The 57671-nt window shown below is 66.1% G+C and carries 46 protein-coding genes (2 of these 46 cut by a window edge); 16 read left to right on the forward strand and 30 right to left on the reverse strand.

All coding sequences use genetic code 11. The annotated features are described in order from the left end of the window. On the reverse strand, nt 1-853 hold the 5' portion of the coding sequence (locus tag MKW15_RS02665) for an 8-amino-7-oxononanoate synthase (protein WP_240855907.1). It extends 413 nt beyond the left edge of the window; 853 of the gene's 1266 nt are visible here — the first part of the coding sequence; it begins with the start codon at nt 851-853; its stop codon lies beyond the left edge, outside the window. After that, nucleotides 850-2151: an adenosylmethionine--8-amino-7-oxononanoate transaminase gene (locus MKW15_RS02670; protein ID WP_240855912.1), complete on the reverse strand. Its 1302-nt coding sequence runs from the start codon at nt 2149-2151 to the stop codon at nt 850-852. The genes MKW15_RS02665 and MKW15_RS02670 overlap by 4 nt, the downstream gene beginning before the upstream one ends. A gap of 148 nt (nt 2152-2299) precedes the next feature. On the opposite strand from MKW15_RS02670, the gene MKW15_RS02675 reads away from it, so the two are divergent. The 4 genes from MKW15_RS02675 (at nt 2300) to treY (ending at nt 10325) form a co-directional block, all read left to right on the forward strand. Further along, entirely contained in the window at nt 2300-2878 is a 579-nt protein-coding gene (locus MKW15_RS02675) for a TetR family transcriptional regulator (protein ID WP_240855913.1), read from the forward strand. A 126-nt stretch (nt 2879-3004) separates the two neighbouring features. Further along, nucleotides 3005-5200: an acyltransferase family protein gene (locus MKW15_RS02680; protein WP_240855914.1), complete on the forward strand. Its 2196-nt coding sequence runs from the start codon at nt 3005-3007 to the stop codon at nt 5198-5200. Nucleotides 5201-5318: 118 nt separating this feature from the next. Beyond that, complete coding sequence (gene glgX, locus MKW15_RS02685; RefSeq protein WP_374245998.1) at nt 5319-7997, forward strand: glycogen debranching protein GlgX; 2679 nt, start codon at nt 5319-5321, stop codon at nt 7995-7997. A gap of 3 nt (nt 7998-8000) precedes the next feature. After that, nucleotides 8001-10325, forward strand: coding sequence for a malto-oligosyltrehalose synthase (gene treY, locus MKW15_RS02690; RefSeq protein WP_240855920.1), 2325 nt, complete (start codon nt 8001-8003; stop codon nt 10323-10325). 445 nt (nt 10326-10770) lie between these two features. On the opposite strand, the gene MKW15_RS02695 is transcribed toward treY, so the two are convergent. The 9 genes from MKW15_RS02695 to MKW15_RS02735 all read right to left on the reverse strand — a co-directional run bounded on the left by MKW15_RS02695 (nt 10771) and on the right by MKW15_RS02735 (nt 20285). Beyond that, complete coding sequence (locus tag MKW15_RS02695) at nt 10771-11730, reverse strand: hypothetical protein (RefSeq protein WP_240855922.1); 960 nt, start codon at nt 11728-11730, stop codon at nt 10771-10773. 95 nt (nt 11731-11825) lie between these two features. Continuing rightward, complete coding sequence (locus MKW15_RS02700) at nt 11826-12998, reverse strand: MlaD family protein (protein WP_240855925.1); 1173 nt, start codon at nt 12996-12998, stop codon at nt 11826-11828. Beyond that, the gene (locus MKW15_RS02705; protein ID WP_240855937.1) at nt 12995-14158 is read right to left on the reverse strand and encodes an MlaD family protein; all 1164 of its coding nucleotides are present in this window, start codon (nt 14156-14158) and stop codon (nt 12995-12997) included. The genes MKW15_RS02700 and MKW15_RS02705 overlap by 4 nt, the downstream gene beginning before the upstream one ends. Continuing rightward, entirely contained in the window at nt 14155-15264 is a 1110-nt protein-coding gene (locus MKW15_RS02710) for an MCE family protein (RefSeq protein ID WP_240855940.1), read from the reverse strand. Before MKW15_RS02710 ends, MKW15_RS02705 begins: the two co-directional genes overlap by 4 nt. After that, entirely contained in the window at nt 15258-16238 is a 981-nt protein-coding gene (locus tag MKW15_RS02715; protein WP_240855942.1) for an MCE family protein, read from the reverse strand. The genes MKW15_RS02710 and MKW15_RS02715 overlap by 7 nt, the downstream gene beginning before the upstream one ends. Next, entirely contained in the window at nt 16235-17269 is a 1035-nt protein-coding gene (locus tag MKW15_RS02720; RefSeq protein ID WP_240855944.1) for an MCE family protein, read from the reverse strand. The genes MKW15_RS02715 and MKW15_RS02720 overlap by 4 nt, the downstream gene beginning before the upstream one ends. Further along, nucleotides 17266-18585 (reverse strand): MlaD family protein, encoded by a 1320-nt coding sequence (locus MKW15_RS02725; protein WP_240855945.1) that lies wholly within the window; start codon nt 18583-18585, stop codon nt 17266-17268. Before MKW15_RS02725 ends, MKW15_RS02720 begins: the two co-directional genes overlap by 4 nt. A gap of 7 nt (nt 18586-18592) precedes the next feature. Further along, complete coding sequence (locus MKW15_RS02730) at nt 18593-19459, reverse strand: MlaE family ABC transporter permease (RefSeq protein ID WP_240855946.1); 867 nt, start codon at nt 19457-19459, stop codon at nt 18593-18595. A 1-nt stretch (nt 19460) separates the two neighbouring features. Continuing rightward, nucleotides 19461-20285: an MlaE family ABC transporter permease gene (locus tag MKW15_RS02735; protein ID WP_240856046.1), complete on the reverse strand. Its 825-nt coding sequence runs from the start codon at nt 20283-20285 to the stop codon at nt 19461-19463. A 382-nt stretch (nt 20286-20667) separates the two neighbouring features. Between MKW15_RS02735 and treZ the strand changes: the two genes are divergently transcribed. Then, nucleotides 20668-22449: a malto-oligosyltrehalose trehalohydrolase gene (treZ, locus tag MKW15_RS02740; RefSeq protein WP_240855947.1), complete on the forward strand. Its 1782-nt coding sequence runs from the start codon at nt 20668-20670 to the stop codon at nt 22447-22449. Here the strand turns inward: treZ and ilvA are convergent. Further along, nucleotides 22437-23813, reverse strand: coding sequence for a threonine ammonia-lyase IlvA (gene ilvA, locus MKW15_RS02745; RefSeq protein WP_240855950.1), 1377 nt, complete (start codon nt 23811-23813; stop codon nt 22437-22439). The genes treZ and ilvA overlap by 13 nt on opposite strands. Before the next feature lie 165 nt (nt 23814-23978). On the opposite strand from ilvA, the gene MKW15_RS02750 reads away from it, so the two are divergent. Next, nucleotides 23979-24947 (forward strand): SMP-30/gluconolactonase/LRE family protein, encoded by a 969-nt coding sequence (locus MKW15_RS02750; protein WP_240855951.1) that lies wholly within the window; start codon nt 23979-23981, stop codon nt 24945-24947. A 21-nt stretch (nt 24948-24968) separates the two neighbouring features. Here the strand turns inward: MKW15_RS02750 and MKW15_RS02755 are convergent, their stop codons facing one another. From MKW15_RS02755 to lspA, 6 genes are all read right to left on the reverse strand, one after another. After that, complete coding sequence (locus MKW15_RS02755) at nt 24969-25211, reverse strand: hypothetical protein (RefSeq protein WP_240855952.1); 243 nt, start codon at nt 25209-25211, stop codon at nt 24969-24971. A 118-nt stretch (nt 25212-25329) separates the two neighbouring features. Next, nucleotides 25330-27027, reverse strand: a complete 1698-nt coding sequence (locus MKW15_RS02760) for an NAD-binding protein (protein WP_240855953.1) — start codon at nt 27025-27027, stop codon at nt 25330-25332. A 51-nt stretch (nt 27028-27078) separates the two neighbouring features. Continuing rightward, nucleotides 27079-30621 (reverse strand): DNA polymerase III subunit alpha, encoded by a 3543-nt coding sequence (gene dnaE / locus MKW15_RS02765; RefSeq protein WP_240855957.1) that lies wholly within the window; start codon nt 30619-30621, stop codon nt 27079-27081. 292 nt (nt 30622-30913) lie between these two features. Continuing rightward, a complete protein-coding gene (locus MKW15_RS02770; RefSeq protein ID WP_240855958.1) occupies nt 30914-32407 on the reverse strand; it encodes a serine/threonine-protein kinase in 1494 nt (497 codons plus the stop codon). A 40-nt stretch (nt 32408-32447) separates the two neighbouring features. After that, nucleotides 32448-33374 (reverse strand): RluA family pseudouridine synthase, encoded by a 927-nt coding sequence (locus tag MKW15_RS02775; protein ID WP_240855960.1) that lies wholly within the window; start codon nt 33372-33374, stop codon nt 32448-32450. Further along, nucleotides 33367-33942 (reverse strand): signal peptidase II, encoded by a 576-nt coding sequence (gene lspA / locus MKW15_RS02780; protein ID WP_462476163.1) that lies wholly within the window; start codon nt 33940-33942, stop codon nt 33367-33369. The genes MKW15_RS02775 and lspA overlap by 8 nt, the downstream gene beginning before the upstream one ends. Before the next feature lie 99 nt (nt 33943-34041). Here lspA and MKW15_RS02785 point away from each other — a divergent pair, with 99 nt between their 5' ends. After that, complete coding sequence (locus MKW15_RS02785) at nt 34042-34986, forward strand: hypothetical protein (RefSeq protein ID WP_240855964.1); 945 nt, start codon at nt 34042-34044, stop codon at nt 34984-34986. Between the two features lie 256 nt (nt 34987-35242). Here the strand turns inward: MKW15_RS02785 and MKW15_RS02790 are convergent, their stop codons facing one another. The 5 genes from MKW15_RS02790 to MKW15_RS02810 are packed head-to-tail and all read right to left on the reverse strand — an operon-like array spanning nt 35243 to nt 40671. Then, nucleotides 35243-36349, reverse strand: a complete 1107-nt coding sequence (locus MKW15_RS02790; protein ID WP_240855966.1) for an ABC transporter ATP-binding protein — start codon at nt 36347-36349, stop codon at nt 35243-35245. A gap of 50 nt (nt 36350-36399) precedes the next feature. Further along, nucleotides 36400-37281 (reverse strand): carbohydrate ABC transporter permease, encoded by an 882-nt coding sequence (locus MKW15_RS02795; protein ID WP_240855967.1) that lies wholly within the window; start codon nt 37279-37281, stop codon nt 36400-36402. Then, the gene (locus tag MKW15_RS02800; RefSeq protein WP_240855968.1) at nt 37281-38240 is read right to left on the reverse strand and encodes a carbohydrate ABC transporter permease; all 960 of its coding nucleotides are present in this window, start codon (nt 38238-38240) and stop codon (nt 37281-37283) included. Before MKW15_RS02800 ends, MKW15_RS02795 begins: the two co-directional genes overlap by 1 nt. A 2-nt stretch (nt 38241-38242) precedes the next feature. After that, nucleotides 38243-39634 carry an ABC transporter substrate-binding protein gene (locus tag MKW15_RS02805; protein WP_240855969.1) on the reverse strand — a complete coding sequence of 464 codons (1392 nt, stop codon included), beginning with the start codon at nt 39632-39634 and terminating at the stop codon, nt 38243-38245. Continuing rightward, the gene (locus tag MKW15_RS02810) at nt 39631-40671 is read right to left on the reverse strand and encodes a sugar-binding transcriptional regulator (protein WP_240855970.1); all 1041 of its coding nucleotides are present in this window, start codon (nt 40669-40671) and stop codon (nt 39631-39633) included. The genes MKW15_RS02805 and MKW15_RS02810 overlap by 4 nt, the downstream gene beginning before the upstream one ends. Before the next feature lie 80 nt (nt 40672-40751). Between MKW15_RS02810 and MKW15_RS02815 the strand changes: the two genes are divergently transcribed. Genes MKW15_RS02815 through xylB form a run of 3 tightly spaced genes read left to right on the forward strand, consistent with a single transcriptional unit; the run spans nt 40752 to nt 44673 of the window. Continuing rightward, nucleotides 40752-41840 (forward strand): NAD(P)-dependent alcohol dehydrogenase, encoded by a 1089-nt coding sequence (locus MKW15_RS02815; RefSeq protein WP_240855972.1) that lies wholly within the window; start codon nt 40752-40754, stop codon nt 41838-41840. Next, nucleotides 41837-43303 carry a mannitol dehydrogenase family protein gene (locus MKW15_RS02820; RefSeq protein WP_240855974.1) on the forward strand — a complete coding sequence of 489 codons (1467 nt, stop codon included), beginning with the start codon at nt 41837-41839 and terminating at the stop codon, nt 43301-43303. Before MKW15_RS02815 ends, MKW15_RS02820 begins: the two co-directional genes overlap by 4 nt. Further along, nucleotides 43300-44673 (forward strand): xylulokinase, encoded by a 1374-nt coding sequence (xylB, locus tag MKW15_RS02825; RefSeq protein WP_240855976.1) that lies wholly within the window; start codon nt 43300-43302, stop codon nt 44671-44673. Before MKW15_RS02820 ends, xylB begins: the two co-directional genes overlap by 4 nt. 3 nt (nt 44674-44676) lie before the next feature. On the opposite strand, the gene MKW15_RS02830 is transcribed toward xylB, so the two are convergent. After that, a complete protein-coding gene (locus MKW15_RS02830) occupies nt 44677-45348 on the reverse strand; it encodes a GntR family transcriptional regulator (RefSeq protein ID WP_240855978.1) in 672 nt (223 codons plus the stop codon). Between the two features lie 123 nt (nt 45349-45471). Between MKW15_RS02830 and MKW15_RS02835 the strand changes: the two genes are divergently transcribed. The 4 genes from MKW15_RS02835 to MKW15_RS02850 are packed head-to-tail and all read left to right on the forward strand — an operon-like array spanning nt 45472 to nt 49848. Further along, on the forward strand, nt 45472-46653 hold the full coding sequence (locus MKW15_RS02835) for an acyl-CoA dehydrogenase family protein (RefSeq protein ID WP_240855981.1): 1182 nt from the start codon (nt 45472-45474) through the stop codon (nt 46651-46653). Nucleotides 46654-46681: 28 nt separating this feature from the next. After that, the gene (gene fabG, locus MKW15_RS02840) at nt 46682-47428 is read left to right on the forward strand and encodes a 3-oxoacyl-ACP reductase FabG (protein ID WP_240855982.1); all 747 of its coding nucleotides are present in this window, start codon (nt 46682-46684) and stop codon (nt 47426-47428) included. Nucleotides 47429-47462: 34 nt separating this feature from the next. Beyond that, nucleotides 47463-48689 carry an acetyl-CoA C-acetyltransferase gene (locus tag MKW15_RS02845; protein ID WP_240855984.1) on the forward strand — a complete coding sequence of 409 codons (1227 nt, stop codon included), beginning with the start codon at nt 47463-47465 and terminating at the stop codon, nt 48687-48689. Between the two features lie 16 nt (nt 48690-48705). After that, on the forward strand, nt 48706-49848 hold the full coding sequence (locus MKW15_RS02850; protein ID WP_240855985.1) for a CoA transferase: 1143 nt from the start codon (nt 48706-48708) through the stop codon (nt 49846-49848). Between the two features lie 72 nt (nt 49849-49920). Here the strand turns inward: MKW15_RS02850 and MKW15_RS02855 are convergent, their stop codons facing one another. Then, nucleotides 49921-50475: a WKL family lipoprotein gene (locus tag MKW15_RS02855; protein WP_308221003.1), complete on the reverse strand. Its 555-nt coding sequence runs from the start codon at nt 50473-50475 to the stop codon at nt 49921-49923. Between the two features lie 150 nt (nt 50476-50625). Between MKW15_RS02855 and MKW15_RS02860 the strand changes: the two genes are divergently transcribed. After that, nucleotides 50626-51597 (forward strand): asparaginase, encoded by a 972-nt coding sequence (locus tag MKW15_RS02860; protein ID WP_240856049.1) that lies wholly within the window; start codon nt 50626-50628, stop codon nt 51595-51597. A 245-nt stretch (nt 51598-51842) separates the two neighbouring features. Here the strand turns inward: MKW15_RS02860 and MKW15_RS02865 are convergent, their stop codons facing one another. After that, nucleotides 51843-53216, reverse strand: a complete 1374-nt coding sequence (locus MKW15_RS02865; RefSeq protein ID WP_240856055.1) for a DNA polymerase IV — start codon at nt 53214-53216, stop codon at nt 51843-51845. A 77-nt stretch (nt 53217-53293) separates the two neighbouring features. Beyond that, on the reverse strand, nt 53294-53740 hold the full coding sequence (locus tag MKW15_RS02870; protein WP_240855987.1) for a nitroreductase/quinone reductase family protein: 447 nt from the start codon (nt 53738-53740) through the stop codon (nt 53294-53296). A gap of 128 nt (nt 53741-53868) precedes the next feature. Here MKW15_RS02870 and MKW15_RS02875 point away from each other — a divergent pair, with 128 nt between their 5' ends. Beyond that, entirely contained in the window at nt 53869-54561 is a 693-nt protein-coding gene (locus MKW15_RS02875) for a TetR/AcrR family transcriptional regulator (RefSeq protein ID WP_240855989.1), read from the forward strand. Nucleotides 54562-54700: 139 nt separating this feature from the next. Here MKW15_RS02875 and sigJ read toward each other — a convergent pair whose 3' ends face one another. The 3 genes from sigJ to MKW15_RS02890 all read right to left on the reverse strand — a co-directional run. Further along, nucleotides 54701-55597, reverse strand: a complete 897-nt coding sequence (gene sigJ, locus MKW15_RS02880; protein WP_240855991.1) for an RNA polymerase sigma factor SigJ — start codon at nt 55595-55597, stop codon at nt 54701-54703. Continuing rightward, a complete protein-coding gene (locus MKW15_RS02885) occupies nt 55594-56784 on the reverse strand; it encodes an NAD(P)/FAD-dependent oxidoreductase (RefSeq protein WP_240855992.1) in 1191 nt (396 codons plus the stop codon). Before MKW15_RS02885 ends, sigJ begins: the two co-directional genes overlap by 4 nt. Nucleotides 56785-56874: 90 nt before the next feature. Beyond that, a protein-coding gene (locus MKW15_RS02890) for an MFS transporter (RefSeq protein WP_240855993.1) crosses the window boundary here: on the reverse strand, nt 56875-57671 show its 3' portion. Its footprint extends 655 nt past the window's final position; only the last 797 of its 1452 coding nucleotides appear in the window; its start codon lies off the right edge, out of view; it ends in the stop codon at nt 56875-56877.

A 57671-nucleotide genomic window follows, 5' to 3' on the forward strand; every position in this document is an offset into this window, starting at 1 on the left:
CGAGCACCACTCCCCCCTGGGCGCCAAGGGATTTCGACATCACTGCGGTGACCACCAGATCCGGGGCGCCGGACAGGCCGGCCTCGGCGACCAGACCCCGACCACCGGGTCCGCGCACCCCGAAGGCATGCGCCTCATCGACCAGCAGCACGGCACCGTGTGCGCGTGCCGCGTCGTACAACTCTGCGACGGGCGCAGGCTCACCGTCGATGCTGTAGACCGAGTCGGTGACGACGAGCGCGCGCTGCTCGTCGCGGTTGGCGAGTGCATCGCGCACCGCTTCATGATCACCGCGATCGACCACGACGACCCGAGCACGGGACAGGCGGCAGCCATCGATCAGCGAGGCATGTGTCCCGGTGTCGCTGACAATCAGGTCACCGCGACCGGCGAGTGCGCAGATGGCACCGACATTGGCCAGGTATCCCGACGAAAAGGCCAGCGCTGCATCGAAACCCAGGAAGTCGGCGATCTGGTTCTCGAAGTCGACATGGAGTTGTGTGGTACCGACGACCAGCCTCGACGCCGTCGACCCTGCACCCCATTCGGCCAGGGCGGCCTGCGCACCGGCCACCACGTCGGGATGCGTCGACAGGCCCAGATAGTCGTTGGAGGCCAGGTTGATCAAGCCGTCGGCGGACTGCCGCACATGCGGCTCGCGGTGCAGCCCGGCCGACTTGCGCGCCTCGGCCGCGTCGGCCAGCCAGGCGAGACCCGTGTCGTCGTCCGCGGGACGCACGGTCAACGGCCCTTCGAGGCTCGCGGCTAGCGCTCCTCGCACCTCAGGGAGCGGTAGGTGCTCCTCGGCGAGCGGCGAGCGGCGCCCGGACGTGCGGGGGTGAACGGTGGTCATGAGTTTGCTCCCACGGGAATCGGGGTCGAGACTGTCGCTGCCACCGCCGCGCGAACACCGTCGACGACCACCCCGATGTCGTCGGAGGTGCAGACGAACGGCGGCATCACGTAGACGAGATTGCGGAACGGGCGCAGCCACGCGCCGGCCTGCACCGCCGCGGACGTCGAGGCGGGCATGTCGACGGGACGGTCGAGTTCGACCACGCCGATCGCGCCGAGGACCCGCACATCGACCACACCGTCGACGTCGGAGAGCGGCGCGAGTCCGGCACGCAGTTCATGCTCGATTCGCCTCACCTGGTCGCGCCAGGTTCCGTCGGCGAGCAGGTCGATGGAGGCAACCGCAATCGCGCACGCGAGCGGGTTGGCCATGAAGGTCGGGCCGTGAGCGAGTCCGCCGGCCTCCCCGGCGCTGATGACCGCGGCGATCTCATCGGTGCACAGGGTGGCGGCCAGCGACAAATAGCCGCCGGTCAGCGCTTTGCCAGCACACATGATGTCGGGTGCGACGCCGGCTTGTTCGGCGGCGAACATCGTCCCGGTGCGACCGAACCCGGTGGCGATTTCGTCGAAGATCAGCAGCACGCCTCGTTCGTCGCAGATGCGACGCAGGTCCGCCAGGTAGCGGGGATCGTGGAAGCGCATCCCGCCGGCACCCTGGACCACCGGCTCGACGATCACGGCAGCGAGCTCATGTGCGTGCCGGGCGATCGCGTCGTCGAGGATCTCGACGTAGCCCTCGCGGTACTCCGACGGGGGCGCGGGCACGAAGATCTGTTCGGCGAGCACATCGGTCCACATCGAGTGCATGCCACCGTCGGGATCGCAGACGCTCATCGGGGTGAATGTGTCGCCGTGATAGCCGCCCCGCCAGGTGAGAAGCCGGGTGCGTCGGGGTTCCCCGCGGCCCCGCCAACACTGCAGTGCCATCTTCGCGGCGACTTCCACCGACACCGACCCGGAGTCGCAGAAGAACACCTTCTGTAGCGGCTCCGGGGTCAATTCCACCAAGCGTTGCGCCAGCTGTGCCGCGGGCTCGTGCGTGAGTCCGCCGAACATGACGTGCGACATCTGTCCCAGCTGCGCGACAGCCGCGGCATCGAGCACCGGATTGCCATAGCCGTGGATTGCGGCCCACCAGGAGCTCATACCGTCGACCACCTCGCGCCCGTCGGCGAGCGTCAGCCGCACCCCGCGCGCCGAGGACACCACCAGCGGTTCGGTGCTCGGCGGCATCGCACCGTAGGGATGCCAGATGTGCTCGGCATCGATACGGGAGATGGTCTGGTGATCCACGGAACATTCCTCATCGAACGGTTTCGGGCTGTGTACGCGTGCCGATGGGCATGAAGGCGGCACGGTTCTGCCTGGACACTGTACAGGCTTCCTGGACGGTGTACAGGCCGGTGCGCACGAACAACCAGCGGCTCACTATCGTGGGGCCGTGAGCAACAGCCGCGCCGATGTCCTGCGAGCCGCCCGCGGCATCCTCGTCGAACACAGCCTCGCGGACCTGTCCATGCGGCGATTGGCCACCGAACTCGGCGTGCGACCCAACGCTCTGTACTGGCATTTCCCGAACAAGCAATCGCTGCTGGCCGCGCTCGCGGACGACATCCTCGATCACGTGGTGATTCCCCCGCCGACGCAGCGCTGGGATGACCGCCTGGCGTCGCTGGCGATCGGGATGCGCGGCGCACTCCTCGCCGTCCCCGACAGCGCCGAGGTCGTGTCGTCGAGCTGGGCGTCGGGCCTCGCCACCAAGGCGATCACCGCCGACATCATCACCGCCGCCCGCGCCGGCGGCCTGCCGATACGGGATGCCGAAGCGGTCACCACGGCGGTCTGCCAGCTCGTCATCGGCCTGACCATCGAAGAACAGACGCGAGCGCAGATGGAACGTCTCGGCGTCATCGAACCGTCCGGGCGCGACTTCGGTGGCGAGTTCACCGACGGGCTCGCAATCATCCTCGACGGCGCCCGCGCGCGGGCCACCAACACCACGCCTGCACCCACTAAGTAAAGAAAAGTAAAGGTCAGCGCCGCGTGTGTCGCTGCGGACCGAGTCGATTTTTCACAGGTTCGACGGGTACATTGCTAGCCGATCCCACCGACCGATCCCCACCGACGAAGGAAGAAAACCGAGCCCTTGGCAGCCCCGACCCGTGTTGAACTCGCGCCGAAGACGAACTCCACGTCAGCGGCGCCGCCGGTCTATCGGACCGATCTCGACGGGCTGCGGGGTATCGCGATCACTCTCGTCGCGTGCTTCCACGTCTGGTTCGGGAAGGTGTCCGGCGGCGTCGACGTCTTCCTGACGCTCTCCGGCTTCTTCTTCGTCGGGTCGCTGCTGCGTCACGCCATTCACAGCCAGGCGCCACACACCACGTTCCGCGACGCGGCCAACCCGTGGCCCCGACTCAAGCGGCTGATCAAACGACTGCTGCCCGCGCTGCTGACCGTACTCATCGCCGTTGCGGTGCTGACGGTGCTGATCCTGCCGCAGGTCCGGTGGTCCAACATCGGCAACGAACTCGTCGCCAGCGCCACCTACTGGCAGAACTGGTATCTGGCCTGGAACTCCCAGGACTATCTCGCCGCGAGCTCGGCCAACAGTCCGCTGCAGCACATCTGGTCGATGTCGATGCAGGGCCAGTTCTTCCTCATCACCCTGCTCACCGCCCTCGGGATCACCGTGGTCATCAAGCTGGTGTCCCGCGTCATCTCGGGTGTCGCCGACCCCCGGGTGATCCGGGTGATCGTCGGCGGATCGGTTCTCCTGGTCGCCCTCGCGTCGTTCTGGTGGGCACACCGCGGACTACAGATCAACCAGCCGTACAACTACTTCGACACGTGGTCGCGACTCTGGGAACCCCTCGCCGGTGGCCTGCTGGCCATCTGGCTGCCACGCTGGCGGATCCCCAATTGGCTGCGCAACGTCGCCACCGCGGTGGCCTTGGCGCTCATCGTGACCTGCGGTTGGTGGATCGTCGGTGTCGAGCAGTACCCAGGTCCGTGGGCGCTGGTACCCGTGGGCGCGACCCTGCTCATCATCTGGGCCGGCGCCACCGATCTACAGCGTCGCCGACCCGACCAGCCCGACGGCACCGAGCCCATGCCGCTACTCAACCGTGCTCTGGCGAGCCGGTGGCCGGTCTGGCTGGGCACCATCGCCTACAGCCTGTACCTGTGGCATTGGCCGCTGCTGATCTTCTACCTGGCCTGGCGTGACAAGCAGCACGCCTCGATCCTCGAGGGCGTCGGGATTCTGGCCGTCTCCATCGGCCTGGCATGGACGACGAAGCGCTTCGTCGAAGATCCGCTCCGTGGTGGCGACCGGTCGAAGTTGACCCGCGGCACCCGGACCGGGCGCAGGCGCCTGATCACGTATGCATCGGTGATGACCAGCATCTTGCTGGTCGGGACGATCGCGGTGGGAGTCGGCATCAAGATGTGGGACCGGCACGTCTCCACCATCACCGTCGACACCGCAAACCTCGACCCGCGCGACTACCCGGGCGCACGCGCGTTGCTCAACAATGCGCCGGTACCGAAACTCGACCCGGTCCCCGAACCGCTCGCCGTCATCAAGGATTTCCCCGAGACCTCGACGGACGGTTTCACCAGCAACTTCCAGGACGGCAGCATCCATGTCGGCGTCTACGGCGATCCGACCGCCAAGCGCACGATCGCCCTGGCCGGCGGCTCGCACGCCGAGATGTGGATCTCCGCGCTCAACCTCATCGGCCAGCGCAATCACTTCAAGGTGACCACCTACATCAAGATGGGTTGCCCGCTGTCCACCAATCCGGTTCCGCGCCAGCAGGGTGAGCCGTACCCGCAGTGCTACGAGTGGGGTCAACGCGTCATCGCCGAGATCATCAAGGCGAAACCCGATGCGGTGCTCACGAACTCGACACGCCCGCGGGACTATGAGAACGGCGACTGGACGCCACCGGACTACGTGCCGATCTTCGATCAGTTCATCGCGGGCGGTGTGCCCGTGCTCGGCATGCGTGATACTCCGTGGCCGATCCGGTCACGGATCGACACCCCCATCTGCCTCAACGACGGCGGGACCGCAGAGAGCTGCGGCACCAAGCGGTCTGTTTCGATGTCGCCGACCGACCCGGCTCTCGCGCTGACCGCGACCCGTCCCGACTTCCACCCACTCGACCTCACGAACGGCATCTGCACGGCCGATTTCTGCCCGGCCATCGTGGGCAACATCATCGTCTACAAGGACCCGCACCACCTGAGCGCGACCTACATCCGCAGCCTCGCCGACGAACTCGAGCGGCAGATGAGGATCCAGTTGCCGTGGATCGGTCAGCCGACCCGGTGACCTGGGAAAACTGATCGACGAAAGTGGCGCAGGCCACTTTGGCGCGCAAAGGCGGCTTTCGAGATGAAGGCTTGGCACAACGCGGCTAGTGTCGTTCCATGACCTCAGGAAGGTGGGTATGACCGTACCGCCAACCACCGGCGACCAGCCCCCGTCAGCCGCCGATGCACCCGGAACCCCACCGGTTCCCCAAGCCCCCACTGGTGACGTGCCGACTGCGCAATCCGGCTCGGAACCCACCCCCAGCGACGCGCCGGGTGCGGCTTCGACCGACACCACCACGGCCGCGCCACTGAGCAACGACGACGCCACCTCGGCACCCGTCACCTTGCCGTCGACTCCGATGCAGGCCGACGCCCTGGTGGAGCCCGAACCGGCACCGATCCCGGTCTGGCCGGGTACCGCGTTCCCTCTGGGCGCCACCTACGACGGTGTCGGCACCAACTTCTCGCTCTTCTCCGAAGTCGCCGAAGCGGTGGAACTGTGCCTCATCGACCGCGACGGTCGCGAACGCCGTATCCGCCTCGAAGAGGTCGACGGCTACATCTGGCACTGCTACCTGCCCAACGTCGGGCCGGGCCAGTTCTACGGCTTCCGCGTCCATGGACCCTACGATCCGGCACGTGGACTGCGTTGCGACGCAAGCAAATTGCTGCTCGACCCCTACGGCAAGGCATTTCACGGGGACTTCGACGGAGACGCGTCCCTGTTCTCCTATCCCCTACCCGACAAGGCTCCCGCTGAGCCACCTTCGGATGAGTCGCCGGTCGATGTCGAGCCTGACGAGGTCGCCGCCGTGTCGGCGGAGTCCACCCCGGTCGAAGCCGAAGCGGTGAGCGCGACGACGGCCGACGCAGGGTCTGCGCCGGAGGTCGTGGACTCGCCGGACACCCAAGCCGTCACCGACGCCGAGGGCGCCGGCGACGAGGTTCCTCTCGATCCGACGCCGCCGGACACAGTCGAGGCCCAGACTGCGCAGGCGGAGGAGACTTCGGACGAGACTCAATCGGAGACAACCGATTCGGATTCGAGTAGCTCGATGCCGCAGCTCGATTCGCTCGGGCACACGATGGTGTCGGTGGTGATCAACCCGTTCTTCGACTGGCAGAACGACCGGTCACCCAAGCGTTCGTATCACAAGACGGTCATCTACGAGGCCCACGTCAAGGGCATGACCGCGACTCATCCCGATATTCCGGAACGGCTTCGCGGCACCTACGCCGGCCTGTGTCATCCGGTGATCATCGAGCACCTGAAGTCCCTCGGCGTGACCGCGATCGAGCTGATGCCGGTCCACCAGTTCATGCAGGACTTCGTGTTGCGTGACCAGGGACTGCGAAACTACTGGGGTTACAACACCTTCGGCTTCTTGGCGCCGCACCTGGAGTACGCATCCAACCCCGAACAGCCCGCCAGCGCGGTCACCGAGTTCAAGGCCATGGTCCGCGAGTTCCACAACGCGGGAATCGAAGTCATTCTCGACGTGGTGTACAACCACACGGCCGAGGGCAATCATCTCGGTCCGACGGTCTGTTTCCGCGGCATCGACAACGCCGCCTACTACCGCCTGGTCGACGGACAACCCGAGATGTACATGGATTACACCGGGACGGGCAATAGCCTCAACGGTCGGCATCCTCACACGCTGCAGCTCATCATGGATTCGCTGCGGTACTGGGTGCTGGAGATGCACGTCGACGGGTTCCGTTTCGACCTTGCTTCGACCCTGGCCCGCGAACTCCACGACGTCGACCGTCTGTCTGCGTTCTTCGATCTGGTGCAACAGGATCCGGTGGTCAGTCAGGTCAAGCTGATCGCCGAGCCATGGGATATCGGTGAGGGCGGATACCAGGTCGGCAACTTCCCGCCGCTGTGGACCGAGTGGAACGGAAAGTACCGCGACACGGTTCGCGATTACTGGCGTGGCGAACCGGCCACCCTGGGCGAGTTCGCTTCTCGCCTCACCGGGTCGTCGGACCTCTACGAGGCGACCGGTCGCCGACCGCTGGCCAGCATCAACTTCGTCATCGCCCACGACGGATTCACGTTGCGAGACCTGGTGTCGTACAACGAGAAACACAACGCGGCCAACGGCGAGGACAACCGCGACGGCGAGAGCCACAACCGGTCATGGAACTGCGGCGTCGAAGGGCCCACCGATGATCCGGAGGTACTCGCCCTACGCGCCCGCCAGCAACGCAACATCCTGGCGACCCTGTTCTTGTCGCAGGGCACGCCGATGCTCGCACACGGCGACGAGATCGGCCGAACCCAACAGGGCAACAACAACGTCTACTGCCAGGACTCCGAACTGGCGTGGATGGATTGGTCTCTCGCGGAGAAGAACTCGGATCTTCTCGAGTTCACCCGCAAGGCCATCGCGCTGCGCACCAAACACCCGGTATTCCGTCGTCGGCGCTTCTTTGAGGGCAAGCCCATCCGATGGGGCCATGACACCCTGGACATCGTGTGGTTGACACCCTCGGGCGAAGCGATGACGACCGACGATTGGGGCAGCGGCTTCGGCAAGAGTCTTGCCGTGTTCCTCAACGGCGCGGGCATCGGTGAGAAGGACGAGCGCGGCGAGGCCATCGTCGACGACAGCTTCATGATCTGCTTCAACGCCCACTACGAGGACATCGACTTCCGCATGCCGACCGATCAGTTGGCGCTGGAGTGGGAGGGCGTGCTGAACACGACGCACCCGACGGGCGACTCGGACGTGGTGGCCGCCAAGTGCGGGAGCACGGTGACCATCGGCGCGAGATCGCTACTCGTGCTGCGCAAGACGCGCTGATCGATGACCACAGGGGGCAGTGACCACCGTCGGGAGCCACACGCGACCTATCGTGTGCAGTTGCATGCGGACTTCGGATTCGCCCAGGCTGCAGGGATTCTCGACCACCTGCGCGAGCTGGGTGTCAGCCATCTCTACCTGTCGCCCATCGGACGTGCCGCCGAAGGCTCGACCCACGGGTACGACTGGCTGCCCCCACCGGCGGTCGCACCGGTCCTCGGTGGCATCTACGGACTACGCGAATTGCGTGCGGACGCAGCAGAACGCGGTATCGGCGTCATCATCGACATCGTGCCGAACCACACCGGCGTCGCCGATGCACTGGCCAACCCGTGGTTCGCCGATCTCCTCGCCAACGGGGCACGTTCGCCCTACGCCAAATACTTCGACGTTGATTTCTCCGCCGACAACGGCGCCGACGGTGCCATCGCGCTGCCCGTCGTCGCCGCCGACGGTGACCTGTCACCACTCGAGGTCGATGACGACGGGCATCTCTGCTACTACGACCACCGGTTCCCCATCGCGGCCGGGACTCTCGGTGGGACACCGCAAGAAGTGCACAGTCGCCAGCATTACCGGCTGGTGCCGTGGAACAGCGGACTCATCGGCTATCGCCGCTTCTTCACCGTCAACGAACTCGCCGGCCTGTGTCAGGAAGACCCGACCGTCTATTCCGCCACCCACGCCTGGCTGCGCGAGCTCATCGACGAAGACCTCATCGACGGTGTGCGCGTTGACCATCCGGACGGTCTCTGGGATCCCCAGGGCTACCTCCGGCAGCTCCGCGCCGACGTCGGCGACCACCGGTTGATCTACGTCGAGAAGATCCTCGCCCCCGACGAACCCTTGGAACCGACTCTGCCGGTGGAGGGCACCACCGGCTACGACCAGATGCGGGTGATCGACGCCCTGTTCGTGGCACCGTCGGGAGTCATCGAGCTCGCGGAGGTCCACGAACGCGTCACCGGCGTGCCCGGCGACTCGCACTGGATCGAATCCACCGAGCGCGAACGCAAACTCGCGACCCTCGAGAACTCCTTCCCCACCGAACACCGTCGGCTCGTGCGTGCGCTGACCCATTCGGACCCCGACGTCGACCCGTCCCTCATGGCCGAGGCCAGCGCCGAACTGATCGCGGATCTCGGGGTATATCGAGCCGACTATCCGACGTTGCGCACTCGCCTCGTCGACACCGCAGCGGAGATCGCGCGCCGTCGGCCGGCGCTCGCAGAGTCCCTCGATCTGATCGTTCGCCGCACGGCGTCGCCCGGCGCGGCGACGTCGCGACTCGCCCAGACGTGTGGCGCGGTCACCGCAAAGAGCGTGGAGGACAGCCTCTTCTACCGCACGGCGCGATTGGTCTCGGCCCAGGAGGTCGGCGGCGATCCGGCCAACCCGGCAATGAGTCTGGCCGCCTTCCACTCGCACAATGCGACCCGTGCGGCCGAATGGCCGCTGGCGATGACCGCGTCGTCGACGCACGACACCAAGCGCGGCGAAGACGTTCGTGCGCGTATCGCTCTGCTCGCCCAGGTGCCCGAGCGCTGGTCGCTGGCGGTGGACCGCATTTGGCGGGCGACCTCGATACCCGATTCGCTCAGCTGCTACTTCCTGCTGCAGAACATCTTCGGGGTGTGGCCGCTCGACGGTCGAGTCTCCGACGCATTGCGGTCCCGCCTGCACGACTATGCGCAGAAGGCGATGCGGGAAGCGGGTCTGCGAACGACGTGGACAGAAGTCGACGAGCAGTTCGAAACCGCCATCCGCGACTGGATCGACGACGTCACCACCGGACCCATCGCCGACATCCTGACCGGGCTGGTGTCGCGAGTATCCGACTCCTGGAAGCAGGAAGCGTTGGCCCGCAAGGCCATTGCCATTCTCGGCCCCGGCTTCCCAGACATCTACCAGGGCACCGAATGGTGGGACGACTCACTGGTCGACCCCGACAACCGCCGACCGGTCGATTTCACCCAGCCGAGTGACCATCGGAAAACCGCTGTTGTGCGTGCGGGATTGCGTCTACGCGCCGATCACGCGGCCGCCTTCGGTTCCGAAGGAACCTACCGATCTCTGACGGCCGCCGGCCCCGCCGCCGACCATGCCATCGCCTTCTCCCGCGGCGACGGCCGGGTGGCACGGGTCGTGCTCATCACGGCCCGCTTCACCCACAGCCTCCGTGCCGACAGCGCCCGCGCCACCGCGATCACGCTGCCCACCGGCCGCTGGCGCAACGCGTTGAGCGGTGAGATCCACACGGACGCCGTCGATCTCGCCACCGCTCGGGCACGAGGCCCGGTGGCCATGCTGGAACTGCTGGACACCTGAACCTTGGATCCGTGAAGACCCCCTTCCGGTCCCTGAGGTGCGAGCGGAGCGACCCTCAGAGTGTCGTCGTCGAGCATGAACGCACGATCCGTTTGAAGTTGAGCCCGTATCCCGGGCTCAACTTCAAACGGATCAAGGGCCGGCCAACCACATGGTTGCCATGAGTGCGCAACGGCGGCATTCTCGTCGGCGGCGCGAACCGGCGCCACAAAAGTAGGGGAAGAAACCTCTTCCCCCACCCTTGGAGTCCTCCCCCAGAAAATTCTCGCGGACGACTATGAACCCCGGGGAAGAAGTTCTTCCCCTAGATTTCGCGGGCACGACGCCGGCTCATTTCCGCAGGTCAGCGGGATTGTTTACCGACTCTTCGGATCAGGCAGCGGAGGTCGACGCCGGTTCCACGGATCCAGGCTAAGGGAGCGGAGGTGGCTCGGTCCGCAATCGGCTAGCCCCCGGGAGCGGGTGCCGGGGCCGGGGTGGGTGTGGGAGACGGAGCGGGCGTCGGAGTTCCGTTCGGCGGAACTCGGGTCCCGTCGCCGAATAGCACACCCGTGTCGGGCGCAGTGCCGAGCTTGGAGACCAGCCACTCGCCGTCCACCTTCTCGAGGTTGATCAGGTAGAAGAACGTCGCCTTCTGCGGCGTCGCGGCCATCGCACCGGAGGCGGTGACCTCCACCTGCAGCAGCGTCGTGGCAGTGTCGGAGGTGAACTGTTCGACCGTGGCGAGTTTGATGTTGGCCGACGCGTCGGTCACCTTGATGTCGCGGGTCTGCTGCTCGGTCGCGGTGCGCTCACGCGCCAGCGTCTCCTTGAACTCACCGGTGCTCAACGGACCGAGTCGATCCTTGTACTGGTCGGCCGCGTTTGCCGGCATCGTCGCCACGAGTTCGTTGATGAAGTGCTTCGACGCGGCGATGCTGTCGTCGAAGGCGGCCAAACGCTCGTTCTTCTCGTGCAGTCGCCAACCGAGGAAGCCGATGCAGGCGAGCAACGCGACCACGGCCAGCACTGCCGCGGCGCGGAGTAGCCCGCTTCTGCTGACGGTGAGCGTGAACTCCTTCTTGGCCCCGTCCTTCACGCCGTCCGACTTCACCTGCGCAGGCTTGGTCTTGCGCTCGACCGGCACCGTATCGGCGGTATCGATGACCTCCGTGTCATCAGCGCCTGAGTCCTCGGCGTTCGAATCCTCGGCCTTTGATTCCTTGGCGGCCGATTCGTCGGCGTCATCCGCCGACGTGGAGACGGAAACCGACCCCGGCGACCGCCGACGGGATTTGCCCGTCGGGGTGCGTGGAGCAGTTGCCTCTTCTTCGACGGTGACGTTCTCGGCGTCGTCCACCGTCGTGAAGTCGTCGGTCACGTTGTTGTCGGCCACTGTGTCATCGGTCTTGTCAGGATCGGTCATCTGAAGTCATTTCCTAGCGCACCGCAGATGGGCGTCGTCGCAGGGCGACACCCATGTCGGCGTGTTGTCGAACTCATGCTCGTGCGAGCAGAGAATCACTTGTCCATCGGCACGGTACGTGCGTTCGGGTCGTATCCCGGCGGCGGTCCGGCAGTGTCGTCACCCGGGGGTCGGGGTGCGTTGGCCGAGCCACGGATCTGCTGGTTCGGATCCTCCGTCACACAGTACAGATTGACCGGTACCGCGAGTTCGAGCACCTGCGTCGGTCGACGCGGAGTCACCGGGTAGTTGCAGGCCGGGCGTGGAAACACCGAGCCGAACGCCCACCATGCCCCGCCGTGGAACATTGCGAGGCTCTTGACACTGGCGTCCCGGATCGACGGCAGCAGGTTGGCGATGGCCGGCGCGCGCAGAGCACCCTGACGGGCGATGTCGAGAACCTGTTTGAGTACGTCGGCCAGCGGGTCGTTCAGCTGGTTGAGTGAACCCGTCAGACTCGTGAGCTGTGTGGGCCCACGGTTCAGGAGGGTGCGGATCTCTTTGTCCGACGCGACCGTCGCGTTGATGACCGCACTGATCGAGGCCACCGTGGTGCCGAAATCTGGCTGGATCCCGGCGGTGGTCTTGAGGATCGTGCCCGAATCCTGGATGAGCTTGGTGGTCTGCGGGAGAACACGGTAGAGGCTCGCGAAAATTGTTCCGCCCGAGGCGAACAGCGCGTCGAGCTGGTTGTTGCCGTCGTCGCTGCCGAGCGCGACGTCGAGGTTCTCGATCACCGAGCGAAGCTTCACCGGGTCGATCTGTTCGATGACGCCCAGCGACGATTCGAGCAGATCCGGGAAGGGTGCGGTGACGTGTGTCTGGTTCGCATTGATGGTGTCACCGTCCTCGAAATACGGACCGTCGGCGGTCGGCGGCTGGAAGTCGACGTACTGTTCGCCTGCGGCCGACAGACCCAGCGCGGCCACCATGGCGTTGCGGTTGATCTTCACGTCCTCGTCGATCGAGACCTTCACCTCGACCGAGTTCGGCTGCACCTGAATGCTGTCCACATCGCCGATCTGGGAACCCCGCAACGTCACCCGCGAGGTGTCCTGCAACCCGCCCGAGATCGGGAAGTTGATCGTCAGGTGATATTTGCCGGTGAGTGGCTCCCAGCGCAGGATTCCGAACGCGAGGTAGGCCAGACCGACAACCATCACCATCACCAGGGCGAGGTTGCCCAGGATGACCGAGTGTTTCTTGAGGAAGGCCAGCATTGCGGTCATCCGCAGCACCCCTTTGTCCCGGTCAGTCGCGCCAACAGCCTGGTGAGGGTTTGTTGCAGCGCGGCCGAACCCGCATCCACGTCGCCGAGTTCCGGTAGGCGGCTTGCGGAGTCGAAGCCGACACCCGGATTGAGCCAGTAGACCTTGGCCGACAGCGCTGCCGCGCTGCCCTGGGTCGTCTTTGCCCACCTCGGCACCAGGATGTGCAGGTTGTCGGCGAGAGATCCCAGCGTGGGGGCCGCCTGCTGCAAGCCGATGACGACAGTGTTCAGATGCCCGATCAGTTCCACCAGGTTGTTCCCGTTGGAGTTGAGGAAGTCGTTGGTCGCCGCAGTGACCTGTTGCGTCTTGTTCAGCGTCGTCAGCACGGACCCGATCTGCGAGTTCACCGCATTCACGGCCGGCCCGATCTTGTTGATGGAGGCCATGATCTGCGCGCGTCCAGCGGCCAGCTGAGCGGTGAGCACCCGCGTGTTGGCCATCGCCCGGTCGACCTCGCCGGCGTTCAGGTTGAACTTCCGGATGGCGGTGGTGAGCCCTTCGATGGAGTCGTTGAGTTCGTTGGGATGGGGCGACACCGCAGCACTCAACTCGGTGAGAATGACCGTCAACGAGTTCAGCGAACCGCTGTCGACCACACCGCTGACGCTGATCAGGAGATCCTCGACGGTTGCCGCGGCCGACGTCGGGCCGGTGAGGGTGTCACCGTCGGACAGATACCCCGTCGGCTGGCCGGGTGGCGGCAAGAGCGCCACGAACACATCGCCGAGCGGCGTGGCCTGGCGCAGCTCCGCGCCGGTGCCGACCGGCAGCTTGGTTGCCTTGCTGACATCCATCTTGACGATGGCCTTGTAGTCCTTCACCGAGATGTCGGTGACCTGGCCGACGTCGGTGCCGTTCAACTTCACCTTGGCCCGGGTCGGGAGGTTGAGCGCGTTGTCGAAGTTCGCGGTGAGTTCGATGGCCTCACCGATTCCGCCCGGTGCCGGCAACGGGATCTGTTCGACGGTGAGCCCGGGAAGCACCCCGCATCCGGTGAGGGTCATGAGACCGGCGACCACCACGGCCAGCAGTCCCACCCGACGGCGAGTCGACGGACGGCGAGATTGTCCGCGCGAGGCGCGCGGACGGTCCAGTGCAGTGCGGGTGTCTGTTCTCATTTCGCCAACTCCAACAGTGCGGAGTAGATGCCCAGGTCGGGTCCGAAGTCCTTCAACTTGCCTGTCCTGCAGCCGTCCTTCTGGAGGTTGATGGTCTCGCAGAACTTGGCGAGCAGTTCGTTGTCGAGCAACGACTTGTCGAGCAACACCTGGGCACGCCAGGCGCCCTGCTCTGCGGACACCGAGTTGCTGAGGTTCTGGAACAGCAACGGTCCCAGGTCGATGGTCTCGACCACCTGCCGTGAGTAGTCACCGAGATTCGCTGCGAGTGCCGCGAGCCGTCCGAGCGAACCGCTGATGGTCCCGGTGTTGTTCTGCAGGAAGACCGTCGTGTTCTGCAGGGCGGTGTTGAGATCGCCGAGCGTGGCGACGAGGCCCGGTGACTGCGCCCGAAGCATGGTCGCGACACCGTTGATCGAGTTCGAGAACTCCAGCATTTTCGGATAGTTGGCAACCAGAGTCGTCGTCAGGCCCTGAATCGTCTTCACCAGATCCATCAGGACGTTGCTGTTGCCGGACACGACCTCCGATGCAGAACCCAACTCGTTCAACGCATCTCGAATGGCCTGCCCGTTACCCGACGCGATTCCCGAGGTGATGTCGATCATGTCGGCAAGCGGTCCAGCTCCGTTGCCGTCGCCACCGAGCGCGACCACCAGGTGATCGAGTGAATCGAACAGCTCGCCGACCGACACCGGCGCCTTGGTCTGCTTGAGGACCGCACCATCCTCGAGTTTGGGCCCACCGCTGTAGGCCGGACTCAGTTCGACGTGGCGGGTCGTCACGATCGACGTGTTCACGATCGCCGCGGTCGCGTCGGCCGGTACCGGCACGTCCTTGTCGATGGTGAACGTGACCTTGACACGATTGCCCTGGGGTTCCACCGACGTCACCTGTCCGACCGGCATCCCGAGGACCGCGACGTCGTTGCTCTTGTACAGCCCGGCCACGTTGTCGAAGTAGGCGGTCACCTCGATCGCCTGGCCGAAGGTCTTCTGCCAGCTCGCCGGGATGAACGAGCATCCGGACAGCCCGACCACGCCCAGCAGCGCAAGGCCGACGAGCCACACCGACCGTTTGAGATTCACCTTCTGCGCGTTCAGCATCCGTCCACCACCCGTGCCAGGCACAGCCAGTTGTCCGGGAAGATGCCCCAGGGCAGGTAGCCGTTCGCGTACGGACCGTCACCGATGACGTTGTTGGTCAGTCGTGCGGTGACCGGCAGGATCTCGAGGATCTTGCGCAAGTTCTTCCGGTTCTTCTCCAGGCCCTGCGAGACCGTGTTCAGGTTCGTCATGATGGGCGCGAACTGGTTGGCATTCTCGCCGGCGACGGCCTTGGCCTGCTCGGACAGCGCCGCGATACCGTCGAGCATCCGGGTCACCAATGCCTCACGCGCGGTGATCTTCTGGGCGAGTTGCCGGCCCTGGCCGACGATGATCGCCAGTTGCGCCTGGTTGTCGGTCACGATCCCCGTCACCGTCTGGGTGTCGGCCAGCAGTTGGTTGATCTGGTCTTTGCGGTTGGTGATGACCTTGGACATCGCCGTCAGGGCGTCGATGGTCGGCTTGGTGATCGCCGGCGCACCGGCCAGTTGCTTGTTCAGCGTCCGGATGCTCTGACTGAGGCTGTCGCTGTTCAGGTCGTTCAGGATCGGGGCACCGGCCTCGATGGTGCGCTGCAGATCGTAGGGGACGCGCGTCTGCTCGATCTTGCCGTCCGGGGCGGGCTCGCTGGAGTCGCCGAGCGACAGATCGATGTAGCGCTGGCCCAGCAGCGTCGACATCTTGATCTCCGCCGACCCGTTGGCGGTGACGTCCACATCCTGATCGACCTTCATGGTGATGGTGATGTGGTTGCCTTCGAGTTCGGTGTCGGTGACCTCCCCCTTGTCGATTCCGGCAACGCGCACCTTGTCGCCCGGTCGGATGCCGCCGGCCTGCGCGAAGTCACCCGTGTACGTCTTCTTGCCCAGGTGCGCGTTCGCGAGCGCAGTCACCCCGAGTAGGAGCGCGACGATGACGACGGCGCCGATGAGCCCGTACCAAAGTCGTTTGTTGTTGCGGAAGTGGTTCTTCATCGGCACACCACCGAGTGCTTGGTGCCGCCGATCTTGTTGATCAGCCCGGGTGGCAGGAGTACGTCGCCGATCGCGATGTCGAGGTCACACGCGTAGATGTTCAGGTAAGAACCCTCTCCGAGGACGAGCGGGAAGTGCCCGAGGAAGATGGGCAGGTCGACCGCCAGCTGATCCAGTTTTGCGCCCTCGCCGATCAGGGTGTTGGTGGCCACTCGCGCATTCGTGGCCGCCGATGCCAGATCGGCCCGACTCTGGCTGAGGACGTTCGCGAAACCGGTGGCGGTGTTGCCGATGTCGGTGACCGCCCGGCCGAAGGTCGCCGAGTTCTTGTTGAGGTTCTCGATGATGGTGCCCAGACTCGAGATCACCGTGCCGACCTGGCCGCCCTGGCGAGCGAGGTCGCGCATCACGCCACTGAGGTTGTCGATGATCGCGCCGATCACCGCATCGCGGTTCGCGGTGTCGTCGGCCAGCTTGCCCACCTGCGCGATCGTGTAGCTCAGGGACACGTCGCTGCCTTGGAACGCGTCGATCAGGCCCTGCGACAGTGCGTTGACCTGCTCGGCGTCGAGCGTCTCGAACACCGGCTGGAAACCGGCGAGGAGTTTGGTCACGTCAAAGGAGTCCTCGGACGGCAACTTGAGTGTCGAACCCGCGGGGAGTGGCTGGGACGCGACCGCCTTGTCCAGCGTGAGATTGAGGTAACGCTGCCCGATGAGGTTCTGGTACCGGATGGCCGCCTTGGTGTTGGTGTACATCGGCTGGCTGTCCTGGACCTCGAAGCTCACCTTCGCGCGACCATCGTCGAGGACGATCTCGTCGACTCGGCCGACCCGGACTCCGGCCATCCGGACGTCGTCGCCGGTGGCCAGGCCCGAGGCGTCGGTGAAGTAGGTCGTGTATGTGTTCGTCGGTCCCGACACCGACCGCTCCAGCGTGGAGAAGATGATGTAGGTGAGCAGCAATGCCACCACGCCGAAGATCAAGAACCCGAACAGCGGCTTGCGGATTGACGCCTTCCCCGAGCTCATCGTCCCCCTCCCGGTGTCTGTGCGGTGGTCGGGCGTGCCTCGACGCTTTGCACGAGCGGCCCCAACATCAAGGCGTCGGCAGCGTTCGGCTTACGACGGAGCGCCTGGCCCAGCGTCCGGGCATCGTCGCCCGTGGTCACCATGCCCGCGGGCGAATTGCGCCGCATGCCGTCGGACGGATAGATCATCAGCGGACCCGAACTCGTCGGCCCGGTCCCGGTTCCCGGTCCCACACAGCCCGGCCCGCGTGTCTGGCCATATGGCCCGCCGTTGTACACGGGGCAGTTCTGCCGCGTATATCGCTGGAAGGCGCCGAAGCTGACGCCGATGTTGAGTTGGGCATGCCCGTTGACACCGGTGAACACCGTGAGCACCTTGGCGGCGAGAGTATTGAGCGCGCTGAGTGCCTCGGGCAGTGAATTGGGTTCGAGCACAGCCGCACCGACCATGCGGTTGAGGTCGGTGACCAGACGCTTGCCGCCGTCACCGTTGCGCGCGAACAGAACCTGGGTCTGGTCGAGGATGCCCTGCCCGGCCGACAGCAGCGCCGCGAGATCCTGCTGCTTTTCCGCGATCGTCATCGCCGGGATGACACTGCGGCCCAAGGCGTCCAACAGTTGAGGCGTCGACTGCGCCAATCCCTGGACAGCGTTGTTGAAGTTGTCGAAGCCCGACGGTGCGCCAGGCGGGAACTGCGCGTTGATCGTCTTGAAATAGGTGTCGAGCACGCCGACGAATGAACCGAACACCGCACCGCCGCCCTTGAGCGCGTCGGAAAGCGTTCCGAGGAAGCTGGCCAGTTGCTCCGGCGGTATGGCCTTCAGCAGGGTCCGCAGTTCGTTCTGCGCGTCCTGCAGCCGAATGGTCGGCAGCGACGTATCGGCCGGAATCTGTGCACCGTCGCTGATGCGGGCGGTCCCCGGATCTGCGGGTGGGATCAGTTCCACCGAGTTCACGCCGAACAGGTTGGACGGCACGGTTCGGGCCGTCACGTTCGCCGGGATGCCCTCGGCCTGTTGAGGCTCGAGATCAATGTCGACGAGCTTGAGCTGCGCCGTCCCGGTGGCATCGGAATCGTCGAGCTCGATCGTCTTCACCGATCCCACGATCAGACCGTTGTAGCGGACGTCCGCGCCGGGGAGAAGACCGTCGCCCACGTCGTTGAGTTTCGCGGTGACCGGAACCGTCGAGCTGAACACACCCTGATAGCGCATGGTCAGCAGGACCGCGATGATCAGCATCACGATCAGGAAGGCGACGCCGCGCAGCACGTACTGCAGGAGCGAGGGATTACGTCCGTCGGTTGCGATGTTCATGAGTCCCCTACCCCGAGATCTTGATTCCGGGCGAGGTGCCCCAGAACACCAGCGTCATGATCAGGTTGGCGAACACGATGACGATGATCGCGAGTCGGATGGCATGTCCGGCGGCCACACCCACGCCTTCGGGACCGCCCGAGGCGAAGTAGCCGTAATAGCACTGGATGAACGTCGTCAGCAGCACGAACACGATCACCTTCAAGAAGGAGAAGACCATGTCCCAGGACACGAGGAACTGACTGAAGTAGTACAAATAGGTCCCGGCACCCTGACCGCTCTGGAACTGGAACATCACCTGGCAGGCGATGTAATTGGCGGCCAGCGACACCGAGTAGAGCGGGACGATCGCGAGCACCGCGGCGAGCATCCGCGTGGTCACGAGGTACGGGAGCGGGCGGATCGCGATGGCCTCGAGCGCGTCGATCTCCTCGGCGATGCGCATCGAACCGAGCTGAGCGGTGAACCGGCAACCCGACTGTGCGGTGAAGGCCGTCGCCGCGAGCAGCGGCGCGATCTCGCGTGTTGTCGCGAACGCGGACAGGCCGCCGGTGACCGGCGCCATGCCCAGCAGGTTGAGGGCGGTATATGCCTCGATGCCGACCGTCGCACCGCCCATGATGCCGAGGATCACCATGACGCCGACGGTGCCGCCACCCACCACGATCGCGCCGTTGCCCCAGGCCACATCGGAGAGCAGGCGCCAGACCTCTTGGCTGTAGTGCCGGAAAGCCAGGGGTACGGCGCCGATCGAACGAACCAGGAAGGTGATGAGGTGCCCCATCGCAGCGAGCGCGTTGCGCGGACCGCGGTACAGCGATTTGGCCGCCTCGACCGGCCGCAGCGCGGGGGGTATGTACCGAGAAGCAGTCACGTCACACCACCTTTGCCGGGACGAGGATCGCGAAGAGCTGGGTCAGGATGACGTTCACCGTGAACAGCAGCAGCACCGAGTTCACGACCGCCGCGTTCACGGAGTTCGCCACACCGGCCGGACCGCCCTTGGTGGACAGCCCGCGGTCGCAGGCGACGATCGCCACGATCGCACCGAATATCACCGCTTTACCCAGCGCGAACAACAAGTCCGACGTCGAGGCGAAAGACGCAAAGGTGCCCGTGTAACTGCCGGGCGTACCGCCCTGGAAGTAGACGTTGAAGGCGTAGCCGGTGATGAAGCCGACGAAACAGACGAAACCGCAGAGCAGGAAACTGACCACCATCGTCGCCAGAAGACGGGGTGAGATGAGCCGCTCGATCGGGTTGACGCCCATCACTCGCATCGCGTCGATCTCGTCGCGGATGGTGCGCGAGCCGAGGTCGGCGGCAATGGCCGATCCGACCGCGCCGGCGAGAAGCAGGGAGGTGACCAGGGGCGCACCTTGCCGGATGACACCCAGACCGGTCGCGGCACCGGAGAACGACGTCGCACCGATCTGTCCGGCGATGTTCGACACCTGGATCGAGACGATCACGCCGATCGGAATGGCGACGAGCAGCGTCGGGAACACCGAGGTGCTGGCCATGAAGGCGCACTGACGGATGAACTCACCAAACGGGAACCGACGCTTGAAGATGTCCACGAACAGCGTCTTGAACACCTCGATGAACATCCCCAACTGACGACCGAAGGTGTCGAAGGATGCCACCACGTGGCCGTTGAACCACGACCGAAGCACGCCAGGCCCCCGCCGTGAATCCACTTCCTCGTCGTCGGAGGTGGTTGTGTTTGTGCTCAATCCCTACCCTTGCGTCCGAAAGAATCCGTACCGATGGTTCGCAGCCGTGTCGATGGTCAGGTGACCTCGAAATCGAATATGAAACATGCCCCCCAGGGCAGGTGCGTGGGTAATATACCTCGCTTCGTCGGTGTGCTGTGCCTCGCCTCACAAGTTCGTCGGTCTGCGCCCCGGTTCCGTTCGGCATACCTTGTGTCAGGTGACCGATTCGGAAAAGGCCGCCGACCACTATGTGACGCGCAATACATCTGGTGACGATTGCACCATAACTGGGACGGTCGACCAGCGCTCGCAAAACCCCCCCTTTTCGGCGTCGGCGAGTCGCTTTCACAGCCCACGGAGTCTCATGGACCTGCGGGTCTGGGCACCCGACGCCTCATCTGTCCAACTCGAGACCGGCAGCGACTCTCCCGCCGGTCCAATCCGGGTATCGATGACGGCGGGATCGGGCGGATGGTGGACCGTGCCGGAGTCTGCCGTCGAACTCGGCGAATCAGACGGTCCGGGGGCGCGGTACAGCTTCGTCATCGACGGCGCCGATCCTCACCCCGACCCCAGATCGGTCCGGCTACCCGACGGCGTGCACGCACCCTCGGCCCTGTTCAGGGTCGACGACACGCTGTGGACCGACGACGACTGGCCGGGGCGTGGGGTCCATGGCTCGGTGATCTATGAACTTCACCTCGGAACCTTCACTCCCGACGGCACCCTGGACTCGGCGCTCGAGCGTCTCGACCACCTCGTCGATCTCGGAGTCGACTTCGTGGAGCTGATGCCGGTCAACGCGTTCAACGGCGTCTACAACTGGGGCTACGACGGCGTTGCGTGGTACGCGGTGCAGGAGGCCTACGGCGGGCCGGGCGCCCTGGCCCGATTCGTCGACCGCTGTCATGCGCGCGGCCTGGGCGTGATCCTCGATGTCGTCTACAACCATCTGGGCCCGTCGGGCAACTATCTGCCCGAGTTCGGCCCCTACCTCACCGAGGGCACCAACAGTTGGGGATCGTCGCTCAATCTGTCCGAGCCGGACTCCGACGAGGTACGGGCGTACATCGTCGACACCGCGCTGCGCTGGTTCCACGAGTTCCACGTCGACGGACTGCGCCTCGACGCCGTACACGCTCTGATCGACCACCGGGCTGTGCACATCCTCGAAGACCTCGCGACGGCCACGGATGCGTTGTCGGCCGAACTCGGCCGACCGCTGTCGTTGATCGCCGAGAGCGACCTCAACGATCCGCGGATGATCCTGCCCCGGACGGTCGGCGGCCACGGCTTGGCGGCGCAATGGGACGACGACATCCACCACGCCATCCACACCGCGGTCTCGGGCGAACGCCAGGGCTATTACGCCGACTTCGGAAGCTTCGAGTGCCTCGCGAAAGTGTTGCGCGGCGGCTTCTTCCACGACGGCACGTACTCGTCGTTCCGGCGTCGGGGTCATGGGCGGCCGATTCCCACCGAGCAGGTGTCGGCGTCAGCGTTGGTCGCCTACACGTGTAATCACGACCAGATCGGCAACCGCGCCATCGGCGACCGACCAGGCTTCTACCTCGACGACGGCCAGCTGGCGATCAAGGCCGCACTGGTCCTGCTCGCCCCCTTCACACCGATGTTGTTCATGGGCGAGGAATGGGCCGCGAGCACACCGTTCGCCTTCTTCACCTCTCATCCCGAACCCGAACTGGGCGAAGCAGTGCGGACCGGCCGACGCGGAGAGTTTGCCGAACATGGTTGGGACACCGAGGATGTCCCCGACCCGCAGGACCCGGCGACCTTCGAGGCGTCGAAGCTCCACTGGTCCGAACTCGACGACCCGGCCCACTCGCGGGTACTCGACTTCTACCGCGCGCTCATCGCACTGCGGAAATCCCAACCGGAACTCGGTGCCGAATCGTTCGATTCGGTCGACGTCACCTACGACGCGGAGGCCCGCTGGTTCGCGATGCACCGCGGCTCATGGTCGGTGGTCGGGATATTCGGCGAGAACGAGACGGCCGTACCGATCGCGCTCGACGTCGAACTGTCCTGGGAACCCGTGACGCCCAACGACTCCGGCTTCGCCTCCCCCGGCCACAACGTGGTCGTCGGGCGACGGACCGAGGCGAATGGAGATCAGGTCAGGTAGTCGTAGGCGGGTGTTCCCGGTTCGAGTCGCTCGCAGCTCAGACGCGAGTGCGACATCCGGTCCATCAGTTCCGGCAGCCCGTCGGGCGAGCCGAGTTCGACGCCGACGAGCGCGGCGCCGGTCTCGCGGTTGTTGCGTTTCACGTATTCGAACAGCGTGATGTCGTCGTCGGGCCCGAGCACCTCGTCGAGGAAGCGCCGCAGCGCGCCGGGTTCCTGCGGGAAGTCGACGAGGAAGTAATGCTTGAGTCCCCGATGGACAAGTGAGCGCTCGATGATCTCGCCGTAGCGCGACACGTCGTTGTTGCCACCGGAAACCAGGCTCACGACGCTCGCACCGGCCGGTAGTTGCAGCCGCGACAGCGCGGCGGTGGCCAGCGCGCCGGCGGGTTCGGCGATGATGCCTTCGTTCTGATAGAGCTCGAGCATGGCCGAGCAGATCGCACCCTCGTCCACGTGGGTGATGTGCGTCGTCCCGGGTCCCACCTCGATCGGACCATCGGGCAGCACTTGCGTCGATGCGTTCACCGGAACCTCGGCGAGTGTCGGGTGGTCACTCACCGACGACGCCATCGCCGAGAGCACGCCGTGCCCGATCGAGCCGATGCGCTTGACCGCTGCGCCGTCGACGAACGGATCGATGGTCGGCAGGGTGTATGGCCCGCCGTAGACCAGGGCAGCGGTCAGCGACACCGCGCCGGTGGGTTCGACACCGATGATCGCGACGTCGGGGCGTCGGGCGCGAAGGTATGTCGCGATGCCGGCCAGACATCCGCCACCACCCACGGGCGCGACCACGACGTCGGGAACCTCGCCGAGTTGGTCAACGAATTCGTGCGCGATCGTGCCCTGCCCCGCCGCTGTTCGCGGGTCGTCGAAGGCGTGAATCCAGGTGGCGCCCGTCCGCAGCACATCGGCCTGAGCAGCCGCCGCGGCCGCGTCGTAGGTGTCGCCGACCGCCAGCAACTCGACGAATTCGCCACCATGCCAACGGATTCGGTCGCACTTCTGCTTTGGCGTGGTGGTCGGCACGTAGATCCGACCATGTACCGCCATGGTGCGGCACGCGAACGCCACCCCCTGCGCATGATTGCCTGCGCTGGCGGCAACCACTCCCCTGGCCAGTTCGGGCTGGGTCAGCTGGGCCATCACATTGAACGCACCGCGAATCTTGTACGAGCGAACCGTCTGCAGATCTTCCCGCTTGAGATAGACCTGCGCTCCGACATCCGAGGAGATGCGTGGGCAGGCTTCCAACGGGGTGCGGGCGATCGCGGGCTCGATGCGGCGCGACGCCGCCTCGATCGCCTCGGCGGTCAACGCCGGTTCGGACACCATCGCGGATTGGGTACTCACGACGTCCATGGTCTCACTGCGTGGTCGAGCCCGACGAATCGCGGTATCGCGACAAAGTCCGGCGCCTACACTGGCAACGGTCATGGGTTCTTGTCGGCGACTGAAGACCGCGGCGCCACCGAAGCCCGTCACGGACCAGCAACTTCGGGTCCACCCGACAACGCTTGGAGTGTCATGACACACCGGCCCACCTCCCTTCGCACACGTCTCGGAGCCATTCTCGCGGGCGTCACGGTGACCGCAGGTCTCGCCGCCGCAGTCGTTTCGGCGCCCGCATCGGCCGCGCCCTGTCCCGGCGCCACACCACCACGACTCGTGGGCAGCGTCCCGGGAGCCGCCCTCGAAGGGCTCACCGTCGACGCCGGCGGACGGCTCTACACCACAGATCTGTTCAGTGGCCGCGTCTATCGGCTCGACCGGCCCGGCGCACCGGCGATCCCGATCGCCCGCGTACCCGGCGGAAGCGGAGCCGGCGCGCTCGCCTGGACTCCCGGCGGCACGCTGCTCGTCGGATATGGAGCCGACCCCCGTGTGATCGTCGGCGACACCCTGCGACACGCCGGCATCGCGCGACTCAACATCACCGATCTCGCGATCCGCCCCTGGGTGGGCGGCCTGTCCGCGGCCAATGGCATGGACGTCTCGGCGCGCGGAACCGTGTACGCCACCAACGACTTCGGCAACCTGATCGGCCGAGTGTTCCCGAACGGATTCGTGCAGGCCGGGTGGGCGACATTTCCCAGCGCCAACGGTGCAGTTCTGAGCCGCGACGATCGCTGGCTCTACGTGTCACGCACCTTCGTCAACCCCGGCGTCAGCCGCATCTCGACAACGAATCCGCGAGTGGTGCAGAGCCTGCTGTCGGTCGGCGGCAACGCGACACCCGACGGCCTCACCCTCGACGCGCGCGGCCGTCCGATCGTCCCGTTCAATGCTGCTGGTGAGGTCGTCCGGATCACCTCACCGGGTCGCTATTGCGTACTCGCGTCAGGAATGCCGCTGTCGAGCGTCGTCAGCTACGGACGCGGCGATCGCGGCTTCTCGTCTGGACGACTGTTCCGCGCAGGCTTCGACGGTCGGATCTACGAGATTCCGGGCGGGTTCAGCGCAGGCGCTACGGCGGCGATACCCGCCACCCGCTGACCGGGCGCGGAATTTGGGGTGCTACTCCGACGGTCGGAACCGGACGGCCAACGCTGCGACGGCGGGAAGTCGGGTGCCCCACCAGACGGCCAGGACGGCAAGAGCGGTCACCCACATCGTGGCCTGACCCGATTGCGTCACGATCAGGGTCATGAGTGCCGCGACAATACCCACGACGACGGCAGCCACCTTGTGAAACGGCCACTGCACGCCGGCAACATTCACGGTGGGCGCATCGCCACGACGTCCGACGACCGGATTCACGATCTGGATGAGCGTGGTGATCGACGTCTCCTTGGATGCGGCGGGCTAGAACACCACTGTAACCGATGTCGAAAAGAAATGTTCGGCTACCCGAAAACTATCCGTGGATGTTCGGAGATCACACGCCGTGAGCGTCGGCGGACCTGGTGCCGCGCTGCAGGGTGGCCAGCAGCTCGTGGTACGGACCGACCAGGTACGCGGTGTCGCCTGCGGCAAGACGATCGTCGCGCCGAGGATGCTCGACGACCTCCCCGTTCGCGCTCTCGATGGCGATCACCCGCGTCTGCGTCGGCAGATCCGACATCGACGCGCCATCGAGCGCACTCCCGGCGCGCACCGAGACCCCACCCACCATGAATGACCGCTGCCCCACCGAGAACGTGCCGGAGACGTCGAGGCCGAGTGCGGCGCCGATGAACCAGGGTGCCGCCAGTTCCACGGTCGACCGGACATGCGCGAAGCCGAAACGCCGAGCCACCGCGTCGCCGAGCGCGTGGTCGAATACCCGCAGCACCACGGGCACACCGGGTGCGTCGGCCGACCCCGACCAGCGCACGCCGAGCGCTTCGCGCGCCGCGATGCCCGTCTCCACATTGACCATGTCGTCTTGCGTCAGAACCACGACCGCCGACGCACTCGAGATGCGCGCGTCGTCGAGGGTCTGGCGTACCGTCGCGTCGCCGAAGATCACCGGAACACCGAGATCGGCGGCAGTCGACAGATAACGGTTGGACTGGTCGCGTTCGACGACGGCGACGTCGTATCCGAGCTGCCGCAGGTCGGCGGCGACCCGAATGCCGAACGATCCGAGCCCGACGACGATCACATGACCGGTGAACTGTCGCGCCCGACGCCGACCCGCGGACTGACCCAACCTCCGAGAGAGCAGGAGATCGGCGACGAAGGCCATCAGGATCGCGGTGGTCCCGACGCCGGCGAACATGAGGACGATGGAGAACAATCGCAGCCACGTCGGCTGATCGACAAAGCTGAAGTCGCCGTAGCCGACCGTGGCAATCGTCTCGGTCGAGAAGTACAGGGCGTCCACGAAACTCATGCCCGGCTTGTCGTATGTGTAGCGCAGCAGCAGGGTCGCACCGATGAGCAGGGTGAACGAGACCCCTAGTGCGCGAAACAAATTCGGGTTGACGTCATCGCGGAAGTCCCGTACGGCCTGTGCCACGCGCATCGGACCGCGCGGCCGATGATGAGCGGCCCGCAGCGGATGCTCGGTCGAGATGCTCTGTCCGGCAAGCTCTTCTGCGGTACCGATCATCGCAACCCAGTCGCCTTCGGCGACCATCAGGTCGCGGCCCGGGCAGGCCACCACAGCACCCGGAGACGCAGCGAACTCCCCGCGGATGACCGCGACCGGCGCAAGGTCCCCGTAGAGCTCACGTAGCGTCCCGGTGCGCGGGGCACCCGCACCGGACACCACGAACTCCGTCCCGGCCACCGTGATCGAGTGGGTGGTGCGCGCCAGAGCGGCCTCGAGGACTGACGGAGCGGCCAGTTCGGCGACGTCGAGCACCGCACCCGGACCGTTGCCGTGCGCCACCGCTTCGCGCAGCACTCGATTCGACAGATGGGTCACCACCCGCACCTGCGGGTTGAGTTGTCTTGCCAGCAAAGCGATCTCGAGGTTCACGGCATCGTCGGAGCCAGCGCATACCACTGCGGTCGCGGCCTGCACATCCACCGCTGCGAGGTCGGCGGCTGCGGCGATCATCGTGGTGGCGCTGCCCGCACTCGACAGCTCTTCGACAATCCGCCTGGTCAGTGCGTCGTCGCCGTGCACGATGACGTTCGCGTCCATCGGTAGAGACTACTCAGCGGACGGGTCGTCGTGCATGGTGAACGACACGCCCTAGCTGAGGCAGCTAGGCCCGAGCAGCGCCTTGAGATCCCCCATCAGCGCCGAACTCGGCGTCACCCGCAGCGACTCGGTGAGCCGCAGCTGTGTTTGACGTTCGTCGCTGATCAGCGTCACGTGAACATCGGCCGTGCCCGGATGCCGAGTGAGTACCTGCTTGAGTGCCTGGACCCGGTCGGGGGTGCACAGGCGAGCGGGCAGCGTCAGCGCGACCGGCTTGCTCGCGCCTGCGGCACTGAGATCCGGCACGGCCAGATCGTTGGCGCTGATCATCATGCTGTCGTCGCGCAGGTTCACCCGTGCCTTGATGAGCACGATGTTGTCGGCGACGATGTCCATCCCGTACGCCGCAAAGGCCCGCGGGAAGAAGTACACCTCGACGCCACCGACCATGTCCTCGAGGGTGACCGCAGCCCACGGTTCGCCCTTCTTGTTGACCCGTCTCGTCACCGACGAGATGATGCCGCCGATGGTGATCTGTGCCCCGTCGGCGATGTTGCCCTCGAGAAGGGTGGTGATCGACGTGTCGGTGTGCGCGGCGATGGCATGTTCGACGCCGCTCAGCGGGTGCCCGGAGACATAGAGTCCCAACATCTCTCGTTCGATGGCGAGTTTGTGCTTGGAATCCCATTCCTCGTCGGGCACCTTGACGGCGAAGACTTCCGCCATGGTTTCATCGGCGCCGCCGGCATCGCCGAAGAGATCGAACTGTCCGATCGCCTCGGCCTTCTTGGTGCCGAGCACGGATTCGACCGCCTCGCCATGCACCAGGAACAGCCCCTTGCGGGGATGCGACAGCGAATCGAAGGCACCGGCCTTGATCAGCGACTCCGTCACCTTCTTGTTGCAGGCGGTGACGTCGATCTTCCCGAGATAGTCCGAGAAGCTGGTGAACTTGCCCTTGTCGTCGCGCGCGGTGAGGATCGAGCCGACCACGCCGCTTCCGACGTTGCGAATCGCCGCGAGCCCGAAGCGGATGTCGGTGCCGACGGCGGCGAAGTTGCGCTGCGACTCGTTGACGTCCGGGGGCAGCACGGTGATCCCGAGCTTGCGGCAGTCCGAGAGATAGATGGCGGCCTTGTCCTTGTCGTCGCCCACCGACGTCAGCAGACCGGCCATGTATTCGGCGGGATAGTTCGCCTTGAGGTAGGCCGTCCAGAACGATACGAGTCCGTAGCCGGCGGCGTGCGACTTGTTGAACGCGTAGCCGGCGAACGGGAGCACCGTGTCCCAGAGCGCGGTGATGGCTCCCTGGGAGAATCCGTTGGTGCGCATGCCCTCCGCGAAGCCGTCGTATGCCTCGTCGAGGATCTCTTTCTTCTTCTTACCCATCGCGCGACGGAGCAGGTCGGCCTGTCCGAGCGAGTAGCCCGCGACCTTCTGCGCGATCTGCATGATCTGCTCTTGATAGACGATCAGACCGTAGGTCTCGGCGAGGATCTCCTTCAACGGCTCCTCGAGCTCGGGATGAATCGGCTTGATGTCTTGCAGACCGTTCTTACGCTTGGCGTAGTCGGTGTGCGCGTTCACGCCCATCGGACCCGGGCGATACAACGCGAGCACGGCCACGATGTCCTCGAAACCGGTGGGCTGCATCAACTTCAGGAGTTCTCGCATCGCCGCACCGTCGAGCTGGAAGACGCCGAGCGTGTCGCCGCGGGCCAACAGCTCGTAGGTCTTGGTGTCCTCGAGCGGCAGGGCGTCGAGGTCGAGGTCGACGCCGCGGTTGGTCTTGATGTTCTCCAGGGCATCGCCGATGACGGTCAGGTTGCGCAGACCGAGGAAGTCCATCTTGAGGAGGCCGATGTCCTCACACGACGGGTAATCCCAGCCGGTGATGATCGCGCCGTCCTGAGCGCGTTTCCACACCGGGATGGCATCGGTCAACGGCTCCGACGACATGATCACCGCACACGCGTGGACACCCGCGTTGCGGATCAGCCCCTCGAGTCCGAGTGCCGTGTCGTAGATCTTCTTGACGTCCGGATCGGTTTCGATGAGGGCACGAACCTCGGCGGCCTCGTTGAACCGCTCGTGCTCGGAATTGGTGATGCCCCACACCGGGATGTCCTTGGCCATGATGGGTGGCGGCAGGGCCTTGGTGATGCGGTCGGCGATGGCGAATCCCGGCTGGCCGAACTGGACTCGGGCCGAGTCCTTGATGGCGGCCTTGGTCTTGATGGTGCCGAAGGTGATGACCTGGGCGACCTTGTCGACTCCCCACCGCGTCGTGGCGTAACGCACCATCTCGCCGCGACGACGGTCGTCGAAGTCGATGTCGATATCGGGCATCGACACACGTTCGGGATTGAGGAATCGCTCGAACAGCAGTCCGTGCGGGATCGGGTCGATGTTGGTGATGCCCAACGCCCAGGCGACCAGCGACCCCGCCGCCGAACCGCGGCCCGGACCGACCCGGATACCGACTTCCTGCGCATGCCGGATCAGATCGCCGACCACTAGGAAGTAGGCGGGGAACCCCATCTGGATGATGACATCGAGTTCGTAGTTGGCGCGTTCGGAATAGTCCTGCGGCACCGGCTGTCCGGGGAACCGCCGTTCGGCGAGGCCCTTGGCGACCTCCTTGCGCAGCCAGGTCTGCTGCGACTCCCCCTCGGGGACGTCGAAGACCGGCATCCGGTCGCGATGGGTGAAGACGTCGGAGTAGCTCTGCACCCGCTCGCCTATTTCCAGGGTGTTGTCGCAGGCACCGGGGACCACCGAATCCCACTGGTCGCGCATCTCCTGCGCCGACTTGAGGTAGTAGCCGTCGCCGTCGAACTTGAACCGGGTCGGATCCGTGAGCGTCTTGCCGGTCTGCACACACAGCAAGGCCTCATGCGCCGCGGCGTGGTCCTTGGTGACGTAGTGGCAGTCGTTGGTGACGATCGGTTTGATGCCGAGCTTGCGGCCGATCTCCAGCAGCCCTTCGCGAACACGACGCTCGATCTCGAGTCCGTGCTCCATCAGCTCAAGGTAGAAGTTCTCCTTGCCGAAGATCTCCTGCCACTTCGCGGCCGCCTCGAGCGCCTCTCGCTCGTGCCCGAGACGCAGGCGGGTCTGCACCTCGCCGGACGGGCAGCCGGTGGTGGCGATGATGCCCTCGGCGTATTGCGCGATGAGTTCGTCGTCCATCCGGGCCCACTTGCCGAGTTGACCCTCGATGGACGCCAGCGACGACAGCTTGAACAGGTTGCGCAGCCCCGTCGCATTCTCGGCGACCATCGTCATGTGCGTGTAGGCACCGCTACCGGAGACGTCGTCACCCTTCTGGTCGCGGGTACCCCAGGTCACGCGCTTGGTGTCGAATCGCGAGCCGGGAGCGATGTAGGCCTCGATACCGATGATCGGCTTGATGTCGTTTTTGACCGCGGTGTTGTAGAACTCGCTGGCGCCGAACATGTTTCCGTGGTCGGTCATGCCGATCGCGTTCATCCCCAGCCGTTTGGCCTCCGCGAACAGCGGCGACACCTTGGCGGCACCGTCGAGCATCGAGTACTCGGTGTGGTTGTGCAGGTGAACGAACGAATCGGTCACGGTGCCCCTTCTGCTTCGTCGGACTGCCAGTGTTCCAGGTCGGGTTTTCCGGATACGACGGCCCCGCGGAGCGCGGCGTCACGGAAAGCCTGGTCCACTGTATGTCCTCGTGCCGACACTCACGGACAGGCGCGGCGGGCCGTGACAGATGTGGCCACCGTGACGTTCAATCCGGGCCCGAAACCGAGTCGGCTCGCGACAACCGGTGCCGAATTGGAGAACGCGCGTGCTGCAGCACTCGCGTTCTCCAATTCAACTCGATTCCTGGCGCGGTGGTCACCGACTCTTCGGATCAGAGCACGACACCGAGCACGATCGCCGTCACCAGGATCAGCAGCACGACCGCGACGATGGCGATGATCACCCCCGGATCGGGTCCGGTGGACGGTGGGGCCTGCGGTGCGCGCGGCGGTGGGGGTACCGCCGGACGACGATCGAGCGGGCCCGAGGAGGCACCAGGAATGGTCGGCGGCGCACCACCACGATTCGGTCCGGCGTGCAGCGGGCCAGAAGGGTTCGGTGCAGAAGGGTTCGGTGCAGAAGGGTTCGGTGCTGAAGGGGGCGGCCGCACCGGGTCGCGCGGTGGGGCACTCACATGGTCGTCGGTCTGCCGACGACGAACCGGGTCCGACGGCACCGCGTTGGGCGACACCTGGGTCTGCTGCCACGCCGTCAACTCCCCACGGCGAGGATCACCACTGCGGGGAGCGTCGCGATGTCGAGATCCGTCGCCGGGTCGTGGGCCGGCGGGCGGCGGTTGCCGTCGCGGCGGCGGCCCGACGCGGGGTGGACCCGGGATCCCCGGAGCTCCGGGGCGACGCGGGCCGTGCGCAGCGGGTTGCGGAAACCGGGGCTCATGTTGCCGGGGCGCCGGATGCGGTGGCCGCGGCGCGGGCCTCGCCGGCCGTGGCCGCACGGCGACTGCGAGGGCGTCGGCGAATTCCCGGCACGTCCCGAACCGGGCACCGGGCGACTTCGCCATGGCCTTGGCGATGACGGCGTCGACCGCCGGACTGACACCGCTCGTCGCGTCCGACACCCTGGGCACCGGGGATTTCAGGTGAGCTGCGATGACCGCACCGGTGTCGCGGTCGTCGAAGGGAACCTTGCCGACCAGCAGGTGGAAAGCCGTGGCCGCCAACGAGTACTGGTCGGTGGTGCCGTCCAGGGTCTCTCCGGACAATTGATCTGGTGACGCATAGGAGAGCGTTGCCAGGACCGTGCCGACGGAGGTGAGTCCCTCGACATCGTCGGTGATCTTGGCGACACCAAAGTCTGCCAGCACCACCCGCTGCTCGTCGGCGTCGTCCTCCGGCTCGCTGGTCGACAGCAAGATGTTGGCCGGTTTGATGTCGCGGTGCAGGAGATTGCGTCGGTGTGCGTAGTCAAGCCCATGCGCGATCTCGGTCACGATGTGCGACACCCGCCGCGGATCGAGTCGGCCTTTGGCGGCGACCTCACGCGCGGCGTCGGTCCCGGGCACATACTGCATCGCAATCCAGAGCAGATCCCGACCGGCCGCCGAGTCGCCGGTCGGAACGGAGGCGCGTCCGCGGTTGTGCACGGTGACGATATTCGGATGATCGAGAGTCGCCGCGACCTCTGCCTCGCGCAGGAATCGGCGCCGGAACTGCTGATCCGACGCGCCGCCCGACGCGGACAGGACCTTCAGTGCATCCGACCGCGGCAGTTCGGGATGGCGAGCCAGGTAGACAGCACCCATCCCGCCACTGCCGAGTACCCGCTCGATGCGATACCCGGCGACGGATGTTCCCGGCTCCAGCACCCTCCAAGGCTACCGAGAACCCCCGTCAGGTTTCATCTCATTAGGTCGCCCGGAGGACGTCGAGCGCGTGTTGCAGATCGGCCGGATAGTCGCTTGTGAACTCGACACGCCGGCCGTCGGCCGGGTGAGCGAAGGCCAGCGAACGGGCGTGCAGCCACTGTCGTTCCAGGCCCAGGCGTTTGGCGAGGACCGGGTCGGCGCCGTAGGTCGGGTCACCGCAGCACGGATGGTGCAGCGCCGAAAAATGCACCCGAATCTGGTGCGTACGACCGGTTTCCAGATGCACGTCGAGCAACGACGCCGACGCGAACATTTCGAGGGTGTCGTAGTGGGTGATGCTCGGTTTGCCGTTCGCGGTCACGGCGAAGCGCCAGTCGTTGCCGCGATGGCGGCCGATCGGTGCGTCGATGGTGCCCGACGGCGGATCGAGATGGCCTTGTACGAGCGCGTGGTATCCCTTGTCGACGGTCCGCTGTTTGAATGCCCGCTTGAGGATGGTGTAGGCACGCTCGGAGACCGCGACCACCATGACACCGGACGTGCCGACGTCGAGTCTGTGCACGATGCCCTGCCGCTCGTGCGCGCCCGACGTCGAGATCCGGTAGCCGGCCGCCGCGAGAGCGCCGATGACCGTCGGGCCGCTCCACCCGAGCGACGGATGTGCCGCCACCCCCACCGGCTTGTCGACGACCACGATGTCGGAGTCGTGGTAGATGACCTCGAGATCCTCGACCGGTGTCGGTTCGATCTGCAGCGGCTCGTCCGGCTCCGGAAGCGTCACGTGCAGCATCGTGCCGGCGGCGAGGCGGTGTGATTTGCCGACCGCGATCCCGTCGACCGTCACGTCGCCGTCGTCGGCGAGACCCGCGACGACCGTTCTGGACAGTCCGAGCATCCGGGCGACCCCGGCGTCGAGCCGCATCCCGTCGAGACCGTCGGGAACCGGCACCAACCGTGACTCACGCATGGCTGCCGTCTCCTGTCTGGGCATCTTTCTCCGACGGTGAGACGTCGCCGCCGTTCTCGTCGCCGCCGTTCTCGTCGCCGCGACTGTGCCGCGCCGCCCAGCCGGTCCGCGTGCCGTCGTAGTCGTACCCGAGGGCCGAGAGCACCACCAGCAGGATCGCGCCGCACACGACCGCCGAGTCTGCGACGTTGAACACCGGCCACCAACCGACCTTGACGAAGTCGACAACGTGGCCTTGCAGTGGTTGTGGCGCGCGGAAGATCCGGTCGATGAGGTTGCCGATCGCGCCGCCGAGCACCATGCCGAGGCCCAGGACCCACCAGGCCGATCGCAACCGGCCGCTGTATCGCACGATCACGACGACCACCACGAGCGCGATGATCGAGAGAATCCAGGTGTAGCCGGACGCCATCGAGAAGGCCGCGCCGCTGTTGCGGACCAGCCAGAGTTCGACGTTGTCGCCGATGACCTGCACCGCAACACCCGGTTCGAGCAGTTCCACGGCGAGCGTCTTGGTCAGCAGATCCAGACCCACCACGGTGAGCGCGACCGCGAGCAAGGTCAGCATCACTCGCCTCGAACGGCCGCCGCGAGTGTCGGCGGAAGGATCTGGTGCAACGTCATCCACCACCTCATCATCCATGATGGGTCGCATACGCTGGCTGCCGTGTCCCGCCGCCACCGCCCCACACCGCGTGTCCTCACCACTCTCACGGCCCTGATGACGGTGGGCGTCCTGCTCGCGGGTTGCGGTTCCGACGGCGACGACGACACCTCGTCGGCCTCCGATGGTGGCTGCGCGACGGAGAACACCTCCGATCGAGACAAAGTGAACCTGATCCCGATCCCGCCGGTGAAGGTCACCGTGACCGGTTTCGGGAACGGCGAACGGCGGGTACCCGCGGCCACTCCCGATCGGGATTCGGCCCAGCAGGCGACGGTGGTCACCACCTCGTCGGTCGCCTCCGCGGGTTCGACGCAGGCCCAGACCGTCGACCTGCCGCTCACCGCACGATTCCACTGCACAGATCCCACCGACCTCGAGATGGACCTGGGGACGGTGACCTCTCCCGATCCGACTCTCAACGATCAACTGGCGCCGGCCGCGGGCGGCCACGCGGGAATGGCGATCGCCCCCGGCCTGGTGCCGATCTCGCTGCGTCTGATGCCGACCGACTCGTCGGGCCCCGAAGCCCGCCTCGCCATCGAGCAGGCGATGATCGGGGCGTTCACCCGGTCGGTTCCCTTGCCGACGGTGCCGATCGCCGTGGGCGCGACCTGGCGCGCCGAGCGGGTGATCAGCGCCGCCGCAACCGTCACCCAGACGATCGAGGCGAAACTGACCGCGTGGGAGGGCAACCGGCTCACGGTCACCTACACGGTCGACGAATCACCGATCAACTCGGTGTTCGCGATCCCCGGCGGCAATCAAACGCTGACGATCGCGCGCTACAGCTTCACCGGGAATGGCACGGAGACCGTCGACCTGACGCGCGGTCTCCCCGTCGACGGCGCGGCGACCTACCGCGGGGCACGGGAACTCGTCGGCGCCGACGCGTCGCAGCGACTGCTTCAGCAGACCGGGTTCACTCTCACCTGGCGTTCGCGTTGACTCGACGGTGCGAGCGGAGCGAGTTTTCTCCGCTCCCTGAGGTGTGAGGAGCGCAAGCCGCCGGGCTGAGGAGCCCCATGCGAGGTACGAGCAGGGAGCGTCTCGAAGTCGACGAGCCTCGAAGGGCCTGGTGAGACAGGGCAATTCCGAGACCAAGTAGCTACGGTCACCAGCCCTTCGAGGCTCGCAAGCTCGCACCTCAGGGAGCGGGGGCGAGCTCAGGGAGCGGATTGGACCGGCAGGCTGACGACCGACGTCACACCAAGCGTTCGCCGCTCTCCGGGTGGAACAGGTGCACCGCACGGTCGGACTGGTGCAGACGCACGCCATCACCGCGCTTGGCCGGCGCACGCTCGTGCGACCGCGCAACCAGGATCATGGGTTCCCCGTCGAGGTTGCGGATCGACTGATCCGCAACAGATGCATACACATAGGTCTCGCTGCCGAGTTCCTCGAGCAGTGCGACGTCGGCGGCGAGTCCGCGGCCTTCGTCGGACAGTTCCAGGTGCTCGGGGCGGATGCCCACGATCACCGAGGAAATCCCCGAATTCCGCAGCGCGGCTTTCGATTCTTCGTCGACGTGGATCACCGAACCGGAGATGGAGATCTGGCCATCGGTCACGGGTGCGGTGAACAGATTCATTCCGGGCGATCCGATGAATCCCGCGACGAAGGCGTTGACTGGTCGATCGTAGAGCTCGGTCGGAGTGGAGAATTGCTGCAGCACGCCATGTTTGAGAACAGCAACCCGGTCCCCCATGGTCATCGCCTCGACCTGATCGTGGGTGACGTAGACGGTGGTGGTACCCAGGCGACGCTGCAGCGCGGCGATCTGGGTGCGAGTCTGCACGCGCAGTTTGGCGTCGAGGTTCGACAACGGCTCATCCATGCAGAACACCTGCGGCTCGCGAACGATGGCCCGTCCCATGGCGACTCGCTGACGCTGACCGCCGGATAGTTTCGCCGGCTTCCGGTCGAGAAAGTCGGTGAGGTCGAGGAGCTTTGCCGCGTCGGCGACCTTCTTGGTGCGCTCTTCGGTCGACACGCCGCGCATCTTCAACGCGAAACCCATGTTCTCGCCGACCGTCTTGTTGGGATAGAGCGCGTAGTTCTGGAAGACCATCGCGATGTCGCGGTCCTTGGGTGCGACGCCGACCATGTTGTCGCCGCCGATGCGGATCTGACCGGAGTCGATGTCCTCGAGGCCCGCGAGCATCCGCAGGGCGGTGGACTTGCCCGACCCGGACGGCCCGACCAGGACGACGAACTCGCCGTCGTTGATGTCGAGATCGAGTGAGTCGACGGCCAGTTTGTCGGCGCCGGGATAGACGCAGCACGCTTTGTCGTAGGTGATGGATGCCATGGTGACTGCTCCTGTGAGTGTGGGGTGTGAAGGGGAAGGTCGGGCGTCGATTACTTGATGGCGCCGAAGGAAAGGCCGCGGACGAGTTTGTTCTGTGCGATCCAGCCGCAGATGACGACCGGGAGTGCAGCGAGGACCGAGGCCGCGGACAGTTGGGCCCAGTACAGGCCCTGCCCGGACATGAATCCGGTGAGGAACACCGGCATCGTCTGCGCGTTGACCGCGGTCATGTTGACGGCGAAGAAGAACTCGTTCCACGAGAAGATCACGCAGATGAGCGCTGTCGCAGCGATTCCCGGTGAGATGAGCGGCAGGATCACCTCGCGCACCGAGGTCCAGAGACTGGCACCGTCGATGCTCGCGGCCTCGAGCAGTTCGCCGGGCACCTCGAGGAAGAACGAGCGCATCATCCACACCGCGATCGGCAGATTCATTGCCGTGTACAGGATCACGAGGGTCCAGATGTTGTCGAGCATGTCCATCTTCCCGACGATCACATACAGCGGGATGATGGCGGCGACGATCGGCAGCATCTTGGTGGAGATGAAGAAGAACAGCGCGTCCTTGGTCTTGCGCACCGGCCGCAACGACAGCGCGAACGCCGCCGGCACGCCGAGCAGCAACACCAGGATCGTCGAGACGATGGTCGCGAACAGCGAATTCAGCAGCGGCGTGGCGATTCCCGCGTCGAAGACGTCGCGGAACTGTTGCAGGGTCGGAGCGAAGATGAAGGTCGGCGGATTGGTCGCCGCGTCGCTCTCCTGTTTGAAAGCGGTCAGCACCATCCACAGCACCGGGAAGAAGAACCCGATGGCGAGAATCCAGGTCACCGCGGTCAGTGCCATCTGGCGCGGGTTGCGCTGCTTCTCGATGTCCTGCGGCCGCACGTGCGCGGTCGTGGTGGGTGTGTCGGGACGGATGTCGGTGCTCATCAGGCCGGCTCCTCTGTTCCGGTGAATGACTTGAAGATCAGGCGCAGGGCGAGGGTGGCGACGACGATCGTGCCGATCACCGTGACCACACCCATCGCGGCCGCCTGCCCGATGTCGAATCCGAGGAAGGCGCGCTGGTAGATGTAGAAGGACAGGTTGGAACTCGACACCCCGGGTCCGCCGGAGGTCATCATGTAGACCGCGTCGAAGGTGTTGACCAAATAGATCGCGCCGAGGACGGTACCGAGTTCGATGAAGCGTCGCAGGTGCGGCAGCGTCAGCTCACGGAAGAGCCGGAAGCTGGTCGCCCCGTCCACCCGGGCGGCCTCCTGGATGTCGCGAGGCATCGACTGGAGACCGGCCAGGATCAGCAACATCATGAATGGCGTCCACTGCCACACCAATTCGGCCATCACGCTCATCAGCGGGAACTCCGAGAGCCAGTCGGTGTGGATGCCGAACGGACTCAATGCCCAGTTCACCAGACCATTGGTGGGTGAGAGCAGGCTGGTCTTCCAGAGCAGGGCCGATGCCACCGGGGTCACCAGGAAGGGTGTGATCAGCAGCGTGCGAACCACACCGCGGCCCAGGAACTTCCGGTCCAGCAGCAGCGCGAACATCAGTCCGAGCAACACCGAGACGATGACGGTTCCGACGATCAGCACGATCGTGTTCGCGGTGACCCGCCAGAACTGGCTGTCGGCGAAGACCGCGGCATAGTTGTCGAGGCCGACGAAGGCCCGCGAACCGGGCCGCACCAGATTCCATGATTGCGTGGAGTAGTAGAGCGTGAAGACGAACGGGATCTGGGTGACCACGATCATGAAGATCAGGGCCGGAAGGAGCGGACCGCGCCTGCGCCAGCCCTCGGCGCGGCTGATGTGGTCGCGCCGCGAGGTCAGCGGCGCCTGATCGGCGGGCGGGACCTGCTCGTCGCGGGTGGATACTGCGGTGGCCATGTCTAACGCTCCCTCTGGTAGGTCTTGCCCACGACCTCGGCATACTGCTGCGCCTGTTCGAGGGCGTCATGGACGCTGATCTGACCCGCGATGGCAGCCGAGATCTGTTGGCTGACACGTGTTCCGAGGTCCTGGAACTCCGGGATGGCCAGGAACTGGATGCCGGTGTACGGGACCGGGTCGAGCGTCGGCTTCTGTTGGTTGGCCGCCTGCATGGCCTGCAGGGTCGGCTCGGCGAACGGACCCGATATCTTCTGATACGCCGGGAGTTGGTAAGTCGAGAGCCTGCTGCCCGGCGGGATGTGGCTCGCACCGAGTTTGTCGGCGACGTGCTCGATGTAGTTCCGGTTGGTCATCCAGTTGATGAACTTCCAGGCGTCGTCCGGGTTTTCGCTGCTCGACGGGATGCCGAGCGACCAGGTGTAGAGCCAGCCGTTGTCGTTCTTGGCCATGCTGGGCGCCGGCAGGTAGCCGACATCGCCTGCGATGGTGGAGGTGTCGGGACTCTCGAGCACCGACACCGCCGACGTCGCGTCGTACCACATCGCAACCTGGCCCTGCGACATCAGGTTTCCGCATTCCTGGAAGCCCGACGACGACGCACCGGCCTCCCCGTACTTGCGAACCGTGTCCACATAGAACTGCACCGCGGCCTCCACCTGCGGACTCGTCAGCTGCGCGTTCCAGTTCTCGTCGTACCAGCGGCCGCCGAAGGCGTTGATGACCGTGTTGAGCGGTGCCAGCACCTCGCCCCAACCCGGCTTGCCGCGCAGGCAGATTCCCGCCGTGCGGTCGTTGGTGAGCCGCGCCGCCGCCTCGGCCACCTGCGGCCACGTCGGTTGGGCGGGCAGCGACACACCGGCCTCGCGGATCAGCTTCTTGTTGTACATCAGGAACGACGACTCGCCGTAGAACGGCGCCGAGTACATCGAACCCTGATATGACAGTGCGGTTTTGAGGGTCGGGATGAAGTCGTCGGCGGCATAGGTCGGGTCGGCGTTCATGTAGGGCGTCAGATTGACCAGCCATCCGTACTCGGCCCACATCGGGGTTTCGTAGTTGCTGATCATGACGACATCGAACTCACCTCCGCCGGTGGCGACGGACGCCGTGATCTTGGCGCGCGCCTCGTTCTCGGAAAGGGTGACGAAGCGGACCTTGAGGCCCGGATTCTGCTCCTCGAACTGGCTCGACAACGCGACCGCGTCCTGCATCTGAGAGTTGGAGACCATGGCGACCGTGACCTCACGCCCGCCGCCTCCGGTCAGCGAACCCGCGCCGGCACACCCGGTCGCCACCAGGGCGATGGCCGCACACAGCGCGACCAAGGCGGTCCGGCCGTTGTGGAGAATGCGGCGCGGCAATTGCGTCACCTGCCGTCGTGGAGATCTCATAGCTGACCTTCCTGTTGTGAGACAAGCCATTCCGCGGTCGGTTCGTCCGTGACCAGAATGGTCGCGTAACCGCCACGAAGCGCACCGAGAATGGACTCCTGCCGGTGAGCGCCGCCGGAGACGAGAATGGACGTGGGGCACGCCCGGATGGCGTCGAGCGACACCGACACGGTGCGTTCGACCAGAGTCGAATCCACCGGGTTGCCGTCCCTGCCATAGAACCGCCCACCGATCTCGCCGACTGCACCGAGTTCGACGAGTTCGTCCAGCACGATCGCGTCGATGTAGGCACCTTCGAATAGCGTGGTCGAGGTGGACACCGATCCCACGCCGAACAGCATCACCTGTGCACCCCGAGCCGCGGAAAGTGCTTGGGACAGAATCGAATCACGATGCAGTGCCGCCACGGTCTCCGGGTCGACGTACAGCGGTGCCACCAAGCGCAGCGGCTGAGCATGCAGCCGCTCGGAGAAGCGTGCGAGAGCATGGTCGACGCCGGTGTGGTAGTCGACCGAGGTCATCGAGCCATCCATCTGCACCACCCGCTGGCAGCTTGCCGCTCCCCCCATCGCGTCGGCGACCGCCACCTGCTCTGGGCCCCAGGTGAATCCGAAGGTGTCGGTGGGCTGGATACGTCGTGCGAGCACGGATGCGCCCGCGCGGCCCAATGCGGCGTTGCCCGACGCAGTACCGTCGGCGGGTTCGTCCATCACGAGCACCTCGTCCAGACCGAAGAGTCGTTCGACCTGGCGCTCGAGGTCGGTGTGGATCGAGGAGGACAGGTGGGCCGGAGCCGTCACCGAGACCTGCACCAAGCCCTGCGCGCGGGCCCGTTGGATCAGGCGCCCCGCCGTGGGCCGGGACACGCCCAGCCGCCCGGCGATCTCGGCCTGCGTCAATCCCTCGAGGTGGTACATCGTGGCCGCTCGGACGAGCAGGCGAAGGTCCTGTCCCGTGTCGGCGCCGCCGCGGGCCCCTGGCTTGTGTCCCGCCGGTCGAGACGGGGACTCCTCGGCCATCTGCTCTCGCGCTGCCACGTGCTGAGCTCCATCCACTTGAACTGGTTGAGCATTTGCTCACTAGCGGTTCATATGCTCAGTACGCTAGCATTCGCTGTATGAGCTACGCAACAGTCGATTCCGAATGTGACGCCGAGCAGCAAACGATGAAGGCGGCGGTCCTGTGGCCTGATCTCCGCCTGGAGGTCGAAGAGCGACCCGTGCCGACACCAGGCCATGGGGACGTGTTGGTGCAGGTCAGCGCCGTGGGTGTCTGCGGATCCGATACCCATTACCTACGCGAGGGCCGCATCGGCGACCACGTCGTCCGCAACCCGCTGGTCCTCGGGCACGAGGCCGCAGGCGTGATCGTCGACGTCGGAGAAGGCGTCGACGCAGCGCGCATCGGCGAGCGAGTGTCCATCGAGCCGCAGCGCCCGGACCCGATGAGCGCCGAATCGATGCGCGGCGACTACAACCTCTGCCCGCACATGCGGTTCTTCGGCACTCCCCCCGTCGACGGCGCCCTCGCCGGCTTCGTCACCATCGGGTCGGCCTTCGCCCACGCCGTTCCCGACGACGTGACCGACGAGGCCGCCGCACTCTTCGAGCCGTTGTCGGTGGGGATTGCCTCCGTGGCGAAAGCAGCAGTCGGGCTCGGTGGCTCCGTGTTCATCGCCGGGGCCGGCCCCATCGGCCTGGTGTGCGCGCAGGTGGCTCGCGCGGCGGGCGTCTCCCGTATCACCATCAGCGAGCCCGATCCCGACCGCCGTTCGCGTGCGTACGATTTCGGTGCCACCGAGGCGGTGTCCCCGACCGACTCGGTCACCGGATTCGATGCGTTCATCGACGCGAGCGGGGTTCCCGCCGCGGTGCGCGGCGGCCTGGCGGCCCTACGTCCAGGAGGGCGGGCCGTGCTCGTCGGCATGGGCGCCGACAGCATGGACCTCCCGGTGTCGCTCATCCAGAATCGCGAGATCGTCCTGACCGGCGTCTTCCGCTACGCCAACACCTGGCCGATTGCCCGAGCGCTGGTGACCTCGAAGGCCGTCGACCTCGACGCGATGGTCACCGGGCACTACGGACTCGCCGACGCCGCAGCGGCCCTCGAATCAGACCGCGTGCCCGGGATGATCAAAGCCATTGTCCACCCGCAACTCTCGCATCACCCCGACACCCCGCCAGCCGCTCGAAAGGCCGTTTCGTGAACACCCCGCTGTCCAACGCCACCCTCCCGTCGATCACCGACATCCCCACCCCCGGCTACGACCGCAGTCAGGTTCGGCCGACCATCGTGCACTTCGGCGTCGGTGGGTTTCACCGCGCCCACCAGGCCATGTACCTCGATCGTCTCCTGGGATCCGACCCCGCCTGGGGGATTTGCGGCGTCGGCGTACGTCCGGCCGACGAACGGATGCGCGATGCGCTGCTGCCGCAGGACGGCTTGTACACACTGACGCTCAAACATCCGGACGGGGCGGTCGAGACCTCGGTGATCGGGTCGATCGTCGACTACCTGTACGCCCCCGACGATCCGGAGGCCGTGATCGAGCGATTGGCCGATCCCGGCACCCGCATCGTGTCGCTCACCGTCACCGAGGGCGGCTACAACTTCTCCGCATCGACCGGCGAGTTCGACGCCGACAACCCGGAGATCGTCGCTGATCTCAGCGAAAACAAGCCTCCGACATCGGTTTTCGGCCTGGTGACCGAGGCACTCTCCCGCCGACGGGACCGTGGCATCGAGTCGTTCACGGTGATGAGCTGCGACAACATTGCCGGCAACGGCCACATGGCCCGGGCCACCTTCCTCGCCTACGCCCGATTGCGCGACGCCGAACTGGCGGCATGGATCGACGATCACACAAGGTTTCCGAACTCCATGGTCGACCGGATCACCCCCGCCACGCCGGCGGACCTGGCCGACGAGGTGACGGCGCGGACCGGCATCGTCGACAACTGGCCGGTGGTGGCCGAACCGTTCACACAGTGGGTCCTCGAGGACGACTTCTCCTGCGGGCGACCGGCTCTGGAGCAGGTAGGTGTGCAGGTGGTCGAGGACGTCACGCCGTACGAGCTGATGAAGCTCCGGCTGCTCAACGCGGGGCATCAGGCACTCTGCTACTTCGCCCATCTGCTGGGCTACCGCTACGTGCACGACGCCGCGGTCGACGACGACCTGCGAACCCTGTTGCGCCGCTATATGACCGAGGAGGGCAAGCCGACCCTGCAGCCACTGGCCGGTGTCGATGCGGACGACTACATCGACACACTGCTGGAACGCTTCGCCAATCCGGCCATCGCCGACACCATCGCCAGGCTGTGTCAGGATTCGTCGAATCGGATTCCCAAGTGGCTGGTCCCGGTAATTCGGGACCGGCTCGCCGACGGCGGCTCCGTCGATCTCGCTGCAGCCGTAGTCGCCAGCTGGACCCGGTACGCCGAGGGTCTCGACGAGAGTGGTAACCCCATCGCGGTCGACGACCCACTGGCCGATCGGCTGGTGCCCCTGGCGCGGCAGTCGATCACCGAGCCGCTGGCCTTTGTTCGCGAGCAGTCGCTGTTCGGCGACCTGGCGGACCACGACGCGTTCACCACGCCTTACGTGCGGACGCTGGAGTCGTTGCGTACCAAGGGTGCTCGCGCCACCCTGACCGAGTTGCTGTCATGACGCTCGTCGCCGGAATCGATTCGTCGACCCAGTCCTGCAAGGTGATGATCTGCGACGCCGACACCGGCGCGGTGATCCGCACCGGCAGCGCACCACATCCCGACGGCACCGAGATCCATCCCGACCATTGGTGGGACGCCTTGTGTTCGGCCATCACGAAGGCCGGTGGTCTCCACGATGTCTCTGCACTCTCGGTCGCCGGCCAGCAGCACGGCATGGTGTGCGTCGACGACGCAGGCCGCGTGGTCCGAGACGCATTGCTGTGGAACGACACCCGATCTGCGACCGCCGCCGACGATCTCGTCTCCGAATTTGGCGGGCCATCGGCATGGGCGAAGGCGGTCGGCGTCGTCCCCGTCGCCTCGATCACCGCAACCAAGCTTCGCTGGCTCGCCGACCACGAACCCGAGCACGCCGACGCGACCGCCGCCGTGTGCCTGCCGCACGACTGGCTGACCTGGCGTCTGTCCGGCAGCGGCGACATCGCGACGTTGACCACCGATCGCAGCGACGCCTCCGGAACCGGCTATTACAGCGCCGCGACCGGACAGTACCGAACAGATCTGCTGCGCATGGCCTTTCGCGATCGTGAACCTCTGGTTCCCCGCGTCGTCGATGCCGGGGAGGCGGCCGGTAAAACACCCACGGGTCTCGTCGTCGGAGCAGGCGCCGGCGACAACGCGGCTGCCGCGCTGGGTCTGCATGCCGGGCCCGGCGACGTGATCATCTCGCTGGGCACCTCCGGGGTGGTCAGCGCCGTCACCGACGTCGCGCCCGCTGATCCGTCCGGCATCGTTGCGGGTTTCGCCGACGCGACCAGACGACATCTACCTCTGGTCTGCACTCTCAACGGGGCGCCGGTGCTGGCCGCCACCGCCCGCGCACTCGGCGTCGACCTCGACACCTTTGCACAACTGGCCCTGTCGGCGCCTCCGGGCTCCGATGGGCTGACCCTGCTGCCCTACCTGGCCGGCGAACGCAGCCCCAACCTCCCCGACGCCACCGGCACACTCTCCGGGATCACCGCCGCCAACTTCAGCCCGGCCCACGTCGCACGCGCGGCGGTCGAGGGCTTGCTCTGCTCGCTGGTGTATTGCCGGGAGCAGATCGAGGCGCAGGGTGTGTCCGTCGAGCGATGCACCATGGTCGGTGGCGGCGCGAAATCAACTGCGGTGCGCGCGATCGCACCTGCCCTCTTCGGCGGTGAGATCACTCTTCCCGCCGACGGCGAGTACGTGGCGCTCGGCGCGGCTCGTCAGGCCACGTGGGCGTTGACCGGTGACCTCCCGGAGTGGAAGGTCGAGACCACGACACTGACAGCCACACCGACACCCGAGGTGTACGAGCGCTACCGGGCCGCCATGGGGTGACACCTACGCCCAGAAACCTCGCTCCTCCAGCTGCGCCACCGCTCGATGCCCACCGCGAAGGAAGTGCCCCTCGGTCAAGGTGCGCACCATACCGGGCGAGCGGGACGCGAGCGCATCGACGATCTCGCGATGATCACGCAACGACGACGCGACCGACTCCGGATGAGAGTCGAAGAAGCCCAACGGAATCGCGCCACTGAGCAGCTTGAGTTCGGCGACCAGGCGACGCGATCGTGCGCCCAGGTTGATGAGCCGATGGAACTGAAAGTTGAGTCGCTCCATGGCGAGGAGATCATCGGTCGATTCCATCCGATCGGCCAAGGCCGTGAGTTCAGCCAGTTCCTCATCGGTGAGGTTGACCGATGCCCGCTCGGCAGCCAGTCCGGAGATGACGCCCAGCATCCAGTAGTGGTCCCGAATGTCCGCGCGCGTGAGGTCGGCAACGAATGCCCCTCGACGCGGGATGGTCTCGATGATGCCCTCGCCAGCGAGAGCGATCAGCGCCTCCCGCACCGGCAGCTTGCTCATGCCCAGTCGCTCGGCCAGGGCGTCCTGGTCGACCTTGGCCCCCGGCTTCATCTGTCCGGAGAAGATCTGCCGACGGATCTCCTGCGCTGCGGTCTGCTTGAGCACCGCGGAACTCGCATCGCCGACAAGACGGCCCGCATTGCTCATGAGACTGTCTCCGATCCTGAAACCATTGCGCTAATTTATCATCTTCTGGCCCTATTGCGTCCATATGGTGGACTTTTGCTGGCACTTCTAGCCAGAGGGCTCATTTTTTGATAATTTCGAGCCATGCCCGCTTCAGCACTCCCCCACACCCCCGTCGTCAGCGCGGACGACTTCGACCAGATTCGCACCGTCGTCCACGACTTCATCCGGACCAAGGTCGTCCCGCGTGAGACCGAGATCATGGAAACCAACGCCATCCCCGACGACCTGCGTGCTCAGGCTGCCGAAATGGGCCTCTTCGGCTACGCGATCCCCCAGGAATGGGGCGGTCTGGGCCTCGACCTCACGCAGGACGTCGAGCTGGCCATGGAGTTCGGCTACACGACGCTCTCTTTGCGGTCGATGTTCGGCACCAACAACGGCATCGCCGGGCAGGTGCTGGTGAACTTCGGCACCGACGAACAGCGCACCGAATGGCTGGAACGCATCGCCTCCGGCGACGTCGTGGCGTCGTTTGCGCTCACCGAACCCGGCGCAGGCTCCAATCCGGCAGGCCTGCGGACCAAGGCGACCCGCGACGGGGACGACTGGGTGATCGACGGCCAGAAGCGGTTCATCACCAATGCCCCCATCGCCGACCTCTTCGTCGTGTTCGCGCGCACCCGCCCGGCCGACGAATCAGGCACGGGTATCGCCGTCTTCCTGGTCCCGGCCGACACTCCCGGGGTCGAGGTCGGCGTCAAGGACAAGAAGATGGGCCAGGAGGGCGCCTGGACCGCGGACGTCTCGTTCGACGGTGTCCGTGTCCCCGCCTCGGCCCTTGTGGGCGGTGACGAGGACACCGGCTACAAGGCCGCGATGACCTCCCTGGCTCGGGGCCGTGTGCACATCGCCGCGCTCGCCGTGGGTGCCGCGCAACGCGCGCTCGACGAATCGGTCGAGTATGCCGCGAGCGCGACTCAGGGCGGAAAGCCCATCGGCTCTTTCCAATTGGTTCAGGCGATGCTGGCCGACCAGCAGACCGGAGTCATGGCCGGGCGCGCGTTGGTGCGCGACGCGGCCGCCAAGTACGTGTCCGGCGAAGATCGACGCACCGCACCGTCGGCGGCCAAACTCTTCTGCACCGAGATGGCCGGCAAGGTCGCCGATCTGGCCGTCCAGGTGCATGGCGGCACGGGCTACATGCGTGAGGTCCCCGTCGAACGGATCTATCGCGACGTCCGGCTGCTCCGCCTCTACGAGGGCACCAGCGAAATCCAGCGACTCATCATCGGCGGCAACCTCATTCGCGCTGCATCCAAGTAGAGCCGCATCCAACCAGACAGGAATCACCATGCCCGGACCTCTCCTGAAAGACCAGACCGCCGTGATCACCGGCGCCGCACAGGGAATCGGCTTCGCGATCGCCCAGCTCTTCGTCGATGAAGGCGCGCGCGTGATCATCGGCGACATCAACGCCGAGGCCGCCGAGAAGGCCGCCGTCGAACTCGGTGGAGCCGGCGTCGGGGTCGGAGTGCGCTGCGACGTCACCGTCGGCGACGACGTCGACGCGCTACTGGCCGCGGCGGCAGAACATTTCGGACCCGTCGACGTGATGGTCAACAACGCCGGCATCACCCGCGACGCAACGATGCGCACCATGACCGAGGAGCAGTTCGACCAGGTCATCAATGTGCACCTCAAGGGCACCTGGAACGGCACCCGCAAGGCCGCGGCCATCATGCGCGAGCGCAAGAGTGGCGCCATCGTCAATCTGTCGTCGCTGTCCGGGAAGGTCGGGATGGTCGGTCAGACCAACTACTCGGCGGCCAAGGCCGGAATCGTCGGCATGACCAAGGCGGCCGCAAAAGAGCTGGCGCACCATGGTGTTCGGGTCAATGCGATCCAGCCCGGCCTCATCCGCTCGGCGATGACCGAGGCCATGCCGCAGAAGGCGTGGGATCAGAAGATGGCCGAGATCCCGATGGCCCGGGCCGGCGAGGTCACCGAGGTCGCATCCGTCGCACTGTTCCTGGCCACCCACCTGTCCTCCTACATGACCGGCACCGTCATGGAGGTCACCGGCGGCCGGTTCATGTGAACGCACAACGATCGAGCACCAGAGGAACACCATCATGACCCCCACTTCCCTGCGCCGGGCCGCGATCGTCGCACCGGCACGCACTGCCGTCGGCACCTTCGGCGGCGCACTGCGCAACGTGCCCGTCGAGGATCTCGGCGCCGCTGTCGTCAGGGCCGTCGTCGACCGCTCCGGCATCGACCCCGACCGCATCGACGACGTCGTCTTCGCCCAGTCCTACGCCAACTCCGAGGTTCCGTGCGTCGGACGATGGATCGCATTGCACGCCGATCTCCCGATCTCGGTCGGCGGCATGCAACTCGACCGCCGCTGCGGCGGCGGACTCCAGTCGCTGGCCACCGCGGCGATGATGGTGCAGACGGGTGCCGCCGACGCCGTCCTGGCCGGCGGCGTCGAGTCGATGAGCCGAATCGAGTACTACTCCACCACAAACCGGTGGGGTGCGCGCTCGGGCAACGTCACCATGTACGACCGGCTCGACCGCGGACGGGAACGCTCCCAACCGGTCTGGCGGTTCGGCGAGATCTCCGGAATGATCGAGACCGCCGAGAACCTCGCTCGCGATTACGGCATCACCCGTGATGCGGCCGATGCCTACGCCGCGCGCAGCCACCAGCGCGCCGCCGCAGCCTGGGACGCCGGGCGGTTCGACGACGAGATCGTCGAGATCAGCGTTCCGCAACGAAAGAAGGACCCCGTCGTCTTCGCCCGCGACGAAGGCGTCCGGCCGGACTCCACTGCGGAATCACTGGCCAAGCTGCGAACTCTGATGCCCGACGGCACCGTCACCGCCGGCAACGCCAGCCAGCAGAACGACGCAGCGGCAGCGTGCCTCATCGTCGCCGAGGACACCCTGGACGAACTGGGCCTGGAACCGATCGGGTATCTCAACGGCTGGGCGGCGGCCGGATGCGACCCCTCCCGGATGGGGATCGGCCCGGTCCCGGCCACCGAGAAGCTGGCCGCGCGATCCGGATTCGATTCCGCTGCGGCACTTCTCGACTCGCTGGATCTGGTCGAACTGAACGAGGCATTCGCCGTGCAGGTGCTGAGCGTCCTCGAGGGATGGAAGTGGGACGATCAGGATCGCTTGAACGTCAACGGCTCCGGCATCTCCCTCGGACACCCGATCGGCGCGACCGGCGTCCGGATGACCACCACCCTTCTGCACGAACTGCACCGTCGCGGTGGTGGACGCGGACTGGTCACCATGTGTATAGGTGGCGGCCAAGGACTCGCTGCCGTCGTCGAAGCAGTCTGAACGGAAGGGCCTGGACATGGGTTCACCGAGACCGCTCGACGGGATACGCGTCGTCGAGATCTCGAGTTTCGTGGCCTCGCCGCTGTGTGGCCTCACGCTCGCGCAGCTCGGTGCCGAGGTGATTCGCGTCGATCCGATCGGCGGCGCGGCCGACATCAATCGGTGGCCGCTCACCGACGACGGTGAGACATCGATCTACTGGACCGGCCTCAACAAAGGCAAGAAGTCGGTCACCGCCGACCTGCGCTCCGCCGAGGGGCAGGCGTTGGTGCAGCGGTTGGTGACCGAATCCGGTCCTGGCGGTGGCATTCTCGTCACCAACTCCGGCGGACGCGAGTGGATGAGCCACCACACCCTGGCGGCCCGGCGCGCCGATGTCATCACACTCGAACTGCTCGGCGGTTCCGACGGCTCACCGGCTGTCGACTACACCGTCAACGCGGGACTCGGCTTTCCGATGATCACCGGTCCCCTCGATCACAACGGACCGGTCAATCACGTCCTGCCCGCCTGGGATGTGGTGTGCGGACTGTATGCGGCACTGGCCATCACGGCGGCGATCCGACGACGCGAGCAGACGGGCGCAGGCAGCCGTATACGACTGCCGCTCGAGGACACCGCGCTGTCGATCGCGAGTGCGTTGGGTTATCTCACCGAACCGCAGGTCAATTCGTCGTCGCGGCCGGCCACCGGAAATGACGTATACGGCACCTACGGCACCGATGTGGTCACCGCCGACGGCGATCGATTCATGCTCGTCGCACTGACCCCAAGACACTTTCGGGATCTGGTGCGCATCACCGAGACAAAATCGGTGATCGACGCGCTCGCGGGTTCGCTCGGCGCCGACTTCACCCGCGAATCCGACCGGTACACCCATCGCCACGTACTCAACGCGTTGTTCCGCAAGTGGTTTGCCGATCGCTCCACCGACATCGTCACCGCTGCGCTCGACGAATCATCGGTGCTGTCGGAACGCTACCGCTCCTTCGACGAGGTCGTGTCGTCCGGCGTTCTTGCCGACAACCCGATGTTCGCCGGGCTCGACCAACCGGGGATCGGAACGTACCTCGCCGCCGGCCTGCCCGCGGCCTTCGACGGCGAGCACTTCTTCACCGGCCCCGCCGCCGACCTGGGAGCCCACACTCCGCAAACATGACAGCGCACACATGACATCGCAGACATGACACCGGCCCGGCGTTCACCAGAACGCCGGGCCGAGTATCTGCGGTCAGTTCGAGGGCCGAGCCGCGCTGCTGCGTGACGAGGTGCTCTTACCGGGGCACATCGCGCTCTTGACCTGATATGCCGACAGCAGGGTGCACACCGTCGCGTTCGAGAGCTTCCAGCGGCCGTCCTCGTAGACGATGGTCGCCTCGATCGGGGTGGGCGGGTTGCCCTCGGTGGTCACCTCGACCGACACGCGCGCCTTGTTCGGCCCCTGACGGATCGGCGGGTTGGTCACCTTGTAGGTGATGCCCGGATTCTCGTTCTTGGCCTCGACGAGCTTGTCGAAGATGTCCGGGTCCTTCTCGGCGCCCTCGACGAGCAGCACCTTCTGCGAGTTGGGGACGTTGGGGTCGAGGGCCTCGTTGATCATGGCCTCGATGGTCGCGGCCGATGGCGGCTTGCTGCCGTCCGTGCGCTGATCAGCGGCACCGGTGCTGTTGGTCGACGAGGACGTCGCCACCGTCGGGGGCGCATCACTGTCGTCGGTGCCGCAGGCGGCAACGCCCAGAAGCGCACCCGCGATCATGGTCGCGCTTACGAGTTTCGAAAACTTCAACGATCTCCCTCACTGTCTTGTCTGCGGGTGGGGTTCCGTCCACCTTCGGCGAGAGCCCACACCACTATGCCAAAAGTTGGCCGGGTGCCCAACAAACGCGGCCGGGCGACGCTCACCGCCACCCTTGACGGCCGGTGGATGATGATCTCCATGTGCAATAAGAATCCGACCTTGCCCGACGAGCCTGCGGCTCTCGGAGTCGGGACGATTGTGCTGATCAGCACAGGTGGAACGATTGCATCCCAGGCAACCGCCGACGGCGCAGTTCCCACCCTCGCCGCCGGCGACATGCTGGTGGCCACCGACCTGCCGACGATGCCGGTGCGCACCGTCGACCTCATGTCGGTGGATTCCTCGGCGATGGGCATGGCCGACCAGTACGCGATCGTCGGGGCCATCGCCGATGCCCTCGACGACCCCGCCGTGCGCGGGGTCGTGGTGACCCACGGCACAGACACCATGGAAGAGACCGCGTTCCTCGCGGATCTGTACGCCACCGACGAGCGGCCGGTGGTGTTCACCGGCGCACAACGCCCCGCCGACCACCCCGACGCGGGCGGACCGGCCAATGTAGCCGCAGCGCTCACGGTCGCTGCGGACCCCGTAAACCGAGGTCGCGGTGTGCTGATCGCCCTGGGCGGCCATGTGGTCGCCGCGCGCGGAGCCTTCAAGGTGTCGACCACCGACCCCGTCGCCTTCGACACCGTCCGCGCCGACCTGCCGCGCCCCACGTTGGCGGGACCTGTCCCGTCGGGTCGGTTCGCGCGGGTCGACGCGTTCACGCTCTATCCCGGGGTCTCCCCAGGTTTGATCGCGGCCGCGGTGGCGCAGAACGCCGCCGGCATCGTGCTCGGCGGGACCGGATCGGCGAACTCGCATCCCGACATCACCGCCGAGGTCGCGCTGGCCGTGCAGCGTGGCGTCACCGTGGTGGTGACCTCACGAGTCCCGTACGGCGAGGTTCACGCGACCTATGGCGGTGGCGGCGGTGCGGTGGATCTCGAACGCTCCGGCGCGATCGTGTCGCCGTGGCTGCGCGCACCTCAGGCACGAATGGCGCTTGTCGCGTTGCTGACCGCACAGGTTTCCCCGGCCGGGATCGCCGAGTTCTTCCGCAACTGATGCGGTCACCGAATCAACCCCGATGCCTGCGAAGGCAACCCGTTGCCTGAGCCTGGATCCGTGGAAGCGGAGCTAACCTTCGCTGCCTGAGGTGCTCGAGGCGCTAGCCGAGAGCACCTCAGGGAGCGGATGGGGGCATCGGCCAGCGCCCCGAGCACCCCGGGGAGCGGAAGTGGGGAGCGGAGGAAAGGCGGCCCGGTCACCGAACCATGGACGACCTGGCCCAATCAGGTTGCCGCCGAGCGCTATTCAGACTCCGCCACATCCGGCCAGTCGAGACTGGCCAGCGGGTCCCCGAGCGCGAGCGATTCGTCATCGAGCGTGAAGGTACGGGTACGGCCCGGACCGGTGGTGCGTGTCTCGAAGCGCACCGTGACCACGCCGTGGCCACTGCCCTGCACCCAACCGTGCCCGTAGTCGACGTGGAACACGTCTCTGCCTGGAACGAGATGAGCTGCGCGTGAGGTGTTCTCGGCCGACGGCTCAGCCGGCGGGTCCGCACCTTCCGGGGCAGCACCGTTCGGGGCAGCGTCCGACAGTGTGTCCTCGGCGTGGATCTGATCACCGTCGGCCGGGTCGACGAACAGTGCGTACTGCTGAACGTCGCTGAGTCCGGAATAGCCGACGCCGACGAGCCGGATCGGACCCACCGAGCGCGGATCGAGCGCCAAACGCTGTGCGGCACGGCCGAGTTCGTCGAGGTCGGTGGTGGCGGCGGAAAGAGTGGTCGAACGCGTCAGCACGGACATGTCCGACCGCTTGAGTTTCACCACGATCGTGCGCGCACCGCGTCCGTCTGAGAGCAATCGTCGGTGGGCATCGGTCGCGGCACGATCGATCGCATGCCGGAGATCGGCGAGTTCGACGATGTCGGTGGCGAAGGTGGATTCGGCGCTGATCTGCTTGGCCGAGGACCGTTCCGCGACCGGGCGGTCGTCGATGCCCTGTGCGAGCCGATGCAGCGCCGGACCCACCGTCGCACCCAGCACCGAGGACACCTCGATCGGCGACATCGCGGCAAGGTCGCCGATGGTGGCAATGCCCAACCTCGACAACTTGTCGCCGGAGACCGGTCCGATCCCCCAGAGCTTGCGTACCGGCAGCTCGTGGAGAAAGTCCATCTCCTTCGACGGCGGAATGACCATCACCCCATCGGGTTTGGCCAGCGTCGAGGCGATCTTCGCGATCTGTTTGCCGCTGCCCAGCCCGACCGACGCCGCCAGCCCGACCTCGGCCCGGATTCTCGCCCGGATGTGTTGGGCGAAGGCGGTTGCCGTCTGTGCGGTCGCGCCGATGAGCTCTTCCGGTTCGGCGAATGCCTCGTCGAAGGACAGCATCTCGATCACCGGAACCGCCTGGCGCACCAGAGCGAAGATGCGCGCACTGACCACCCGATACACGGCCCCACGCGGCGGAACCACCACCGCAGTCGGACCGACCAGGCGTCGGGCCTGATGCATCGGCATCGCGGACGACGCCCCGTAGGCGCGGGCCTCGTAGCTGGCACCGGCGACCACACCGCGCCCACCGGTTCCGCCGACCAGGACCGGACGTCCGCGCAGTGTCGGCCGGGTGAGTTGTTCCACCGAGGCGAAGAACGCATCCATGTCCAGGTGCATCACCCAGCGCGCGCTCCGCTCGTCGGGGGCGGTCGGCGATTCGTCGGGTGGCACCCCAGCATCGTATGACGGGCCTCTCAGCCCGCAATCGCGAAGACCGGCAGCTGGTGGGCATGGGCAGCGAGCTCCTCGTCGGTGGCGTCGACGGTGAGACCTTCCGGGAGGAACCGCTTGACCTCCCAGCCCCACTTCTTCAGGTACGCACGCAACACCGGCACCCGCTGGGCGGCCTCGATCTCGTGCAGGGCCACCGTGCGGCGCTTGCGGCCGCGACGCAGCTCCGCGGTTGCCGCCGCGCGCGCATTGCGGACCCACTGCGCCTCACCGCGAACCGCGACGAGGTACTCCCCTCCGTCGAACGTCAGCGGATTCACCGGCACACGCTGCGGTTGCCCGCTGACGCGTCCGACGACGGTAAGGGTTTCCGCGCCGGCCAGATTCACGCCACGGTCGGCGAGCCAGCGCACCGCGCGGCTGAAGGTGCGGTCGGAGCCGGCGGGCGGGATGTAGTGCGTGTCGTTCATGTCTGCCCCCTTGTGAGGTCGAAGTACTATGTCGAGAAATTGGAGAGCACCGCTCTCTTTTCCAAGTGTGCACCACGTGTCACGGCAAATCAAGAGCAGTGCTCTCGCTTTTCTGGCAGGATCTCCTCATGGGCACCACGACGAGAAGCAAACGGGCCGAGAACCGCGCAGCGATGGAGGCGGAGATCCGTCGACTCGGTCGCGAGCAGCTGACCACGTACGGCGCGGCAGGGTTGTCGCTGCGGGCCATCGCGCGCGATCTCGGCGTCGTCTCGTCCGCGGTCTACCGCTACGTGCCGTCCCGCGACGACCTGCTCACGCTGCTGGTCGTCGAGGCCTACACCGACCTGGCCGACACGGTCGACGCCGCGGCAGCGGCCGACGGGACCAATCGCGAGCGAATCCTGGCAATGGCTCTCGCGGTTCGGCGATGGGCAGTGGCCGATCCTGCCCGATGGGCGCTGTTGTACGGCAGCCCGGTTCCCGGATACGCGGCTCCGGCCGAACAGACGGTCGGGCCGGGCACACGTGTCGTCGGCGCGGTTCTCCGCCAACTCTCCGATGCGTACGACGCAAGTGCCCTACGGACTGACATCTATTGCCCCACAACGGTATCCACTGCGGAAATGGACGCCATCGGGACAGAATTCGACCTTCGCCTGCCACCCGGCCAGATGCTTGCCGCCACCACCATCTGGGCAACGCTGATCGGAGCGGTCAGCCTGGAGGTCTTCGGACAGTACGGTGCCGACACCTTCACCGACCCCGAATCACTGTTCGCAGCACAGATCGACCTCGCCCTGTCTCACCTGTTCGCCTGACCCACCTCAGTTCGCCGTGCACCCGAGCCGAATCGGAGAACAGAGTGCTGCAGCACTCGCGTTCTCCAACCCAACTCGATTCCTGGGCACGTGGATGGTGTTGCCGCAGTTCAGGAGGCCGAAGGCAGTACTCTTCGAGTCAGCGAGCGATCTCCCGACGGTGCGCCAACCCCGCCAGCTTGTCCGGATTGCGCATCGCGTAGATCTCTTCGATCCGGCCGTCGACGACGTGGAACCAGAACACTCCGGCCAACTCACCGTCGAGGTGGACGACCAGCCCGGGCAGACCATTCACTGCCACGAGATCGGTGTCAAGGTCATGCTGCGCGCCTACGCGTGACATCCCTACCAGCAGTCGTGCGACGGCGTCGGCCCCATGGATCGGGCGACGAGCGGCGGTGGCCTTGCCGTCGCTGTCGGCGGTCCAGACCACGTCGGGTGCCAACACCTCCATCAACGGCCCCACCTCGCCGGTGGACGCCGCCATCAGGAAGGCCGCGGTCACATCGCCGACGACGGCAGCATCGGCGGGCTGATACCGGGGACGACGCGCCTCGACATGCTTGCGCGCCCGATGTGCCATCTGCCGCACCGCATCCGACGATCTGTCGAGCATCGACGCGATCTCGTCGTGGGAGAACCCGAAGACCTCACGAAGGACGAACACGGCACGCTCGTCCGCCGACAGCGACTCGAGCACCACGAGCATCGCGGTCGAGACCGATTCTGCGAGAACCACATCACGAGACGGATCGTGCTCGTCGAGCAGGATCGGCTCGGGCAGCCACGGCCCCACGTAGTCCTCCCGGCGGCGCGACCGGCTGCGTACCGCGTTGAGCGCCTGCCGAGTGACCACCTTTGCCAGATAGGCCTTTGTGTCCTGGATGCCGGACAGATCCGCGTCGGCCCAGCGCAGATAGCTCTCCTGCAGGACGTCGTCGGATTCCGTTGCGGTTCCGAGGATCTCGTAGGCAATCGTGAACAGAAGGGGACGCAGCTCGACGAAGAGACGAGCGTGCTCCTCGTCGGATGTCATGCCCTCACCTCGGAGGTGAGCGGCTCCCCGACCACGCGTTCCTGCCCACCGACCGACGGCATGAATCCCGGTCGGCGTGCCTCCATCCGAAGACCCCAGGCGACACTGCGGCACACCATCTCCTTGACAGCCGCACCGGTCCGCCCGGAGATCACGGTCCGACGTGGGGTGTCGTCACGGCGGGTGAGTTGTACGACCGCACCGTGGCGGCCGAGTGACATGCACTGCCCGACGAACGCGACCGACACCGGTGCCGGCTGCTTGCCGCGCAGCCGCGCGAGCACCGTGTCGGCGGCGTGCGGTCCGAGCTGGTTGGCCGCCTGGCAACTCATCCGAAATGGCTGCCCCGACGGTGCCACCGCGTCGCCGGCACCGACGATCCGCGGATCGTCGACGCTGGTCAGCGTCTCATCGGTGATCAGTCGGCCGAGCGCGTCGGTGGTGAGACCGCTGGCTGCCGCGATGCCGGGGACCCCGAACCCGGCAGCGAGGATCGTCGTTGTGCTCGGCAGGATCTGCGCTACGCCGTCGTCACCCACGATGGTGATCGTATCGGCAGCCACCGACGCGACGCGGTGTTCTTCGATCAGCTCGACACCGAGCTTGCGCAGCTTCGCCCGGGCGCGGCGTCGCGCGCGCGGCCCGAAGGACGTCGCCACCTCGCCGCGGCAGACCAGCCTGACCTGACGACCAGCCTCGCCCAACTCGGCGGACATCTCGATCCCGGTCAGTCCGCCACCCACGACGGTCGTCGGCGCATCCGGCAACGTTCCCTCGAGCCGACTCCGAAGTGCCTGTGCCGCTTCCCATTCACCGATGAGATAGCCGTGTTCGGCAGCTCCGGGAATGGTCGACGGCGCGACGCCCGTGGAGCCCACTGCATAGACAAGGTGGTCGTACGGCAACGCATCGCCCGACTCCAACTCCACCCGCCCGGCTGCGACGTCGATACGCGTCACCGCGTCGACGACGAGCCGCACCCGCTCACCGAGTACCGTGCCGTAGTCCACTGCGGCGTCGCCGGTACCGGTGGCCCACTGGTGCAACCGGATGCGATGCACGAACTGTGGGCGCGGGTTGATCAGGATGACCTGGGCACCGTCGTGGCCGGCGATCCGATTGGCGGCCATCGTGCCTGCGTAACCACCACCGACGACGACAACGGTGGATGACTGCGGTGTGCTCATGGTTGCTCCTCTTCTCGGCTGAGCGTGACAACCTCAAGACACCGCTACTCCATCGAATGTGACATCGAGCGGTCCAGATCACATATCCGGTCAGACGGCCGGTTCCGGAACCGGCGCCTCCCCCGCGGTGATCCGCTCCTTGGACAAGAAGGCAATTGCGCACACCAGCGCGAGCGCGAACACCGCGGTGGCGAGCCAGAATCCGACGGTGATGGCATCGGCCGCGTGCTGCGGGATCGGTGTGCGGGTTGCCTGATGTTCGACACCGAGCACGATCGACCCGATGATCGCGACGCCCAACGTCCCACCCAGTTGGCGGATCGTCTGCACGATGCCCGACGCCTGGCTCAGTTCGTCGGCGCTGACGCGGGACAGCGCATCGGTATTGCTGGGCGAAAACACCAGTCCGAGAACGAATCCCGTAATGATCATGCCCGGCACCTGGGCCGCGTAGTCGAGATGCGGGAGGGCCAGTGTCCAGCAGAGCATTCCGACGGTCGCGATCGCCAGACCGGTGATCACCGGCGGCCGGTTGCCGGCACGGTCGTACCACCGCCCGCCGATCTGGGCGGCGACGGTGATCGGCAGGATCAGCGGCAACGACGCCAGGCCGGCCTTCATCGGGCTCATGTGCAGGAGGTCCTGCAGGTAGAGAGTCGAGAACAGGATCGCCGACAGCAGCGAGAACTGGACGAACCCGAGCGTCACGAGGTTCGCACTGAACGCACGACGCGCGAACATGCGGACCGCGACAAGCGGTGCAGCGCTGCGCCATTGAGTCACCACGAACGTGGTGGTAAGAACGAGGCCGGCCACCAGTGAGCCGATGGTCGCCACCGAGGTCCAGTGCCACGTGCTGCCCTGCTGCAGACCCAGCACTGTCAGCG

The organism is Gordonia gummivorans (assembly GCF_022513585.1).
GTDB lineage: Bacteria > Actinomycetota > Actinomycetes > Mycobacteriales > Mycobacteriaceae > Gordonia.

Bases quoted from the DNA above. Each gene is read 5' to 3' on its own strand.
- MKW15_RS02870 (WP_240855987.1), bottom strand. From the start codon at position 53,740: ATGAACGACACGCACTACATCCCGCCCGCCGGCTCCGACCGCACCTTC.
- glgX (WP_374245998.1), top strand. From the start codon at position 5,319: ATGACCGTACCGCCAACCACCGGCGACCAGCCCCCGTCAGCCGCCGAT.
- MKW15_RS02790 (WP_240855966.1), bottom strand. From the start codon at position 36,349: ATGGCATCCATCACCTACGACAAAGCGTGCTGCGTCTATCCCGGCGCC.
- xylB (WP_240855976.1), top strand. From the start codon at position 43,300: ATGACGCTCGTCGCCGGAATCGATTCGTCGACCCAGTCCTGCAAGGTG.
- MKW15_RS02700 (WP_240855925.1), bottom strand. From the start codon at position 12,998: ATGACCGCAATGCTGGCCTTCCTCAAGAAACACTCGGTCATCCTGGGC.
- MKW15_RS02760 (WP_240855953.1), bottom strand. From the start codon at position 27,027: ATGGACGCGAACGTCATCGTGCACGGCGACGACGCACTGACCAGGCGG.
- MKW15_RS02720 (WP_240855944.1), bottom strand. From the start codon at position 17,269: ATGAGCTCGGGGAAGGCGTCAATCCGCAAGCCGCTGTTCGGGTTCTTG.
- MKW15_RS02710 (WP_240855940.1), bottom strand. From the start codon at position 15,264: ATGCTGAACGCGCAGAAGGTGAATCTCAAACGGTCGGTGTGGCTCGTC.
- MKW15_RS02875 (WP_240855989.1), top strand. From the start codon at position 53,869: ATGGGCACCACGACGAGAAGCAAACGGGCCGAGAACCGCGCAGCGATG.
- MKW15_RS02850 (WP_240855985.1), top strand. From the start codon at position 48,706: ATGGGTTCACCGAGACCGCTCGACGGGATACGCGTCGTCGAGATCTCG.
- treY (WP_240855920.1), top strand. From the start codon at position 8,001: ATGACCACAGGGGGCAGTGACCACCGTCGGGAGCCACACGCGACCTAT.
- MKW15_RS02865 (WP_240856055.1), bottom strand. From the start codon at position 53,216: ATGCACCTGGACATGGATGCGTTCTTCGCCTCGGTGGAACAACTCACC.
- MKW15_RS02795 (WP_240855967.1), bottom strand. From the start codon at position 37,281: ATGAGCACCGACATCCGTCCCGACACACCCACCACGACCGCGCACGTG.
- sigJ (WP_240855991.1), bottom strand. From the start codon at position 55,597: ATGACATCCGACGAGGAGCACGCTCGTCTCTTCGTCGAGCTGCGTCCC.
- treZ (WP_240855947.1), top strand. From the start codon at position 20,668: ATGGACCTGCGGGTCTGGGCACCCGACGCCTCATCTGTCCAACTCGAG.
- MKW15_RS02695 (WP_240855922.1), bottom strand. From the start codon at position 11,730: ATGACCGATCCTGACAAGACCGATGACACAGTGGCCGACAACAACGTG.
- MKW15_RS02805 (WP_240855969.1), bottom strand. From the start codon at position 39,634: ATGAGATCTCCACGACGGCAGGTGACGCAATTGCCGCGCCGCATTCTC.
- ilvA (WP_240855950.1), bottom strand. From the start codon at position 23,813: ATGGACGTCGTGAGTACCCAATCCGCGATGGTGTCCGAACCGGCGTTG.
- MKW15_RS02860 (WP_240856049.1), top strand. From the start codon at position 50,626: ATGTGCAATAAGAATCCGACCTTGCCCGACGAGCCTGCGGCTCTCGGA.
- MKW15_RS02775 (WP_240855960.1), bottom strand. From the start codon at position 33,374: ATGCGTGAGTCACGGTTGGTGCCGGTTCCCGACGGTCTCGACGGGATG.
- MKW15_RS02845 (WP_240855984.1), top strand. From the start codon at position 47,463: ATGACCCCCACTTCCCTGCGCCGGGCCGCGATCGTCGCACCGGCACGC.
- lspA (WP_462476163.1), bottom strand. From the start codon at position 33,942: ATGCTGACCTTGCTCGCGGTCGCGCTCACCGTGGTGGGTCTGGATCTG.
- MKW15_RS02830 (WP_240855978.1), bottom strand. From the start codon at position 45,348: ATGAGCAATGCGGGCCGTCTTGTCGGCGATGCGAGTTCCGCGGTGCTC.
- MKW15_RS02750 (WP_240855951.1), top strand. From the start codon at position 23,979: ATGACACACCGGCCCACCTCCCTTCGCACACGTCTCGGAGCCATTCTC.
- MKW15_RS02705 (WP_240855937.1), bottom strand. From the start codon at position 14,158: ATGAGAACAGACACCCGCACTGCACTGGACCGTCCGCGCGCCTCGCGC.
- MKW15_RS02800 (WP_240855968.1), bottom strand. From the start codon at position 38,240: ATGGCCACCGCAGTATCCACCCGCGACGAGCAGGTCCCGCCCGCCGAT.
- fabG (WP_240855982.1), top strand. From the start codon at position 46,682: ATGCCCGGACCTCTCCTGAAAGACCAGACCGCCGTGATCACCGGCGCC.
- MKW15_RS02715 (WP_240855942.1), bottom strand. From the start codon at position 16,238: ATGAAGAACCACTTCCGCAACAACAAACGACTTTGGTACGGGCTCATC.
- MKW15_RS02815 (WP_240855972.1), top strand. From the start codon at position 40,752: ATGAGCTACGCAACAGTCGATTCCGAATGTGACGCCGAGCAGCAAACG.
- MKW15_RS02885 (WP_240855992.1), bottom strand. From the start codon at position 56,784: ATGAGCACACCGCAGTCATCCACCGTTGTCGTCGTCGGTGGTGGTTAC.
- MKW15_RS02725 (WP_240855945.1), bottom strand. From the start codon at position 18,585: ATGAACATCGCAACCGACGGACGTAATCCCTCGCTCCTGCAGTACGTG.
- MKW15_RS02835 (WP_240855981.1), top strand. From the start codon at position 45,472: ATGCCCGCTTCAGCACTCCCCCACACCCCCGTCGTCAGCGCGGACGAC.